Below are 56,579 nucleotides of genomic sequence, written 5' to 3'. Positions count from 1 at the left end.
AACTGCGCAACGGTTGGTGGATTCTCATCTTCATCGCCTTTGTCGTCGTCACGCGCTTTGCGTACACGCCGCTGACCCACGGCCTGAAAGATCTGGGCGTGCCGAAACTGTGGCTGGAACCGGCGGCGTTTCTGTTTGTGCTGCTCGCAACCTGGGCCTGCACACGGCTGCGCAAAGAACCTTTGTCGAGTGTCGGTTTTCGTCTGGATCGGCGCTGGTTCAAGGAAGTAGCGTGGGGCACGCTGTCAGGCATCGCCATGCTGCTGGCGGTCGTCGGCATGATCTACGCCATCGGCGGCGTGCGTTTCGAATTGGACCCGGCGCGCAGCGTTGGCGTGCTGCTGACCGGACTCTACTTCTTCCTGTTCGTGGCGCTTCTCGAAGAAACGCTCTTCCGGGGTTTCATCTTCCAACGGCTGCTGGATGGCATTGGGGTCTGGCCGGCGCAACTCGTACTAGCTACCTTGTTCGCCGTGGCGCATTGGGGCAGTCCGGGCATGCAGGGCAATACCGAAATAGTCGCCTTTGCGGACCTGTTCCTGGGGGCGGTGATGTTGGGCCTTGCATACCTGCGCACGCGCAGTCTGGCACTGCCCATCGGTCTGCACCTGGGATGGAACTGGACCCAGGGCCACGTGATGGGTTTTGGAGTGAGCGGCTTCGACTTCACCGGCTGGCTGCATCCCATCTTTCAGGGCCAGGCCGAGTGGCTCACCGGCGGTGCCTTCGGCCCCGAGTCCAGCGTCTTCAGTCCGCTGGTAAGCCTCGTCGTGATCGTGTTGCTATGGCGGTGGAAAGGTTCTGTCACCGCACCCGTGGAAAAACCGCTAGCCTGACGTTCCAGCCGGAACGTCCTTCCCGCGGTTCGCCTTCTGAATCATCACCTCGATGGCGAGGCCAAGGTCCATCCGCTCCCCGCGCCACTTGTTCACGAGAGCGCCTTCCGGCATCTCCCTCCAATCGCTGCGCGGCTGAGCAAACCCCGGCGCAACGCAGTCCACCGGCACGCCATTCTTCTTCACGAATCGCAACGCCCCGTCATCGAGTCGCTCGATGCGAATCCCGCCCTCATGCACCGCGCGGTGATGAAACCGGCACAGCGAGATGAGGTTCGACGGCTTCGTTTCGCCGCCGTTGGCCCAATGATCGATGTGATGCGCATCCATGTAGCGCGAGTTCGCGCAGCCGGGAAAGCGGCATCCCTTGTCGCGCGAGTTCAGGGCACGGCGCAGAGGAGCGGAGATCGTCCGCGTCTTGCGCCCCACATTGAGCGGCTCGCCATCTTCGTTTTCCGTCAGCATGACCACGCTCGCGTCGCAGGCGAGCCGACGCGCCGTCTCCGCCGCAATCGACGGCCCATGCTCGAGTTCGCAGCAGCCCGCGGTTCGATCGCGCAAGGTCTCCTGCGCCACGTGCACCACGATCTGGTGCCGGTCGGCGCCGGCCGCGTCGATTGCCCCATGCGCGAGAAAACTCTCTGACATCAGGGCGAGGGCGTCCGCACGGCGTGCACTGAAGCGCACGCGCTCGACAAACGTTCCAGCGGGAACGTCGCGCGGCAATTCTTCGACCGCGACATCGAGCGCTTTCATGAACTTCGTGCCGACCTCGGCCGGCAACCGCCAGTCGACGACGAGCGAACCGTCGTCGTCATATCGAAAGCTCACGCGGCGGTTCTGCTGCTGCCGCGCTTCACGCGACAACTCCTCGGCTTCCTTGCAGCGGCGATATGCGCGCACGAACTTCTCGACGTGCTGCGCGGTGCCGTGCTCGGCGATCATCAGCAAGTAGTCCTCCGTCTCCGGAGCCGCGACGCGCGTGATCTCGCGCACCTTGGAATAACTCAAACCTCCGCTCTCCATCGCCGCGGAGATCTTCGGCAGGTTCTCGAGCGCGTGCGCCACGCGTACTTTCTCGCGCGCCGCACCCATCGCGATGCCGCACCTCCAGTTGAGCCAATGCGCGCAGGACTGCGTGGCGCTATCCGACCAGCCCTTGCGGCGATCGAACTCCGCGATCAGCAACAACCAGCGATGATTCGCCGCGTTGATGCGGCCGGCCAGGGAACAAATGTCGGCAGCGAGTTCGTCGATTGGACGCATGGGCCGCTCCATATATAAGAGTGGGACCGGGTACTGTGTATGCGTACAGTATACGCGCCGGGCGGTGCGGACGCCGCGCGAAATAGCCTTTTTTCGCAAATATCCCGGATGGGCGGCGCGAAGGTTGTTAGGCGTGATTCGTTCCCTCGCCGTCTGGCGTTCCCGCTGGAACGTCTACGTCCGCGCGCGAACCAGCACGTCCTTCAATACGCCGACCAGCGCACGCCCCGCGCTGCCATCCACATCCAGTCTCGGGTTGTAGATAGCAACTTCGAGTCCCACGGCGCACCCGCTCGCCAGCGCAATCCGCAGCACCGTCGCCAACTCCTCCACCGTCAAGCCGCCTGGCAGACGGAAGTCGACCGCCGGCATCACCGCGTCATCGAGACAGTCCGCGTCGATATGAATGAAGAACCCATCGAGCTCGCTGCGAACCAGATGCGCGACGGCCTCACGCGCCGCCGCTTCGATGCCCAGCTTGCGCACTGCAGGTAGATCGATCGCCTTGAGCTCGGCCGGAAGCGGCTGGCTGCCGTATTCCTCCTGATCGTCATGATCGCGAAACCCGAACGCGACGGCATCCGCGGGGCGCACGATCGGCCCGCGGCCCTCGAGATCCGTCAACAGCTTCGGCCCGTGGCCGGTGACGAACGCGAGGTCCATCGACGCACCTTCGCCACGAGGTTCCGCTTCTGGCTGAAAGAAATCGGCGTTCCCGTCGATGAAGAGCAGGCCATAGCGACCGCGTCGACGGCAGGCGAGCATCGACCCCAGCACGATCGTGCAGTCGCCGCCCAACACCACCGGGAATTCGCCAGCATCGAACATGGCCTCAACGGCATCCGCAAGCTGGGGTGACCACGCTGCGATGGCCTCGGCGTTCAACACGCCGGTGTCCGGATCGCGCGCGGCTTGCTTCGGCGGGACAACAAGCCGGCCTGCAAGGCGCGCATGGATGTCGCGCGCCAGGCCAAGCTCAACGAGGCGATCCGCCAAACCTTCGACTCCCTCGGCTTCGAGGCCGAGCGTCGAAGGCGCTTGCAGGACAGCATAGGGGCGGGTTTGCATGGTGCGAACTTACGATTGTGAATGCGGTAGCTCAACGCTCCCGCACGGGCCGGAACCCGATCATGCGATGCGCCTTGAACGACGGCCACGCCATCGAGCGCGACGTGGCGCGCAAGTCGAACACCTCGACGAAAAAGCTGCCGCCGCGCACGACGCGATACGCGCCCGCCGCGGGTCCCTTCGGGTTCTTGCGCGGCGACACGGAGTAGTAGTCGCGGTCGTACCAATCCTGGCACCACTCCATGACGTTGCCCGCCATGTCGAACGCGCCATACGGCGATGCGGCCCCGGCGAAGGAGCCAACGGGCATCACGGTGTCGAAGGTCTGGGCACCCACGTAATTGGCCTGCGTTCTTTCGATAGTTAGTCCGAAGGGATAACGGCGCCCGTCGGTCCCACGGGCCGCCTTTTCCCATTCCGCCTCCGTGGGCAGGCGATATCGTTTACCGGTCTTCGCGCTGAGCCATGCGCAATATGCCGTCGCGGCATCCCAGTTGACGCCGAGCACCGGGTAATCGTCGGAGCCGGGTGTGCCACCGCCGTGGTTGTTGGCCTGCGTCCAATACGGGATCTGATCGCGCGGCACGACACGCCCGTTGGGCCAGAACTTCGGATCGTCGTAGCCCGGGTCGTCGCGAAACTTCTTCCACTCGTGATTGGTGATTTCGAACTTGCTGATGTAGTACGCGTCGAGCTCCACCACATGCGCGGGCCGTTCACGTGCGAGCCCTTGCGAATCCTCGCCCATCTTGAAGGCGCCTGCGGGTACGAAAACGTACTCGCCGTAGCCATCGTTGACAGGGGCGGCGGCCGCTTTCACGGCGCGCGCAGGAGCGCCGGCTGCCGCCGCGGCTGCCGGCAAGAAGCCGCTGACGCGCAGAAATCCCTGCAGCCGCGGCATCCAATCGAAAAATTCCGAACTGCCGACGCCGCTGCCAAAACCGTGCCGCCCGCCTTGATACACGTGTAGTTCGGCAACAGCGCCCGCCTTGACGAGATCCACGAACAACTGCGCATTCGCGAGCGACGGCCCCTGATCCGCGGCCGCCGACAGCAGGAAGGTGGGTGGATAGTCCTTGAGAGATTCTTCGGGACTGGCGCGGCCGGCGCCATAAATCAGCGCCAGATAGTCGGGACGCGAGCTCGCGCGCTCGACGGCGTCGGTGGAGTTCGCATCGCCACTGTCCGAAGCAGCAGCCACGGAGCGCGCCAGGCTGCCGCCAGCCGAGAAACCGATCATCCCGATTCTCGCGGGGTCGAGATGCCATTCGCCCGCGTGCGCGCGCAACACTCGCAGCGCTCGCTCGCCATCCTGCCTGCGAATGTCGTCGCTGTAGGGTGGCGAGAGCCGATAGGTCAACACGAATGCGGTAACGCCCCAGTCGTTGTAGACCTCCGCGATATCCGCGCCCTCGCCACCGTACATCAGCATGATGTTCCCGCCGCCGGGAGCGATGAGGACGGCGCCGCCATTCGCCGTGCCGGCACGCGGCGGAAATACCGTGAGGAAGGGCGCGTCGAGGGGGCCATCACCGAGGGCCCCGGGCACGTGTCCCGTTTCCCACAACGGAATGTTCTGATACGCGCGAGGCTCCCCGGCCGCAGCGCATGGGACGAAGCACGCGGCCAGGAAAATCAACAAGAAATGTTTCACGACGCTCCCCTCTGATGTCCGGAAATCGTGGCCCACTTGCCAGGCGATGTCGACCCTCCCTGACAAATCCGCTCCTCACTCGTCTGCTATGAAACAGACCAAGGGGAGCTGCACATGCGATTCGAATCTTTACGGCGCAATACCGCGCTGGCGCTGGGATTTTTCTGCGTCTCCACGCTCGCCGCAGGCGCCGCCCGGCCGCCGGCGCCTACCAACGTGGCGGTCACGGCGGTGGAGGGTATCGACAAGGCGCTTGGCGCCTTCATCCTCGAGTGGACGCCGCCCATCGACGATACGACCGGCAAGCCGTACGCCAAGTATTCGCTGTCGGCCGGCTGCAAATACGAAAGCATCGACGGCAACGCATCGGCGGGTCCAACGGGCATCTCGGGCCTGTGGGCCGCGACCTTCACTGCGCCGGCGCCTCGTTATCGCCTCAAGGTCACCTGCAGTTGCGTCGTCGCGCCGTATCGCTACAACGCCATCGCGACCGCAGGCACGAACCCCTACATGGGGAGCTCGGCGTGGGTGAACACCGAGAAATTCCTGATTCCGTGCGGCGGGAAATGACCGCGCTGCAAGGGCCGCCCGATGGGTTCTGGACGCGGTTGAAGAAAAGCTGACCGTCAGTTTCCGGTCAGCAGCTCCCAGCGCTGCGCGCGCACGAAAGCATCGAGCGCCGCGCGCGCTTCCAGATCTGCAGCCGGTATCGTCATCTTGATCTGCACGCGCCAATCGCCTTTGGCAACGAAGTAGAGCGCGTGCACGGACTGCGCCGTCGTGTATGTCACGTGAGTCAGGCGAAGGGAACCATCGGCGCCGAGCGCGAGGGTTTCTTCGCTCGGTGTCACGGCACCCACCGGCAGCTCCCGCTCCAGCGCGACCTTCGCGGCTTCGAGGGTTGTACCCGAGGCCGCCGAGTCCGATGGATAGACATCGACTGACGCAACCAGCCGCGCGCCTTCGATCACACGCGCGTAGTACGCGACCGCATCGCGCGAACCAGCCACATCCTGCGGCATGCCGACGCGCGTGAACTCGCCCATCTTCTCCGGAAACACCCAGCCGCTGTCGTGGTGCCAGTACGCGCCGTCGGCGATCGCATGGATCGGATCGCCGAATGCAACCGCGCAGACGAACCACAGTACCGGCAATGCCTTGCAGAAATTTCGCTTCATGTTGCGAGTCTGCGTCCGCGAGGTTGCAGGACTCTTACTACACAGGGCTCCCGACGTAACGTGCGCGTCGCAACACCTTAACGGCAGCGACACGCGTGGCGGCCAGCATGCGCCCCGCCTTTCATCACTGGAGTCGCTTGTAATGAATCTTTTCCGCAATCGCGTGGGCGCCGCCGCCGCGTCGGCACTGTGTGCCGCATTCGCTTTCCACTCCGCAACCGCCGCGGAGCTGCTCGATCGCGCGGTGTTGCCCGCCGACACATTCTCCCCCGGTCCCACCTCCGGCCAATACGCCAGCGGTGCCAACGGCCGCGTCCTGCCGCTCATCAACAAGCAGCCCGTGCAGGGATTCTCGGCCGTGCTGCGCGGACCGGCGAAGGGCACGTTCCTCGTCATGTCCGACAATGGTTTTGGTTCGAAGCCGAATTCGCCCGACACGCTGTTGCGCGTCGATGCGGTCAAGCCGGATTTCGAAACCGGCGAAGTGAAGCCCGTCAATCGCTTCACTGGCGAAGAGCTCGGCAGCTTCACCGCGGACAGCTTCTTCACGCTGCGCGACCCCTCGAAGAAAATCCCGTTCGCCATCGTCGCCGACGGCGCTAACTACCCGGGAACGCCCACGGCCGGCGGCGCCCCGATCCGCGTGGATGCGGCGATCAAGTCCGGCCGCCTGCTGACGGGCGCGGACTTCGACATCGAGTCCTTCCGCCGCGCGCCGGATGGCACGTTCTGGTTCGGCGACGAATTCGGCCCCTATCTGCTGCACACGGATTCCTCGGGCCGGGTGCTCGAAGCCCCGATTCCGCTGCCTAACTTCCGCGCTTTCCCGAGCACGCTCGGCGGCGCGGAGACGAATCCGCTGGTGCAGGCGGTCAGCAATCCGCAGCGCACGCTCGCGGCGAACCTGCCGGATTCGGGCGGCTTCGAGGGCATGGCGCTCAACAAGAGCGGCAACCGCCTCTACACGCTGCTCGAGAAGGCCATCAACGGCGATCCGAACCGCTCGCGGCTGATCATCAGCGAGTTCTCCCTGGGCGCGCGCAGATACACCGGGAAGACTTTCGCCTATCCGCTCGACGCGCCCACCAATGCGATCGGCGATTTCACGGCGCTGACCGACCGTGAGTTCGTGATCATCGAGCGCGACCAGGGGCAGGGCGACGCCTCCGACCCGCGTCAGACCAACCCCGCGCGCGTGAAGAAGATCTACCGCGTCGACCTCGACGAGGTGGATGCGCAGGGTCTTCTGATCAAGGAAGAAGTCGCGGACCTCATGAACATCTACGACCCGCGCGACGTCGCCGGCGACGGCCGCACGAACACGGTGTTCACGTTCCCGTTCACGACGATCGAAGACGTGCTGGTGCTCGACAACAACCGCCTGCTGGTCATCGACGACAACAACTATCCGGGCTCGAGCGGCCGCGAGTTCGGCGTGCCGGACAATAACGAGTTCATCGTGTTGCATGTGGCGCCGCTGCTGGACTGTGAAGACGACGACGGCGGACACCACGGGAAACGTGGTCATCGCCGCCATCACGACCGGAATGATTGCGAGCTGGCCAAGGACTAAAAAGGTGCGACGTCGCGGGCGACATGGAAGTTGCTCGCGGCGTTACGCTGCGTGATGCCGCCGAGTCGGCTAACATTCTGGCGACCATGAAGCTGAACCACTCGCGACTCACGCTCGCCACACTCTTCACTCTCGCGTTCGCATTGCGCGCCAGCGCACAGGAGCCCGCCTTGTGGGGCTCCGATCGCGAAGTCGACTTTCACACCTTCTCCATCGTTGCCGTCGACCTCGCCACCGGCGAGACCGGCGTCACCGTCACGACGCGAAATCCCTGCGTGGGCAACGGCGTGCCCTGGGTGCGCGCGGGTGTGGGCGCCGTCGCGACACAGGGCGCGACGCGGCTCGAATACGGCAACGATCTGCTCGACCTGCTCGAAAAGGGCATGTCGCCGAAAGACGCACTGAACCAGGTGTTGGCCGCCGACGAAGGACGCGAGCGCCGGCAAGTGGGCGTCGTCGACAGCAAGGGACGCTCGGCCCAATGGACCGGCAAGGAGCAGTACGGCTCCGAAGCGCAAGGCGACTGGGTGCAGATGCGCGCGGGCGCCAACTTCGTCGTGCAGGGCAATTCGCTGGTCGGTCCGCAGGTCGTGGATGCCGTGGCGGATACGTTTCAAGCCAGCGAAGGATCGGACCGCGCACTCGCCGACCGGCTCATCGAAGCGCTGGCGGCCGGACACGCACTGGGCGGCGACGGGCGGCACGGTGAAACGCAATCGGCGGCGGTCGTCGTCGCGGACCCGCGGCCGGGCATGTCGCGCCGGCCCGATCATGTGTCCGTGAACATCAATGTGTGCGAGCACGCCGAGCCGGTCGGCGAAATGCGGCGCATCTATGCCACCGCCAGCGAAACGCTGGGCTTCCGCAATCTCGAGCAGTTCGCGGGACGCGACGTATTGCAGCTGAAGATGATGCTGCACGCGCTGGGTTACTTCCGCGCCGGCGCGGATGAGTTCGACGTCACCGGCTCCGGTGCCAATGTCTACACCGAGGAAGCCGTGAAGGCACTCGATGCATTTCGTGCCGCGCAGGGTTGGGGCACCACCGTGCCAGGCTTCGTCGATCGCCGTGTCATCGAGCGGCTCTGGCAGCGCCTGCGCGACAAGGGGCTCGACAGCGGCATCCGCAAACGCTTGCTCGCGATACAACGCATCCGCTGATTGCCGCACGCTGGTGCGCTTTCTCCCGCGTCGCCCCGTCGTGGGTTGTCCGTGGTCCGCATTCGCTGGCGCACGAATCGGAAAATCGATGTGCTGAAATATACTTTGCCGCGCAGCGCGCATGTTCCGCGCGCAGTTGCGCACGCGGCAGCCATTGAAACTTCGGATGCGCGCGATGCTGGCACAATTTGTGCTGTTGCTCCGCCAACAAAAAAAACTCTGAAGTCCCACGACAAAGGGAGCGGCGCCAACATCGATCGAACGGTGGCGCCAGTTGAATAATCCGATCGCTCGGGAGCCCCAGCATTCATGGATAACCTGCCGCCGCCGTCCTGTACCGCGTTGAGGCCGCTTGCGCTGGAGTCCCTCGACAACTGGTTCAAGCGGGAAATTCTCAGTCACGAGGAAATGCTCCTGCGATTCATCTCGCGCGTCTGGCCGCGTCGCGACGAGATTGCTGACATAAGGCAGGATGCCTACATCCGCGTGTACGAGGCGGCGCGCCAGGCGCGGCCGCAGGCGCCGAAGGCCTTTCTGTTTGCCACCGTCCGCCATCTGATGGCCGATCGCGTGCGACGCGAACGCATCGTGCCCATCCAGGCCGCCGGAGAAAGCGAGCATCTGAATGCGCTGGTCGAAGAAATTTCGCCCGAGCAACGGGTGAGTGCCTATCAGGAACTCGCACGCCTCGCGCATGCCTTCGACCGTCTTTCGACGAAGAGCCGCGAGGTCGTGTGGCTGCGGCGCGTGAAGGGTCTGTCGCAAAAGGAAGTTGCCAAAAAGCTCGGACTGGCGGAGAAGACAGTAGAGAAGCATCTGAGGACCGGGGCGCGGAATCTCGCGCACTACATGCGCGAAAATTCGCTTGCACATGTCACAGATGTCATAGACGACGCAGATGGAGCAGAATCCTTCCAGAATAACCATGGACATGGTGCGCACAAACGATATTGAAGAGACCGCGAGCGAATGGCTCATTCGCCGCGACTCCGAACGATGGGACGAGGCAGACGAAGCCAGGCTCGCGTTATGGCTGGCTGCTTCCACCCATCATCGGGTCGAGTTCCTGCGCCTCGAACTCGCGTGGGAGGAATCCGCGCGGCTCAAGGCACTGGGCGCCGGGATTCCCGGAGATCGGCCGCCACCGCCCGGGCAATGGAATTTCAGCACGCTTTTTTTTTCGCGACACCCGAATAAGCAGCCGCGGCGACTGGGGCGTATTGCACAGGCCGCCGGTGTACTCATCGTGGTTGCGGCCGGCCTGCTCGCGTACCAGTTGCCGAAGGCACGCGGCGAGCAGTTCACGACCTCCATCGGCGGCCTGGCCAAAGTCCCCATGCTGGACGGATCGAAGATCACGTTGAACACGGACAGCCAGGTCAAAGTCGCGCTCTCGCAAAACGAGCGGCACATCGATCTGCAGCAGGGCGAAGCTTTCTTCGAAGTCGCGAAAGATCCGAACCGTCCGTTCGTCGTCGTGGCGGGCGGCAAACGCGTGATCGCCGTCGGCACGAAATTCTCGGTGCGCAATGAGGGCGGCGCCGTCGTGGTCGTGGTCACCGAAGGCAAGGTGCGCATGGAAGATGCCGGCGACGCGGCCTCCGTGTATCTGACCGCCGGTGCGATCGCGGTGTCGAACGGCTCGGGCGTCTCGGTGCAACACAAGAGCCTCGAAGAGGCCGAGTTGCGGCTCAGCTGGCGCGATGGCGTGCTCACGTTCCGCGATTTGTCGCTGGGCGAGGCGGTTTCCGAATTCAATCGCTACAACGTGCGCAAGATCGTCGTCACCGATCCTGCGGTGGCCGCGCTGCGAGTCGAAGGGAATTTCCGGCCGGACAACGTGCGCGCCTTCGTGCGGCTGCTCGAAAGCGGCTTTCCGGTCCGCGCATCGATCGACGACGACCGAATCGTTCTCGCTTCGAAATAACGCGCCCGTTCGAGGTGCGTGCGCGGCTTTCGCATCACTCGCTGGTGCAATCCGCGCCGATTCTCACCCGCGAATTCTTTTAATCGATCCCTGAGAAAAGCTCTTGGAGGGATTCTTCGAATCCATCCGTCTACCAATGTATTCGTAGAACAAGACTCGTTTTTTCTCGGGGAGATTCGGATGATCAAGAATTCAGATGTGCGCAGAGCCGTTGCTGCCGTTCTCGCGTGTTCCGCAGCGGCGCATGCCGTCGCCGATCCGGTCGACATTCCCGCCGGTGAGCTGCGCACGGCGCTGCTCGCGGTTTCGGAACGATTCGGCGCGGATCTCGTTTACCGGCCGGAACACGTACGCGGTGTGAGCACCTCGGGTGCGCACGGCGACCTCACGACCAAACAAGCCATCTCGAGCCTGCTGCAGGGAACGCCGCTCGAGCTGCGCACGGATCCGAGCGGCGCGATGTTGATCGCGCAGGCGGGACCGGAAGGCCAGATAGTGGCGCAGGCTGCGCCGCCCGTGCAGAGCACGCCAGAGCCCGAGTCGACGCCCGCCGCCGCTGCCGCGGATGAGGAGTCCATGGAAGAGGTGGTCGTCACCGGCTCCAACCTGCGCCGCCGCGACGTCGGTGTGTTGCCGATGACCGTGCTCAGCAAGGACGCGATGAACCTGCGCGACGCGCTCACGCCGGTCGAAATTCTCACCTCGTTGCCGCAGGTCACGGGTGTGCCCGCGAGCGAAGCGCCGCGCGGCGGCTCCGGCGCGCGCGGCGACATTTCCACGGTGAGCATGCGCGGTCTCGCCGCCAGCTCCACGCTGGTGCTGCTGAACGGCCGGCGCCTGACGGCGCATCCGACCACGGAGGACATGGACTTCGCGCCCAACGTGAACCAGCTCCCTACGCAGGGCCTGGCGCGCATCGAGGTTCTGCGCGACGGTGCCTCTTCGATCTACGGCTCCGATGCAGTTGCGGGTGTCGTGAACTACATCACCGCCCGCGATTTTGAAGGCACCCAGGGCCGCCTGCGTTACGGCGCGCCCGAACATCCGGGCGGCCAGAACATCGATTTCACGCTGACCCACGGGCAGCAATTCGCCGAAGGCCGCTTCCGCGTGCTGACCACGCTCGACTGGTTCGACCGCGACGGCATCTACCTGCGCGACCGGGAATTCGCCGACACGGCGCAGAACTTCACGCGCGTGCCCGCGCCGTTCAACGCGCCCGGCGGGCCGTTCGACGGCCGCGCCAGCACCGGTGTGTTCTGGAACTTCCGTCTCGGCACGTCCACACAGGCTAACTACTTCCGGCCGGTAAACGGCGCGATGACGCTGACGACCACGGCCCCGACGCGCGCGAACAACCCGGAGTTTTACGGCAACAGCAACGACTACACGATGGCCATCGGCGACAGCCGGCGGTTCAACATGTTCACCAGCCTCGAGTACGACCTGACCGACGACATCACGTTGTTCAGCGACCTGTCGTACTACAAGGCGGATTCGCTGCTGGTCCGCAGTCCGCTCGGCCTCAATGCGCCCGCCGCGGATTACCTCGCGCCGATGCCGGCCGACAATCCTTACAACCCGTACGGTTCGCGCTTCTACGATCCGGCCGGAGCGCCCAATGCCGACGGCACGCCGCGCATCGTCGGCACGCCGCGCGCCATCACGCTGGTGAGCGGACCTTTCAGCACGATTCCCGAGGAAGTCTCCGTCTCCGGCCAGACCTGGCGCATCGTCGCGGGTGCGCGCGGCAAGTTCGCCGATAACTGGAACTGGGAAGTCGGCGGCGTACACAGCTACAGCTACGCGATCGACCGCAACACACCGCACGTGCGCGAGAGCCTGTTGCACGAGGCCCTGGCGCGTACGGATCCGGCGACGGCGTACAACCCGTTCGGTTACACGTTCCGCGTCGACGGCAACCAGGTGGTCGCGGACCAGCCGCACACCAACTCCGAAGGCACGTACCAGTCGTTCATGCAGGAATGGCGCCGCTACGGCAACAGCACGCTGACCAGCGTCGACGCGCGGGTCTCGGGCCCGGTGCTGTCGATCTGGAGCGGCGACATCTCGGTGGCCGCGGGTGCGGAATACCGCATCGAGGAATACGCCGACTTCCGTCCGCCGTTCCACGGCACGAATCCGGTCGGCTCGGGACTCGACCCCAACAACAACGACTTCAGCCCCTCGTCGCCGAAGCCGGATGCCGATGGCGATCGCAAGGTCACGAGCTTCTACGCCGAAACGGTGGTGCCGCTGGTGTCGCGCGACAACCACGTGCCGTTGGTCCAGTCGCTCGAGCTCAACGCGTCGGTCCGTCACGAGGACTACAGCGACTTCGGCACGACCACCAAGCCCAAGTTCGGCGTGAACTGGCGCCCGATCCAGGCGTTGATGCTCCGTGCGTCATACAACGAAGGTTTCACCGCGCCCAGCCTGCCGCTGCTGCACATGCAGAACCAGTGGAGCTTCGCGGGACCTCCGGGAGCCGTGGACATCTACCGCAACCCGGCGACCAACGAAGGTCCGTACGTCAGCCGCAACGGCACGTCCGGAAATCCGGATCTCAGGCCCATCGATTCGGAAGGCATCAGCGCCGGCTTCGTGCTCGATGTTCCCGGCGTGCAAGGCCTGAGCGTGTCGGCCGACTACTGGGAGATCAAGCAGGACAACCTGATCGGTTCGTTGAGCGCGGCGCAGATCCGCAACAACGACATGGTCCTGCTGCAGGAGTACACCCGGGCGCAGATCGCCGCGGGCGTACCGCTGGCGTCGATCAACTTCGGCGAAGGCACGGCTAACTACGTGGGCGACCCGGCGGTCATTCGCGAGGCCCCGACGGACGCGGATCGCGCGCTGTTCGCGACCTACAATGCCGCCAACCCCGGCAACCCGCTGGGTGTGGCCGGCCGCGTGTTCCAGATCGATGCACCGCCGCTCAACCTGTCGGACGGCATCAGCGCCGGCTGGGATTTCTCGATCAAGTACAACAAGGCGACGTCCATCGGCGACATCTCCTTCGATACCGATTGGGCCCTGGTCACCGAATCGAACACCACGCTCGAAGTTCCCGGCGGAGCGGCCATCTATACGGAGCGCCTCAACGTCGACGGCGTGTCCAAGTGGCGCGGCACGACCAACATCACGTGGCGCAACGCCGGATGGAGCGCGGGCGCGAGCGCGTACTTCATCGGTTCGTTCGCCGACAGTCTCGCGACCACCACGGCCGCGCAGTACGAAGCATTCGGCGAACCCGACTACATCGTGCATCAGTACACGGGCAACTCCGACGTTTATCGTTATCGCGTCGAAGACATCCTGTACTTCAATGCCTTCGGTGCCTACAAGTTCGATGAAAGCGCGGGCGGTGCGCTGTCCGATTCGTCCATCCGCCTCGGCCTCATCAATGTGACGGACGAAGCGCCGCCGGTTTCCTCCGGCAACTTCGGTTTCGGTTACAGCGGCCGCGTGCACGGCGCCCTGGTGGCGGGGCGCACCGTGACCATCGAGTTCGTCAAGCGATTCTGAGCCCGGTCGGGCCCGCCGCGGTGGACGCAAGTCCACCCGACGGGCACGGCTGGCCCGGCGATTTCAAGCGTTACACCCAGAGGGACCGGATTGACCATGAAGCCCACGATCAAACACTCATTGAAACTGCTCTGCGCCATGCTCGCGTTCGTAACGCTCGGCATGTCGCAGCCGGTCCCGGCGCAGAGCGCCCCACCCGATGTGTCGAAAGAGCTGGCCGTGGTCAAGCGGCACATGGACACGGCGCAGCTCAAGAGCGCGCTGGCGTTCGTCGAGGAGCAGATCGCCGATCCGTCCGACGTGATCCAGGACTGGATAGGCGTGTGCAACGCGCTCGGCCCGTCGCATGACGAGATCTTCCGCGCGCGGCAGATCTACAAGATGTTCCGCATCTACGGTCTCGAAGAGGTCTACATCGACGACCTGTACAACGTCGTCGCGGTCCGCCGCGGCACCGGCAAGGGACCTTCCGTGGTGCTCAACGCGCATCACGACAACGTGCCGATCTGGCCGAAGGAACAGCCGGTCAACGCGTTCGTGCGTGACGGCCGCGTGTACTGCCCGGCGGCCGGAGACGACATTCCCGGCGTCGTGCAATTGTTCACGGTACTGCGCGCCATGCAGACGGCGAATCTCCAGACCGAGGGCGACGTATGGTTCGTCACGTTCTCGGGTGAGGAAACCGGTTCGCCCGGCGCGCTGCACTTCGCCCGCGCGCACTATCCGCATAACCTGGACTGGAAACGCGGCGACGCCTTCGTGCAGCTGCACGGCGGCGCGGGCGAGGGCGTGACGACCGGCAGCGGTCCGATCGTCAATCGCGCCACGCTGCGCTTCTTCACGCCGTTCGAACGGCGCGTCGCGGAGTCACCGGGCGCCGATCGCCGCTGGCGCACACATGCCGTCGACGTGCTGGCGCGGGCACTCGTCCGCATTCGCACCGAAGTCACGGACCCGCGTCCTGACTGCCTGCGTTGCGTAGGTCCCGGCGAAGGTGCGGCGGGCCGCGCAAAAACGCCCACTCGCGCGGAGCACTACGTGAACATCTCGCAGATCGACGGTTCGCCCGTGGTGAACCGGCCGACGTCCGAGGCCGCCGTGCGCATCGACATGCGCGCTCCGACCTGGCCGGCGGTGCGCAAACTGCACGAGCAGATCCGCAAGATCGCGGCCGAGTCGTGCGAGGAGCTCAAGACCAAGGGCTTCCCGCCGCATTTCAACAAGGAACGCTGCGGCTTCATCTTCGACATCAACGAGGTCTACGGCCGCGATCCGGTCAACGACAAGATTCCGGGCTGGGACATGGTGAACAACCCGCAGGCCAAGTACGTGGCGGCCGCCGCCAGTGCGTTGTACGGCTTTCCGCCGGTGATCAACTCCGGCCAGGGCTGCGGCGATTGCACGAACCTCTACCAGGGTGGACTGCCCGGCATGTCGTTCCGCGGCGAAGTCACGGATTACGGCAAGGGAAAATTCGAGCAGGAAACTCCGGATGACGCGCGTCAGGGTGGCCATGACGTGACCGAGAGCATGTCGACGGTGGCCATCTGGGCCGGCATCAAACATGCGCTGGTGTTCGCGGTGTCGTACGCCGGTCAGCCGGGCGTGGCGCGCTAACTCATGGCGGGGAAAACAATCAAACTGCTCGTCGTCGTTGGGCTCGTCGCGCTCGGCGCGGCGCAGCCCACCGCGGCGCAGAAGGGTCCCGATGTGTCCAAGGAGGTGGCCGTGGTCAAGCGGCACCTCGGCACGCCGCAGCTCAAGACCGCGCTCGAGTTCGTCGAAGAACAGATCGCCGATCCGTCCGATGTGATCCAGGACTGGATAGGCGTCTGCAACGCGCTCGGCCCGTCGCACGATGAAATATTTCGTGCGCGCCAGATCTACAAGATGTTCCGCATCTACGGTCTGGAAGAGGTGTACATCGACGACCTGTACAACGTCGTCGCGGTGCGCCGCGGCACCGGCAAGGGTCCGACGGTGGTGCTCAATGCGCACCACGACAACGTGCCGATCTGGCCGAAAGAACAGCCGGTGAACGCGTTCGTGCGCGATGGCCGCGTGTACTGCCCGGCCGCCGGTGACGACATTCCCGGCGTCGTGCAGTTGTTCACCGTGCTGCGCGCCATGCAGAAGGCGAATCTGCAGACCAACGGCGACGTCTGGTTCGTCACGTTCTCGGGCGAGGAAACGGGTTCGCCGGGCGCGGTGCATTTCGCGCGCGCGCATTACCCGCACAACCTCGACTGGAAACGCGGCGATGCGTTCGTGCAGCTGCACGGCGGCGCGGGGCAGGGCGTGACCACGGGCAGCGGCCCCGTCACCAATCGCGCGACGTTGCGTTTCTTCACGCCGTTCGAACGGCGCGTCGTGGAATCTCCGGGTGCCGACCGGCGCTGGCGCACGCACGCCGTGGACATCCTGGCGCGCGCGCTGATCCGCATCCGCAGCGAAGTCACGGACCCGCGTCCGGACTGCCTGCGCTGCGTGACGCCGGGCGAAGACGCGGCGGGCCGTCCGCAGCAAGCGGAGCGCGCCGAGCGTTACCTCAACATCTCGATGGTCGATGGTTCGCCGGTCGTGAACCGTCCGACTTCCGAGGCGCTGGTGCGTATCGACATGCGCGCGGCGACCTTGCCGCAGCTGCGCGAGATGCAGGTGCAGGTCCGCAAGATCGCGGCCGAATCCTGCGAGGAGTTCGAGACCAAGGGTTATCCGCCGCACTTCATCAAGGAGCGCTGCGGATTCATCTTCGACATCAACGAGACCTCCGGCCGCGATCCGGTCAACGACAAGATCCCGGGTTGGGACTTCACCAACAACCCGCAGGCGAAGTACGTCGCCGCCGCGGCCAACGCGTTGTACGGCTTTCCGCCGGAAATCATCGCCGGCCAGGGCTGTGGCGACTGCAAGAACCTGTATGCCGGCGGACTGCCGGGCATGTCGTTCCGTGGCGAAGTCACGGATCACGGCAAGGGCAAGTTCGAGGCGGAGACGCCGGACGATGCGCGCCAGGGCGGCCACGACGTGACGGAAAGCATGGCGGTCACCGCGTTGTGGGCCGGCATCAAACATGCGCTGGTGTTCGCCGTGTCGTATGCCGGCCAGCCGGGCGTGGCCACTAACTAGGATCCTGAACAAAATGAAATACTCCCTGAAACACTTCGTCTGCATCGCGCTGGTGTGCGCGGCGCCGGCGGTCCTCGCGCAGCGGGCCGAAATCATCGATTCGCCGGAACGCAAGGAGGGCGAAGGCCCGTACACGCAGCTCATCATCCGCAACGTCACGATGATCGAAGGGTCGCTCGCGCCGCCGATCAAGCCGGTGCACATCGTGATCGAGAACGGCCGCATCAAGTCGATCCACTTGATCAACGCGGTGGGCTCCTCGGCGTTCTCACGCGACATCCCGAAGCTCAAGGAAGGCGGCCGCGAGATCGACGGCACCGGCATGTACGTGATGCCGGGGTTGATCGATGCGCATCAGCACATCGGCAACAACCCCGAGTACCAGTTCAAGCTGGACCTGGCGCATGGCATCACCACGCTGCGCGAGCCGGGCTCGGGCAACGGGCTCAACTGGGTGCTCAAGCACAAGCAGAAGAGCGCGCAGAATCTGATCACTGCGCCGAAGATCAAGGCCTATCTACGTTTCGGCTTCGATCCGGACGCGAACTTCAATCTGCCGACCACCGAAGAAGCCGCGCGCGCCTGGGTGCGCATGGCGCTCAAGGCCGGCGCGGACGGCATCAAGGACGCCGGCTTCTCGCCGAACGTGATCCGGCCCACGCTGGATGAGGCCAAGAAGGTGGGCCTGCGCGTCATGACGCATCATCGCCAGACCATGGTGGCCCGCTGGAATGCGCTCGACAGCGCGCGCGGCGGCGGTGCCTCGATGGAGCACTGGTACGGCCTGCCCGAGGCGATGTTCACCAATCGCACCGTGCAGGATTTCCCCGCGAACTTCGACTACCAGAACGAGCAGTGGCGGTTCGGTGAGGGTGGCCGGCTGTACGCGCAGACCGCGGCTCCGTTCTCGGAGAAGTGGAACGCGGTGATGAACGAGATGCTGGCGCTCGACTACACGCTCGATCCGACCATGGTGGTCTACGAGAAATTCCGCGACTACATGCGCGCGCGCACCCAGGAATGGCTCGACGCCTACGCGTTCCCGTCCGCCTTCGAGCGCGGGATGGTGCCCAGCAAGCTGCACCACGGCGCGTCGCTGCACGACTGGACCACCGACAATGAAACCGCGTGGAAAGAACAGTTCCACCTGTGGATGACGTTCATCAACGAGTACAAGAACCGTGGCGGCCGCGTCACGACCGGCAGCGACGACCAGCTGCTGTATGGCTTCTCGTTGATCCGCGAGCTGGAGCTGCTGCAGGAAGCCGGGTTCAGCCCGCTGGAAGCGGTGCGCGCCGGCACGCTGAGCGGCGCCGAGTTGTTAGGCATCGACAAGGACACGGGCAGCGTGGAGATCGGCAAGTTCGCCGACCTCATCGTCATCGACCAGAACCCGCTGGCCAATTTCAAGGTGCTGTACGGCACCGGCCACATCCGGCTGATGGACGACGACACGGTGGCCCGCGTAGGTGGTGTCAAGTACACCATCAAGGAAGGCATCGTCTACGACGCCCGGAAGCTCTTGGCCGACGTCAAGGCGATGGTCGACGCCGAGAAAGCGAAAACCGGCAAGAAGATCGTGCAGCCCGGATTCAAACCTTGATCAGTTTGGCCTGGTGGTCCTGAGGCCACCGAGCCTGAGGTGTTGCGCCGGCTCTGCCCTTCGGGACGCCGAACCTGGAGGGTGGGGCCGGCGCATGCCAATAGTTGAGAGAGTCGTTTCGCACCCGCAGGTTGGCGCCATGAAACATACGTTCATATCTCTTCTCTGCGTGACGCTGGTTTTCGGCGTGGCAGGTGCCGCGGAACGCACCGTCGTCGATTCTCCGGAACGCAAGGAGGGCGAAGGTCCGTACACCCAGCTGATCATCCGCAACGCGACGCTGATCGAAGGCTCGCTCGCACCGCCGATCAAGCCGGTGCACATCGTCATCGAAAACGGACGCATCAAGTCCATTCATCTGATCAATGCCGTCGGGTCTTCGGCCTACTCGCGCGACGTTCCGAAGCTCAAGGAAGGCGGCCGCGAGATCGACGGCACGGGCATGTACGTGATGCCGGGCCTCATCGACGCGCACCAGCACATCGGGAAAAATCCCGAGTATCAATTCAAGCTGGACCTGGCGCATGGCATCACCACCATCCGTGAGCCTGGGTCAGGCAACGGGCTCAACTGGGTGCTGCGGCACAAGCAGAAGAGCGCCCAGAACCTCATCACGGCGCCGAAGATCAAGGCCTATCTACGTTTCGGCTTCGATCCGGACGCACACTTCAACCTGCCCACCACCGAGGCCGCGGCCCGGGCGTGGGTGCACATGGCGCAGAAAGCGGGCGCGGACGGCATCAAGGACGCCGGCTTTTCGCCGACCGTGATCGGCGCTGCGCTGGATGAAGCCCGCAAGGTGGGCTTGCGCGTCATGACGCATCACCGGCAGACCATGGTGGCGAGGTGGAATGCCCTCGACAGCGCACGCGCCGGTGGCGCGTCGATGGAACACTGGTACGGCCTGCCCGAGGCGATGTTCACCGATCGCACCGTGCAGAATTTCCCGGCGGACTTCGACTACCAGAACGAGCAGATGCGGTTTGGCGAGGGCGGCAAGCTGTACGCCCAGAGCGCCGCGCCGTTCTCCGAGAAGTGGAACGAGGTCATGAACGAGATGATCTCGCTCGACTACACGCTCAACCCGACGATGGTGGTGTACGAGAAAAAGCGCGACTACATGCAGGCACGCGGCCAGGAGTGGTTCGCGGACTACGCATTTCCCGACGACTACGCGGATCGTTACACGCCCAGCAGGCTGCGGCATGGGTCCTCGCAGTACGACTGGACCACGCAAAACGAAACCGAATGGCGCGAGCAGTTTCATCTCTGGATGACGTTCATCAACGAATACAAGAACCGCGGCGGCCGCGTCACGACGGGCAGCGATGAAAACGTGCTGACCGGTTTCACGCTGATCCGCGAGCTGGAGCTGCTGCAGGAAGCAGGCTTCCATCCGCTGGAAGTCGTGCGGGCGGGTACGCTGAGCGGCGCGGAGTTGTTAGGAATCGACAAGGACACGGGCAGCGTGGAAATCGGTAAACTCGCCGACCTCATCGTCGTCGATCAGAACCCGCTGGCGAATTTCAAGGTGTTGTACGGCACCGGCCACATCAAGCTCTTGGACAATGACACGGTGGGGCGGGTCGGCGGCGTGAAATACACGATCAAGGAAGGCATCGTGTATGACGCCCGCAAGCTGCTCGCCGACGTGAAGGCGATGGTCGACGCCGAGAAGGCGCGGACCGGCAAAAAGATCACGCCGCCGGGGTTCAAGAATTAAGCCCGCAGGCGCAGCTTGCGGGCTGGCGGTTGCAGCCTGCGCAGTGCTGTTGGCGGGCTGTGCGCGTTCCGACAAACACGGCGCGAAGGCTGGCGACGCGAACCGCCGTGCGGTAGATGTCGTGACCGTCGTCGCGACCTTGCAGCAGCTCGGCATCGACGTCGAAGCGGTCGGCACGGCCCGCGCCAACGAGTCCGTGCAGGTGACGACGAAGGTGTCGAGCCTCATCAGCGCGATCCGCTTCCGCGAAGGCGGCCGCGTGCAACGCGGCGCGGTGCTGGTCGAACTGGACAGCCTCGCGCAGCAGGCGGCGGTGCGCGAAGCGGAAGCCTCGCTCACGCAGACGGAGGCGCAACTCACGCGCGGCCGCTCGCTGCAGCAGCAGCAGATCGTGTCCGCCTCGCAGCTCGAATTGATGGAAGCGGCCGTGAAGGGCGATCGCGCGCGGCTCGATGCCGCTCGTTCGCGGCTCGCGGACACCGTCATTCGCGCCGGTTTCGACGGCAACGTCGGCTTTCGCCGCGTCAGTGTCGGCAGCCTGGTGGCGCCGGGCGACGTCATCACGACGCTCGACGACACCTCGGTCATCAAGGTCGAGTTCACGGTGCCCGAGGGCAGCCTGTTCCTGCTCGCGCGCGGCCTTAAGGTTTCGGCGACCACACCCGGCCTGCCGGACAGGGTGTTCCACGGCGCCGTGACCGCACTCGATCCGCGCATCGACATCGACACGCGCTCGATCGCCGTACGCGCGGAGATTCCGAACGGCGACGGCGCACTGCGGCCCGGCATGTTCATGACGGTGAAAGTGCACACGCCGCCCGCGCCTGTCTTGATGATCCCGGAAGAGGCGATCATTCCCGAGCAGGGTAATTCGTACCTGATGGTGGTCGTGGGCGATGTCGTCGAGCGGCGGCAGGTGCGAACGGGCCGGCGCCGTCCCGGTGAAGTCGAGATCGTAACGGGCCTGGCCGCGTCGGAGAGAGTGGTGATCCGCGGCGTGCAGAACGTGCGTGCGGGCTCGGCCGTTCGCGAGGCCGCCCATGCTGATCTCTGAGATCTCGGTACGCCGGCCGGTCTTCGCGACGGTCATCAGCCTGCTGCTCATCATCTTTGGCCTGATCTCGCTGAGCCGGCTCGGGATCCGCGAGTATCCGGACATCGACCGCCCGGTGGTTTCCGTGTCGACGCGATACGTCGGTGCGTCGGCGGCCATCATCGAAACGCGCGTGACGCAGGCGGTCGAGGATGCAGTGGCCGGCATCGAAGGCATTCTCAAGGTCGAGTCCGACAGCGAGGACGAGCGGTCCTCGGTGCGCATCGAGTTCGACGTGGCCCGCGACGTCGATGCCGCTGCCAACGACGTGCGCGATCGCGTCGCCCGTGTAGTCAGCAACCTGCCACCCGAAGCGGACCCGCCGGAAATCATCAAGGCCGATTCGAGCGCGGAGTCCGTCGTTGTGCTCGCGTTCAGCTCGACCTCGATGTCCAACCTCGAGATCACCGACTACGCGGAGCGCAACCTCATCGATCGCATCTCCACCGTGCCCGGCGTTTCGCGCGTCACGCTGGGTGGTGCGCGGCGCGCGGCGATGCGGCTGTGGATCGATCCGGAGGCATTGTCCGCGCGCGGTCTGGCCGTGTCCGACATCGAGGACACGTTGCGCCGCGAGAACATCGAGCTGCCGGCGGGCCGGATCGAATCGCGCGCGCGCGAGTTTTCGCTGCGCACCATCGTCGGGCTCGATTCGGCCGACGACTTTCGCAAGCTGGTGATCGCGCGCGGCGCGGACGGGCACCTGGTGCGCCTGAGCGAAGTTGCCGAAGTGCAGCTCGCGGCGGAAAACGACCGCTCGTATACGAGAACCAACGGCCTGGCGGGCATCGCGCTGCAGGTCGAGGCGCAGTCGAAGAGCAATACGCGCGAGATTGCGCGCGCCGTGCGCGCCGAAGTCGCGCGCCTGCAGACCACGTTGCCGGCCGGCGCGACGCTCGCCATCAGCATCGACAACGCGGTGGCCATCGAGGCGGCCTTGCACGAGGTGTTGATCGCCATCGTGTTCGCGCTTTTTTCCGTGCTCGCCATCATCTACGTCTTTCTCGGCAGCCTGCGTGCCACGCTGATTCCGGCGGTCACGATTCCGGTCTCCATCATCGCCTCGTTCGTCGTGATGTATGCGCTGGGGTATTCGATCAACGTGCTGACGCTGCTCGGCCTGGTGCTCGCGATCGGTCTCGTGGTCGATGACGCCATCGTGGTGCTCGAGAACATCCACCAGCGCACCGAGCTCGGCGAGCCGCCGATGCTGGCCGCGGTCACCGGCACGCAGGAAATCGGCTTCGCGGTCATCGCCACCACGCTGACGCTGGCCGCGGTGTTCGTGCCGATCTCGTTCCTGCCCGGGGATCTGGGCCGGTTGTTCCGCGAGTTCGGCTTCACGCTGGCCGCCGCGGTGCTGTTCTCGGCGCTGGTGTCGCTGACGCTGACGCCGATGCTGGCCTCCAAACTACCGGCCGGCGACCACACGCGCAATCGCTTCGCGCGCGCCGTCGATGAATTCTTCCGGCGCTTCGCGACGCGATACGAGCGTGTCCTGCGTTCGATCATCCTGCGTCCGTGGACGGTGGTCTGCGTGTTGTTCGTGCTCATGGGCCTGGGGGCGCTGACCTTCGTGTCCATCCCGTCGGAATTCGCGCCGGGTGCCGACGTGGGGCGCGGCAGTGTCGCGCTCGAGGGGCCGGAAGGCTCGAGCTTCGAGTACATGGACGCCAACGCGCAGCAGCTCGAGGCCATCATCCTCAAGCACATGAAACAGGGCGAGATCGAACGCGTGATCCTGCGGGTGCCTAACTTCTCGGGCGGTGGCACCGTGCAGACCGGCAACGTGAACACCGCCCGCGCCGTGGTGCTGGCGACGGATTGGGGAAATCGCGACCGGCCGATGGACGACATCCTGCGCGACATCCTGACCGAGGCGAAGTCGACGCTGACCGGGGTGCGCGTCTTCCCGGCCAAACCGGGCAGCCTCGGGCGCCGCAGCGGCACCGCCGGCATCGAAGCCGTCATCGGCGGGCCGGACTACGAGCGCCTCTCGCAATGGTCGACCAAGTTGCTGGATCTGGCGCACCAGAACCCCGGCCTCGAAAACGTCGACACCTCATACAAGGAGCGCAAGCCGCAGATCCGGGTGTCGATCGACCGCGATCGCGCGGCCGAGCTGGGCGTGTCGCTGCGCAATGTGGGCAGCACGCTCGAAACCGTGCTCGGCGGACGGCTGGTGACGACGTACGTGGATCGTGGGCGCGAATACAACGTCGTGCTGCAGGCCCGCGACGATCTGCGTCAGTCGGTGGCGAACCTGGTCGGCATTCGCGTGCGTTCCGAGCGCACGGGCGAACTGATTCCGCTGTCGAACGTGGTGACGCTCGAAGAAGCGGCCGGCGCCATCCGGCTGTCGCGTTTCAACCGGCTGCGCGCCGTCGAGATCCGCGCGGATCTCGCGCCGGGATACACGCTCGGACAGGCCATGGAATGGTTTCGTGCGACCGTCGCGAAAGAATTGCCGGCCGAGGCCCAGTTGATGTGGGATGGAGATGCCGGCGAGTACGAGCGCACTGGCCCGCAGATGTACCTGACCTTCGTGTTCGCGCTGGTGATCGTGTTCCTGGTGCTGGCGGCGCAGTTCGAAAGCTTCATCCATCCGCTCATCATCATGGTGACGGTGCCACTCGCGTTGTTAGGAGCGGTGTTCGGGCTCAAGGCGTATGGCCTGACTATCAACATCTTCAGCCAGATCGCAGTGATCATGTTGATCGGCATCGCGGCGAAGAATGGCGTGCTGATCGTGGAATTCGCCAACCAGCTGCGCGACCGCGGCGTGGAATTCTCCGAAGCCGTCGTGCGCGCGGCGAGCGCGCGCCTGCGCCCCATTCTCATGACCAGCCTGTGCACCGCGTTCGGTGCGCTGCCATTCGTGTTCGCCTCGGGTGCCGGTGTCGAGCAGCGCACCCCCATCGGCATCGTCGTGTTCTACGGGACGCTGGTGTCCGTGTTCCTGACGCTGCTGGCAGTTCCGGCGGTCTATTCGCTGCTGGCGCGTAATACGCGCTCGCCGGAGCACGCCAGCCGGCTGCTCGATCGCCTGCTGCAGGCGCATAAGGGCTAAAGTACGGCCGAAGGAGGCCGTACGATGAACCTGCGTCCGCTCGCGATCCTTTCCCTGTGCGTTGCCGCGAGCGGATCGCCCGCGATCGCGCAGCGCGTCGAACCCCACTGGACTTCGATAGACAGCCGTCCCACACCCGCCTGGTGGAGCGACGCCAAGTTCGGAATCTTCATCCACTGGGGCGTGTATTCCGTCCCGTCATTCGCGCCCAAGGGCGAATACGCGGAGTGGTATTGGGAACGGCTGCGCGCGCCGGGAGATCCCGCGTCTGCGAAGGACCAGGCGATCAGGCAGGAAACGCGTGCCTTTCACGAGCGCGTCTACGGCAAGAATTTCGACTACGCGGATTTCGCGCCGCAGTTCCGCGCGGAGATGTTCGACGCGGACGCGTGGGCGGCGACCTTCAAACAATCCGGCGCGAAGTACGTCGTGCTCGTCTCGAAACATCACGACGGGTTCGCGTTGTGGCCTTCGCATGAAGCGGATGCGAGCTGGGGCAGGCCGTGGAACGCGGTGGCGGTCGGGCCGAAGCGCGACCTGGTCGGCGAGCTGACGGCTGCCGTGCGGCGCCAGCAACTCGAGATGGGTTTTTATTTTTCGCTGTACGAATGGTTCAACCCGCTGTGGTTGTCGGGCGATCGGGACGCGTACGTCACACGCCATCTGTTTCCGCAGTTCAAGGACCTCGTGACTCGCTACTCGCCCACGGTCATCTTTTCCGATGGCGAGTGGAGCTTGGATTCCGCGCGGTGGCGCGCGCCGGAGCTGCTCGCGTGGCTTTTCAATGAAAGTCCGGTCGCGGCGAAGGTCGTCGTGAACGATCGCTGGGGCGAGGAAACGCGGCATGTGCACGGCGGGTATTACACGACGGAATACGGCGCCGGCCTGCCCGGCGCGTCCCATGCCTGGGAGGAGAACCGCGGCCTCGGCTTTTCCTACGGCTACAACCGCAACGAAGATCTCGCCGATTACGCCACGGGCGAGCGGCTGCTGCTCACGCTCATCGACACCGTGAGCCGCGGCGGCAACCTGCTGCTCAACATCGGGCCGACCGCCGACGGGCGTATTCCGGTGGTGATGCAGGACCGGCTCGCGTATCTCGGCCAATGGCTGCGGTACAACGGCGAGGCGATCTACGGCACGCGCGTGTTTCGCGACGGTGCGCAGTGGACCGCGGGGCGCCGGCAGCAGGTTGATACGTCGACCAACTACCGCGCGAAATATGACGTGGAGGCGCTGACGATTTCTCCGGCGCCCGGCGATGCGCGCAAGCAGATCCTGTTCACGCGCAAGGGCTCGACCTTGTACGCGATCCTGCCGCGGTATCCCGCCGGCGATCTGGTGGTGCGTGGCGTGCGTGTCGCGAAGGATGCGCACGTCGGTTTGTTAGGCAGCAAGTATTCGGCCGTTGGCTGGCGGCAACGCGGCGATGACCTGGTGATTTCGTTGCCGCGGCTAGAGGATGGCGAACTGCCCTTCACCGGGCCGCGTACCATCAGGATCGAGCCGATCCAGTAAGCACCGGAGCCCATCGATGGCGCGTGAAAATCTCAACGACCTCGTGGCCTTCGTGGCGGTCGCGAGGGAGAAAAACTTCACCAAGGCCGCCGCGAAGCTCGGCGTGTCTCAATCGGCCCTGAGCCATACCATTCGAGGCCTCGAGACGCGCCTCGGATTGCGGCTGCTGACGCGCACCACGCGCAGCGTTTCGCCGACGGATGTCGGGGAGCGCCTGCTGCAGGCGGTCGGCACGCACTTCGAAGACATCCAGTCGGAGCTCGAAGCGTTGAGCGCCCTGCGCAACAACCCGTCCGGCAATGTGCGAATCACGGCAGGTCTGCACGTGACGGAGACCATTCTCTGGCCGAAGTTGCAGCCGATGATTCGCCAGTATCCGGACGTGCGCGTGGAGATCGTCGTCGACTACGGGCTCGCGAACATCGTGGCCGACCGATTCGACGCCGGGGTACGTCTTGGCGAGCAGGTCGCCAAAGACATGGTGGCCGTGCGCATCGGACCGGACTTCCGCTTCGTGGTCGTCGCCGCGCCGTCGTACTTCGTTGGCCGCATCGAGCCGAAAGCTCCCAAGGACCTGACGGCCCACAACTGCATCAATCTGCGGCTCCCCACCTATGGCGGTGTCTACGCGTGGGAGTTCGAGCGCGGTGGCCGCGAAATCAACGTACGCGTCGACGGCCAGCTCACTTTCAATTCCAGCAAGCAGATCCTGGAGGCGGCGCTGGCGGGTTTTGGTCTCGCCTATCTTCCGGAAGATACGGTGGCGCCGCACCTGGAGCGTGGACGCCTGAAGCAGGTGCTCGACGCGTGGTGTGCACCGTTCCCCGGGTACCACCTGTATTTCCCCAGCCGCCGGCAATCGTCACCGGCGATGTCGCTGGTCATCGAGGCGCTGCGCCACAGGAGAAAGTAGGGCCGACCGCCATTCATGAGCAGGGCTCATGACCACATGCGTTTCCCGGCGCTTATTAAAGATGCGCCCGTGGCCTACGATGCGGCCGATGAAAGCGAAACTCCATCTATTGGTCATCGGCTGGCTGGCGCTCTCGCACCAGGCAATCGCGCAGGATGCCTTCGCGTTTTTCAGGGGCGAGGTATTTCCGCCGCCGCGCGACACACCCGCCGCCTGGCTGCAGGAATTGCACAAGGCGGACGCTCTGCTGAATGCGAATATCGCGGTCGCCGAGTTCCTGCCCAACACGAGACTGGCGTGGCACAACCATCCGGGCGGCCAGATCCTGGTCATCACCGACGGCGTCGGTTACTACCAGGAAAAGGGCAAACCCAGGCAGATCGTCCGCGTGGGCGACGTCATCCGGTGCGAGCCCGGCGTCGAGCACTGGCACGGCGGCTCGCTCGAAAGCGGAATGACGTACGTGGCGACCAGCCCCGCGCAGAGGGGCGGCACCGTGTGGGGCGAGCCCGTCGCCGACGCAGACTACGCAGGCGCAGCAGTAGATAGGCGGTCGGCCCGGAAGGGGAACCTGCTGAAGGCCGACGACACTTTTCCTTTCAACATGACGGCGACGACCTTCGCGCCCGGCAGGAAGCCGGCCTGGCACAACGAGCCCGGCGGCCAAATCCTCGTGGTCACGCAAGGTACGGGCTACTACCAGGAGAAAGGCGGGCCGCAGCGGATCGTCCGCCGGGGAGATGTCATCAAGTCCGCCCGAGGCGTCGAGCATTGGCACGGAGCGTCTGACGAGAATGGAGTCACGTTCATCGCCATCACGCCGGTAGTGACGGAGCCGAAATGAATGCGGATCGCCGAGCGTTCCTGACCACTGCCGCTACTTTGGGGGCGACGACTGCCCTTGGCGGATCGTTCGCCCATGCGGCGGTTGGTCTCGAGAAGCGGACCTTGGGCAAGCTCGAAGTATCCTGTGTCGGACTCGGTTGCATGCAGATGGCAGGCCCTATCTACGGGGTACAGGTCGACCGAAAAGACATGATCGCGCTGGCGCGCGGTTCCGTGGATCTGGGCGTGACTTTCTTCGATACCGCAGAGGCCTATGGGCCTTTCGTCTCGGAGGACATCCTCGGCGAAGCACTGCAAGGTGTGCGAGACAAGGTTGTCATCGCCACCAAGTTCGGCTTCGACATCGATCAGAAAACGGGCCAGCGAAGCGGGAAACTGAACAGCCGGCCGGACCACATCCGGCAGGTCGTGGATGGAATGCTCCGGCGCCTGCGCACCGACCGGATCGACCTGCTCTACCAGCATCGCGTGGATCCCGACGTGCCGATCGAGGATGTCGCGGGCGCGGTACGCGACCTGATCAAGGTGGGCAAGGTGCAGCACTTCGGGCTCTCCGAAGCGGGGGTGAAGACCGTTCGTCGTGCGCATGCGGTGCAGCCGATTGCCGCGGTTCAGAGCGAATACTCGCTGTTCTGGCGCGAGCCGGAAGCCGATCTGTTGCCGGCCCTGGAGGAGCTCGGAATCGGCTTCGTGCCGTTCAGCCCGCTGGGCGCCGGTTGGCTCACGGGCAACATCGACGAGCACACGAAATTCGAGCCGGGCGACTTTCGCAACTCGGTGCCGCGGTTCTCGGCCGAAGCGCGCAAGGCTAACTACGCGCTGGTGGAAGTCGTCAAAGGCGTCGCGGTCCGCGAGGGCGTCAGTGCGCCGCAGATCGCACTGGCCTGGGTGCTGGCGCAGAAGCCCTGGATCGTGCCGATTCCCGGCACGACGAAACTGCGTCACGTGGAATCCAACGTGGGCGCGGTAGGCGTCCGGTTCACGGCGGAGGAATTGCGCGAGCTGGGCGCGGCCGCCGCCGCCGTCAAGCTCGAAGGAGACCGGCTGCCTCAGCGCGCGCTGGATATGACGGGCGTCGAAGCGCCGCCGAAGAACTAGCGGCGCGCATCGCAGGGAGGGTGCGAAGCATCGGCCCGGACTGCCGGCGCTTCCGCATCCCTGCGGAAACGCCGGCCACGATGCCTCAGGGATTGATGCGCGTCGCCGTGATCTTCCCCAGGATCACGAAAGCCACCGGCGCTCCGGCCGTCTCCGTGATCGGCTTCGTCGACCCGTCATTCACGTACTGCGTGAGCCGAAACGTTCCGGTGTATCGGTTGCCGTGATCGCTCAGCGAAACGACTTCCTGGATGTTGGTGGGACCGAAGGCCTTGAACGCCTCGTCGGTGCCGCCGGGCAGCGCGCCCCAGGACTGCGTCTGTCCGGGTTGATAGTCCGGAATCCAGGACAGCGCCCAATGATTGAGCCGGTAACTGTCGTTCCCGGTCTGCTTCCACACACCCATGCAGAAGCTGCCGCTCGCCGGAGCGCGCCCCGAGTTCATGATCTCGGTGCCGTCGTCGTGCCAGGTGGCATAACCCGCATCCACGACGGCGCCGTCGGGAATGGGCAAGGCGTTGGACGGTGCGTTGGGCGCAGTGTTGCCGTGCGCGGTGAACACGAATTTCCACAGCCCGCTGATATCGACGCTGTTGAACGGGCCGAACAGATCGAAATGGGTGCGTAACAGCTCGCCGCCGTCGTCGCCGCGGTACACCGTGGGTTTGAAGTAGGAGTCGCTGAGCCCGTTGACGCCGCAACCGGCGAACGCGGATTCCGCGGACAGGCCCAGGCCCGCTAGCAGGCCGACCGTTGCAATCAGTTTCCTCGAGAGTCTCATCGTAGTGCTCCAGTTTGTTTGTCCGAAGCGGCAGGATTCGGCTGCGTGCGCCGCCGCGCCGCGACTTTCCGACGAACGCCGTGAATTCGCCCCCGAATGCGCGCCACGGGGAACGAACGCGTGCGCAGCGGCTGCGACGCTCGCATCTGCCGCGCCCGGCAAGTTGACAGTCATGCGTCGTCAGGTATTGATTCGCTGCCATGAGCACCGAAGCAATTGCGCTTGGGCGTACACACCGTCTGTCGCTGGTCCGCATCCGCGGCCTGTACAGCGGCTTCGGTTATGTGCTCGCCGTGAGTCTGGCGCTCGTGCTCTGGTGGTCGCTGCAGTTCACCTTGCCGATGCTCGCGGCCGATGGCGTGCACGCCTTTGTCAGCGCGTGGTTGTCCGTCGTCGCCACCAGTCTGTTCGCCATTTTGCCGGGCCCGATCCTGGTGCCCGTGGTCGTGAACCTCGCGCCGCGCGCGGGATTCAAACGTGTGGTGTACCTGCTGGCGGCCGTCATTCCGATGGGGTGGTGGTGCATCTTCGTCGCCGAGGGCGTGCAGTTCGCATGGGACGCGCCGAGCCTCGGCTTCGTGCTCGATGGGTTGGCGACGACCTCGCTGGTGGTGGGGGTTTGCGCGTACCACAGCTATTCACGCGAAGCGGCGGACTCGTTGCTGCGCGGACGGATCGAGAGCAGCAGTCTCGCGGCCGGACTGCAACGCGCCCAACTACGGTTGCTGCATGCACAGATCGAGCCTCACTTCCTGTTCAACACACTTTCGGTCGTGCAGGCGCTGGCGCGCACCGACCGGCCAGCCACGGTCGAGATGCTGGACAACCTCATCCGCTATTTCGCGGCGGCGCTGCCGCGGCTGCGCGACAACGAAGTTCCGCTGGCGCAGGAGCTCGAGCTGGTGGAGGCCTACCTGGCTATCTACCGCGCGCGCATGGGCGAGCGGCTCGGATTCGAGATCGTCGCCGCGGAGGGCCTCGCGCAAATGCGTGTCCCTTCGATGGCGGTGCTGACGCTGGTGGAGAACGCGCTGAAGCACGGGGTGACCCAGAACGTGGGGGGAGGGTTCATCCGCGTGAGCGCCGCCCAGGAAGGCGGATCGCTGCATCTGGTGGTCGCCGACTCCGGCCGTGGGCTGAATTCGCGGCAGGGGCGCGGCGTCGGCCTCGCCAACATCACGCAGCGGCTGCTCGTGATGTATGGCGCGAACGCGACGCTGTCGCTGCGGCCGGCGGAGCCGCGCGGCGTCGTAGCCACCATTCGAATGCCCCTGCAGGTTCGCGAATGATCCGTGTGCTGCGCGCGGTCACGTGGCGGGCCGTGCTGGTCACGCAGGTCTTGGCGGTGTTGTTTGCCCTGATCCCGTGGCTCGAGCAATGGGGCGCGCCGTCGCAGCCATACCTGCCGATCGAGCTGCTGAAGGAAAGCGCGACCGCGCTGTTGGTGATGCTGGCGGCATTTACCGCCGACGAGTGGGTGCGCCGCGGCTGGACAGTGTTGCGCGCGTTCGCCGCGGCGCTGCTCGCCGCTTGCGTGGCGGCCAGCCTGGTGCAATTGCGCTCGGGCCATCTGCTCGGAGTCGTCGATTCATTCTTCGGCGTCGGCGCCTACTGGGCCACGCCGATGCTGGTGTATCTCAATCGTCAGAGCGCATCGCGCCTGCTTGCCACCGTGCAGGAGGGCGAGCGGCGCCGCGTGCAGGCCGAGCGCCGGCTCCTCGAATCCGACCTGGCCGCCGCCCAGGCGCAGATCAATCCCGCGGCGGTTCTGCAGCAGCTCACGCAGCTGCGCGATCTGTATGCGGCTGGCGATTCCGGCGCCGATCCCGAGCTCGATCTGCTGATTGCCGACCTTCGCCGCATGGTTGCGCGGTGTGCCGCGTGAGCGCGCCCACCGCGATCCTCGCCGAGGACGAGCCGCTCATCCGGCGCGAGATCCGCAATCTGCTGGCGCAGCTGTGGCCCGCGCTCGACGTGCTCGATGAAGCGGGCGATGGCGTCGCGGCGCTGGCCTGCATCGAGCGCCGCATGCCGGACGTTGTCTTCCTCGACATCCAGATGCCCGGGCTCAACGGACTGGAGGTCGCGCAACGCTTGAGCAAACGGGCGCACGTCGTGTTCATCACCGCCTTCGACAACTACGCGGTCGCCGCCTTCGAACAGGGCGCCCTCGACTATCTCGTGAAGCCGATCTCGCCGGCGCGCATGCAGCTTGCGGTCGAGCGGTTGCGTGCGCGCCTGAGCGAAGCGCCGGCCGATCTCGGCCGCATCGCCGAACTGCTGAAGGAAATGGTTCCGGCGGAGATGAAATACCTGAAGTGGCTGACCGTGCCCCACGGCTCCGAACTGCGCGTCGTCGCCGTCGAGGAGGTCTCCTATCTACGCGCGGACCACAAATACACCACGGTCGTCACGCCGCGCGATTCGTTCCTCATGAATTCCTCGCTGCGGCAGATGAAGGACAAGCTGGATCCGCAGGTTTTCTGGCAGATTCACCGCAGCGTCATCGTGAACGTCAGCGCGATCGATCGCATCTACCGCACCTTCCGTGGCGCGCTCGAAATCAAGCTGAAGGAACGCCAGGAGTTGTTGCCGGTGAGCGCGGCGCATGCGCATCTGTTCCGTGAGTCGCACTGACTGACGGGAACGTCGTCGTGTCGAGTGTAGTCAGGAGGCGTCTGGCCGCGCGGCATCCTGGATATCGGACGCTTCGAGAATGGCACGCGGAAATCCCCGGCGCGCCACACCTAACATGCCGCGGCCCACCTCCGCGGACGTCACGATCGCCCGTGGCCAGATCGCGCGGATGAGTGCGAATAACGGCCTCGCCAGGTCGTAAGTCACCCGGTATGCGGCCGTCTTCGAGCGCACGGCGTGCAGCGGCTGGATGATGCCGGGGCGAAACATGTACGCGGCCTTGAAGCCGAGCGCGATCAGCGCGTTTTCAGTGCGGCCCTTCACGCGCGCCCACATGAGTTTGCCGTTCCCGGTGCTGTCCGTGCCCGCGCCGGATACGTAAGTGAAGACCATCTGGGGGTTTTCGCGTACCAGCAGCCGCGCGATGTTGAGCGTGAGATCGAATGTCACGCGCGTGTATTCGGGCTCCTTCATTCCCAGCGACGAAATACCGAGGCAGAAAAAGCAGGCATCGAACGGTGCGAGCTGGTCGCGTATCGGTTCGAGATTCGCGAGATCCGGCGTCACGATCTCGGTCAGGCGCTCATGTGTCATGTCGGTGGAACTGCGCCCGATGGCGGCGACGCGTGTCACGTCGTCCGCCTCGAGGCATTCGCGCAGCACGCCTTGGCCGACCATGCCGGTGGCGCCGAAGATCAGGATCCGCATCGCCAATCAGGCCTCCACGTCATGTATCGGGCGGCAATTACCTACATCCGCAAACGGCGCCCTCCGGCGCAGTCGCGACTGCGAATGTAGGAAGTTCTGTCCCGGGTTACAACAGAAGTGAAGCAGGGTCATGTTCAGGTCTCTCGTCGTTTGCCTGGTCGGTGCACTTGCCTTGGTCATTTTGAGCGGCTGCATGGAAGGCAGCCGGCATTCGGGCGCGGTACCACCGATCACTCTGGCGCCGCCATCTTCGCCGCTTCCGCCGCCGCCGCCCGCCGAGACGCCGCCGTCCACTGAGACTCCGCCTGCTGCCGAACCCCCGACGCCCGCGCCAGATCCGGCGCCCGCGCCGGTGTTACCGCCCCTGGCTCCGGTCATCGTCGATCTCAACGACAACCACGAGGTCGGCGTGCGCCATTGGCCGGTCGGCCCGACAGCTTCCGGCGCCCACGGAGAACCGGTCGGCCCGCTCGGCTGTTTCCCCACGATGCCGGACACCTACCACGTGCACACGCATCTATCCATTTTCCTCGATGGCGTCGCGCAGGCGATTCCGAAGGACATCGGTCTCGTGGACGAGGATCTGCCGACGTTCTGCGCCTATCCGATCCACACACACGATCATTCGGGAAAGATCCATGTCGAAGCGGCGGCGCCCGGCCTCTTCACGCTCGGGCAGTTCTTCACGATCTGGGGCCAGCCGCTCGGCGCGGACAACGTTGCGGGGCTCACCGGAAAACCGATCGTCATCTACATCACGGATCAGAACGGAGTCGTCACGCTTGCCGCCGGCAACTGGAGCGACATCGAACTGTTGTCGCATCGCGAGGTGACGATCCAGGTGGGCACGCCCGTCGCGGAGATACCGAACTACACGTGGCGGGCGCACTGATCCAACGCAGAGGCCGGCAGCTCAGCCGCGACCGCTCCCGGGCTGGACGCGCCGGGCGACCGCCGAACGTGCCGGCTGCCAGGCATTGCCGCGCCGCCGCACGGGTTCGGCGAGTAGATAGCGGTCGCCAAGCCACGATACGGCGCCCCGCAGTGCGGGGCGATAGTCATGGAGCGGAATGGAATGGGCCAGCTCATTGGGACGTTTCACGTCGTTCTCCTGCAGATCCTTGTGGCCACCATGTTCGGCCAGACGCGGCGGCCTAACAACGCCCGGAAGGCTGGAGTCGCCTACCTCTAACGGGAGAGCCATTTCACGCCTTCTGGCGGTCGTTTCCCTGCGGGCGCGGTGCGAGCATTTGTTCCATGCGTTGGCTCATTCTCCTGGTGTTGTTCGCAAGCCTGCCGCTCGCTGCAGCGGAGACGCCGGCATTTCATGGGCTGCTCCGGGCGCGCGACCTCACACCCTTTGGATACTTGCGCCTCGACATGCGTCCCGGGTTCTCCGGTTCGCCGGTCCGTGGCGAGTGGACCATCGAAACGGATTTCGCCTACCAGAACACCTGGGCCACGAGCCCGGAGGTCGAGAAATATCTGAATGGCCTCGACGGGCGCCGCGAGCTCGGGCCCGCCGAGCTGCAGGCGATCCGCGATCTGCCCGGCGAAAACTACCTGGTGGACCTCGAACTGGCGCAGCTCGACGTGGCGATCAACTATCAGTTCACCGACCGCTGGGGCGCATACCTGATCGTCAGCGGCGCCAGCTTTGGCGGCGGATTTCTCGACAGCACGATCGAGTCTTTTCACCGCGCGATCGATGCGCCGCGCTTCGGACGGCCCGCCGCGGCGCAGAACGACTACAACGTGATTTTCGATCTCAAGTCGAGCCAGTACGCCGCGTTCGATGCGCCGAGCCGCGGCGGTCTGCTGGATCCCGTGCTCGGCGTACGCTACACCGCGACCTCCGCGGACGAGCGCTGGCGCGTGTCGCTCGAATCCGCGCTCAAGGTGCCCTTGTCCAATCGCAGCGCTGCACTATCTACCGGCCGCGCCGATGTCGGCACGCAGGTGAGCGTGCAGCGTTTCTCGGGCAGGAACGCGCTGTACCTGAACGTGGCCGCGGTGTACTACGCGGGTATGAACAATTTCGTGTCGGAGCCGGCGCGTGTATTGCCCACACTGGTGATCGGGTACGAGCGGCGGCTGACGCCGCGCACCAACGCTATCCTGCAGGGGTATGTGAGCCGCAGCATCTACGGCCGGCAGCAGACCGATCTCGAAGAACTGCGCGGAACCAAGACCCAGCTGAGCGCCGGGATCCATCACCGCCGCGGTGCGCATCTTTATACGGTGGCGCTGACCGAGAACATCGGCTACATCAACAACACGCCGGACGTGGGAGTGCAGGTGGGTTACTCGTTCAATCCGGGGTGGCGATAAAGCCGCGTCGTTCCGTCCTACAGCCCGGCGTCCGCCCCGCGCGGACCGATTGAAATCTGCGGGACTCGGTTGCATTGCTTTCAAGCGCTGGCTATCGCCGCGCCTATTCACGGCCGCGAATGCGCCGATCGGGCGTTGCGCGGCTGGCATGCGAATTGCCTCTCCTGAATGTGACTGCATTCAGCAACAGAGGAATACCTGATGAAATCTTCCCGCTTGTTCGCCGCCGGCGCGGCCATCGCGCTGCTTCCCCTTTCCGCTGCACTCGCGCAGAGCCCACCCACAGATCCTGCCCAGCAGGGCACGACGTTCGAGTCGCTCGACACCAATAGCGACAATCGAATCTCGAAGACGGAAGCCGAGGCCAACGCGAACGTGAAGGAGCAGTTTGCGCATTACGACGTGAACGGCGACGGCTTCATCGAGCGCGCGGAGGTAACCGCCGCGAACCAGTCACAGTCGCCGACCCAGAAACCGTAACGGTCATCGCCCGCGCGGCGTGTTGCCGCGCGGGCCGACTGACGGCTCCGCCCAATCGCGAGTTACCATCCGCTGCGTGAGCAACAGCGCAACGCTCAAATTGGTACCGCGAACCCGCGCCGAAGTGAAAGCGTCGCTCGACTTGCTGGACGCCGCGACGCGTGCGCAGATCTCCGCGGACTGGTGGGCGAAGTTTCAGGCGTCGGCGTTTCTCGACCCGTGGGTCCACGGCTTCAATCTACTGCTCGACGACGGCACGAATGTCGGACTCGGCAGCTTCAAAGGACCGCCTGTCGAGGGCGTCGTCGAGATCGCGTATGCCATCGTGCCGGATCAACAGGGGCGGGGATACGCGACGGCGGCCGCGCGCGCGATGATCGAAGAGGCGTTCAAGTCGGGCGACGTGCGCGTGGTTCGCGCACATACGCTGCCGGAGGGCGCAGCGTCGCAGCGTGTCTTGCTGAAGGCCGGATTCCGGTACGTCGGCGAGCGTGTTGAACCGGAAGACGGGCTGGTCTTGAGATTTGAAATTCCGCGTTCTGCCGAATGACCCTCTAAAAGAGCGGGCGGGTCGTGTTTTTTCGGTTTTTATATAGTTATACACAAAAACAAGTTTCTTATAACTGATTGTTTTAAATAAATAAAACGTTAATTAAATTAGTCATATATATAGTCATCAAACTGCTAATCTGGCGGCCATGCCCGCCAGTCCTGCCGAACTCGTCCTCCGCCGTCTCAATGACGGGCCCGCCGCCGCCGCGGAACTCGAGCGTTTGCTCGGTCAATCGCAATCTTCCGTCTCGCGCATGCTCCGAGACCTCGTCGCGCGGCGCGAGGTCATCCGTTTCGGCGCGCGGCGCGGAGCGCGTTATGCGCGGCTGCGGACTCTCGAGGGCATTGGCTCGCAGTGGCCACTGCGCCAGGTCGACGTGGAAGGCAACATGCGCGAGCTCGGCACGTTGCGTGCACTGGCGGGCTCCTCCTGGCAATTCGATGCCACCGCGCGCGGCTTCGCGTGGGAAGGTACGACGGCCGGGCTGCCGTACTTCCTCCAGGACCAGCGGCCTGCCGGGTTCCTCGGGCGCACTGCGCCGCAGCGGTTTCCCGAACTGCAATTGCCGCAGCGCGTAATGGACTGGAGCGACGACCACTACCTGCGTTATCTCACGCAACGCGGTTCGGACACCGTGGGGGATCTCATCCTCGGCGACGCCGCGCTCGATGTTTACCTCGCATCGCTGCGCCGCGCGCCGGACGTACCGGCCGAAGAACGCGCGCGGCGTTATCCGCAACTCGCCGCCGACGTGATGGGTGGCGGATATGCGGGTTCTTCCGCGCACGGAGAACATCCCAAATTCGCCGTGTTGTTAGGCGGCGAGGGCAGTCCGCGCCACGTGCTGGTCAAGTTCTCGCCGCCCGACACCACACCGGTGGGGCAACGCTGGTCCGACTTGCTCGTGGCCGAGCACCTCGCCCAGGCGGCGCTGGCGGCGGCCGGACTGCCGGCATCCACGTCGCGCGTCTGGCAATTCGCGGGCCGCACGTTCCTCGAGGTGGACCGGTTCGATCGCGCTGGCGCGGCCGGACGCGTGGGAGTGAGCTCGCTGCTCGCAATCGACACGGCCTTCTACGGCAGGCTCGACAACTGGATAGACGCCGCCGGCCGGCTGCACCGCGACCGGAGAATCGACGCGGCCACGCTCGAAACCGTGCGGCTGGTCTCGACGTTCGGGGCGCTGATCGCCAATACGGACCGGCACTTCGGCAATCTCGCGTTCTTCGACCGCTACGACGGCAAGTTCCAGCTCGCGCCGGTTTACGACATGTTGCCGATGCTGTTTGCGCCAGAACACGACCAGCTACCCGAACGCCGCTTCGCGCCGCCCGACCCGACTTCCGAGACGTTGCGGGCCTACGCCCGTGCCCGCGCGCTCGCGGAAGGTTATTGGCGCACGTGCAGCCAGGACGCGCGCATCAGCCCCGATTTCCAGCGCATCTGCGCCGCCGGCGCGGCCTCGCTCGATGCGCTGCCGCGCACGGGCGCATTCGGGGGATGACGGGCGAGGCGTGTAGGACAACGCTGATCCGCTTGTCAACCGGCCTCCGCTAAGCTCCTGTGCCCGGAACTGCCGCGCGTCGGACGCTAACAACTTCGAATGAATACGGCGCAGAGCGCGGTGAGAGACACCGAGGAATTGCGCAATCGCCTGGCGGCGATCGTGGCGTCGTCGGACGACGCCATCATCAGCAAGAGCCTCGAAGGCATCATCGTCACCTGGAACGAGGGGGCGACCCGCATATTCGGATACCAGCCGGAAGAAGTGGTCGGCAAACCCGTCACCATTCTCATTCCACCGGACCGGCTCGACGAAGAACCGGCCATCCTCGCGCAACTGCGGGAAGGGCGGCGCGTCGATCACTACCACACGGTCCGCGTGCGCAAGGACGGCAGCTTCGTCGACATTTCCCTCACCATCTCGCCCGTGCGCGACGCCACCGGCGCCATCGTCGGTGCGTCGAAGATCGCGCGTGACATCTCGCAGCAAAAACGTATCGAGGAAGCGCTACGCGTCAGCAACGATCGCTTCCGGCTCATGGCCGACTCCGCTCCCGTGCTCATCTGGATCGCCGATCTCACCAAGGCGCGCATCTGGTTCAACCAGAGGTGGTTGGAATTCACCGGGCGCTCCGCCGATCAGGAGGCGGGCTTCGGCTGGACGCAGAATGTCCACGAAGACGATCTCGCCCGATGCCTGCAGATGTACGGGGAAGGGTTCGACACGCGCCAGCAGTTCCGCACCGAGTTCCGGATTCGGCGCGCCGACGGCGAGGCCCGCTGGATCATCGAGCAGGCCAGTCCGCTGTTCGAGGGCATGGACGGCGCATTTTCCGGATACATCGGCTCCTGCGTCGACATCACCGAGTCGAAACGGATCCAGTCCGATCGCGAAGAGACCCTGAAGGCCGAGCGTGCGGCGCGTGAAGAGGCGGAACGCGTCGGCCGCCTGAAGGATGAATTCCTCGCGACGGTGTCGCACGAGCTGCGCACGCCTCTCAATGCCATCCTGGGATGGGCCACGCTGCTGCGGCGGCTACCGCCGGGCGGCGAAGATCATACGCGTGGGCTCGAAACCATCGAGCGCAACGCGCGGGTGCAGGGGCAGATCATCGCCGACCTGCTCGACATGAGCCGCATCATCTCGGGAAAGGTGCAGCTCGACGTGCAGCCGATCGATCTCAACGAGGTGATCAACGCGGCGCTCGACGCGGTCCGTCTATCCATGGAAGCGAAGAAGCTGCGCGTACGCGTCACGCTCGACGCGCGTGCGGGCAGATTGCGTGGCGATCCCGGGCGGCTGCAGCAGGTGTTCTGGAACCTGTTCACCAATGCGGTCAAGTTCACACCCTCCGGCGGACGCATCGACGTGATCATGGAGCGCGTGAACTCGCATGTCGAAGTCTCGGTGGACGACTCCGGCATCGGCATCAAGCCCGAGTTCCTGTCGTTCGTCTTCGACCGCTTTCGCCAGGCGGATTCCTCCACGACGCGGCGTCACGGCGGCCTGGGCCTTGGGCTGTCGATCGTGAAGCACCTGGTGGAGCTGCACGGTGGTTCGGTGCGCGTGAAGAGCGGCGGCGAAGGCACGGGCACGACCTTCGTGGTCGCGCTGCCGATTTCCGTGATCCTCACCGAGGACGCGGGCGCAGGCGAGCGGACCGCTTTCAGTGACGTGGACGTGAGCACGCTCGAACTACCCACACTCGCGGGTGCGCGAGCCCTGGTGGTCGACGATCAGGCGGATGCGCGCATCCTCATGTGCCGGCTCATCGAAGAACACGGCGGCCGCTGCACGCTCGCCGAAAACGGCTCGGAGGCGCTGCGGATCCTCGCAAGTTCGGACGTGAACATCCTGATCAGCGACATCGGAATGCCGGATTTCGATGGCTACGAACTCATCCGGAAAATCCGCTCGATGCAGGGAAGCGCCATCAGCAGCCTGCCGGCGATCGCGTTGACCGCGTACGCGCGGGCCGACGACCGCCAACGCGCTTTGCTGGCGGGTTTCCAGATGCACTTGGCCAAACCGGTGGAGCCTCGCGAACTGATCGCGGGCATCGCCAGCCTCCTGCATCTGAGCGTGCCGCCGCGCTAAGCTGCGCCGCTGGAATATCACACCCCTGGGGCGTATCCCGTGAAACGAACCTGCTTCGCCTGGCTTCTCACGTTCGCCGGCGGCTTGCTCCTTCCTGCCTTCGCGTACGCGGCCGTTGCATGCACGCCGCAGGGATTGCGGGAAGCCGCCGATCTCTATGTCGCCGCCCAGTCCAAGGGCGACATATCCGGCCTGCCGCTTGCGAAGGGCGTGGGCTACCGGGAGAACATCGCCCTTGCGGACATCGACAAAGGCTTTCTCAACAAACCCCTCAAGATCGACCACCACCGGACGTTCGTGGATGCCGCGACCTGCCAGACATTTACCGAAATCATCGTCACCGACAAGGCCGCGCCGTACGTTCTCGGCACGCGCCTGCGCGTCAATCACGACAAGATCGCGGAAGTCGAGATCCTGTGGACCACGACGGGCTACTGGTTGTTCAACGCGGACAACTACCTCAAGTACTCGTCCACCGAGAAGTGGGACCCCATCCCCGCTGCCAGGCGCGATTCGCGCGGCACGCTGATCGCCGCTGCCAACGCCTATCTAGATGCGTTTCTCGAGAAGAAGACGGAGCTGGTGCCGTGGGGATACCCGTGCGTGCGCGTCGAGGGCGGTCTGTACACGGGCAAGGGGTTGCCGACGGATACCTGCGAGGACGGGGTTCCGGCGGGCGTCAACATCGCCAATCGCCGTTTCATCGTGGATGAAGAACTCGGTGCGGTGACCGTATTCTGCACCTTCGGCGCGGGCAGCCCGAATGGCCGCAGCGGCGCACCCGACACACACCTGTTCCGGGTGGAGAACGGCAAGCTGCGATACGTTCATACGCTGACGCACCTGCTGCAGGCCGACTTCAAGGGTGGTTAGAGAAAGGGTGGAGCTTCCGGCACTTCCGTGCATGAGCCGACCCATTCCCTGACCGATCCATCGTCATTGCGGATCGGCGTCGCGCGGATGAGGCAGCGCCGATACTGCGCGCTCGGTGCGTGCCAGAGGCGGGCGCGCCACTCGTATTTGTCCGCGTCGAAACACGCCTCCGCCCAGGTGGCCCGCACGGCTTCCCGATCCTCCGCATGGATCGCATCCACCCAGCCGTGCCCGGCATGTTGATCCCACGACTGTCCGGTGTAGTTCTCCCACGCGATCTGCATCTCGGCGAAAGCGCCGTCGCTGCGGGCCTGCCATGGAACGTCGGTCAGCAATTGCGTCAGGACGCGCAGGCGTTCTTCGCGCCGGCGGGATTCTTCCTCCAGCAATTTGCGTTCGATGAGATCCGCGGCCAGGCGCGCGAGGATGTCGAGCAGCCGCAGGTCGCGCTCGGAAGGCTCGTGACATTCCTTCCAGTGCGTCGAGATCATTCCCACCAGCTCGCCGCCGCGGGACAGCAGCGGAGTCGACTGCGCGGCAAACATGCCCGCCTGCAGCAATGCCGCCTGGTCCGCAGTGCCGGCCATGAATGACGAGTTGGCCACGTCGGTTGCGACCACGCGCGCGCGCTGCTTGATGCTGACGCCGCAGGTGCACGACGAATTCGCGCGCACCCACGTCCAGAATGTCGCCGCCTCGGGGGTGAAGCCACGATGGGCAAGGAGCTTCAGCTCGCCGTGTGTCCCGAGGTGCGGGTAATACTGCTGCAGGCTCGCGAAATCGGAACCCATGATCGAAACCGCCGCGTCGATCAGCTTTTGATACAGCGATTCGATGTCGATCTCGGGCGCCATCTCGAGGCTCAGTTGCTGGAGCATGCGCGTCGCCGCGAGTTCGTCGGCGAGCTGCACCTCGCGATCGAGGAGCTGCTGATCCATGCGGTTGCGCCGCACGGCATACGCGAGCTGGCGCGCGATGACCAGGCTGACGGACAGGTCGTCCTGGCTGAACCTGTATGGCTCGCGGAAATACGCCATGAACTTGCCGATCAGCGCGCCTTCGGATACCAGCGGGATGAACGCGATGGCGCGGATCTCTTCACCCAGCACCGTGGCCTTGAGGTCTGCGCTGAGGTCGGATCGCTCGACGTCGGGAATGTCGATGGGCAAGGCATCCGTCTCGTCCGGCGTCCACGGCGAATGGCCGGTGACCGCCGCGCGGTAGTTAGCCGACAAACCGCGTGATGCGACGAACTGCATGACGCCGGCGTCGTCGAACAGCAGGATCGCCGAGCGGTCGCAATCGAGCGCCGACTCGATCGCGTCCATCGCGGCCTCGTAGGTCTCCTGCAGCGAGTTCGCGCGGTGCAGCTGCTCGCTCAGGAGATAGAGCGCGTCCCGCTGCCGGTTGGCAGCGGCGAGCTCGCTCAAGGGGATCAGCGCGCGGTGCGAACGCTGCGCCGCGCCGGATGCGGTATCGAGGATCGAGAGCGCAGCACCCTTAGTCATGCCGCCAGTCTAGATTGCCGGTCTTGGGCAATCTGTAGGACGCTTCCGACCGCGTCAGTTCAGCCTGAGCTTGAAAGGAAACGGCATGGCGCAAGGCTGACCCTTGCACATGGCGGGCTTGTACTGGGCGTTCACCAGGATAGACGCCACGTACTGCGACATCTCATATGCATTGGGCCCGCCGACGCCGCCGAAGTCGTCGACCTTGCTCGCTTTGCCATCCGGACCGACGCTCACGCCGAAGTTCAGTTCGCCGCGCGCCTGCAGCACGGTCTGTCCTTTCTTGATGGCGTTGAAAATGGGTTTCAAACCCTGCGCCGGGAACGGCGGCTCATCACCTTCGGGAATCGACTCGTACATGGCGAACAATTCCGCCTTCTGCTCCGGTGTGAGCTGCTCGTAGGTCTTGTTCAGCGGAATCTTCGACCTCCACCGCAGTTCCTTCTTGAGGATCGTGCCGGTCGACGCGGTCGACGAGACGGTGTTACGAGTAGGTGCATCGGGAATGCCGTGCTCGGGATGCAGGATCTGTGCCTGCGCGGTGACCGACGCGCAGACCGAAATCGCAAGGAGAAGCAATAGTTTGCGGGGCTTCATGCCCCGACTTGACCACGACTGAGCCCGGCGGTCAATCGATGGCTAACCACCCCGGAGTTTTTGTGTGAACCGGAATTGCATGGTGCAAGGCTGCCCGCTGCAGACCCCGGGCTTATACGTGGTCAACAGCAAGACCTGCTGTGCAAGTTCCGCCATCTGGGTACTGCGCAAGTTGCTGAAGTCGTCGACTTTGATCGCTTTGCCATCGGGCCCGACCGTCACGGCCAGGTCCAGCGCGCCGCGCGCCTGAAGCGTACGCTGCGCATTCTTGATGGCGGTGAAGATGGGTTTGATGCCGTTGATCGGAAACGGCGGCTCGTCGCCGGGTGGCAGCGACTCGTACATTTTGTGCAACTCTTCCTTCTGCGCTTCCGTGAGCTCGCCGTATGTCTTGTTCAGCGGGATCTTCGAGGTCCAGCGGATGTCTTTCTTGAGGATCGTGCCGGTTTCCGAGGTTGCTTCCTGCACGTTGCGCGTCGGCGACTGGGATGTCGCGGACCTTATTCCCGGGATTTCACCCGTCGATTGCGCCCAGGCGGTCGAGAAGGCAAGAGCGGAGATCGAAATCAGCAGCCAGTGTCGGTAGGTTTTCATGTTGAAACTTCATCACGCCCGCATTCATCGGTCAATTCGTGTTCTGGTCGCCGAAGCGTGCGCCAGCTCACGTTGGCAATGTCAATGGATTTGTTCGTGCGTCGTCAGGGTTATGTCGATATCTGCCAAAGAACCGGCTCGCATACATCCGCGATTGAAACCGGAGAAGTGACGCTCCAAGATTCGCGCTCACTCCGCCTAAGGACTAATTACATGCTGCAAAGTTCAACCACCCGGGTCGGGTCGCTCGCTGTTTTCGGCGCACTGATACTTTTGACCGCGTGTTCGAAGCCGTCGGACGCTCCAGCTCCGGGCGCGGCGCCCGCAGCTCCGATCGCCGCCGAACCCGCGCCTGCCGCGAAAGAAGAGAACGCGCACGCGTTCAAGATCGGCGAGTTGTCGGCGACGGCGCTGCGTGACGGCGGCATGGAAGTGCCGAACGACAACAAGATTTTCGGCGTGGGACGCACACCCGAGGAAGTGTCGGCGGTGTTGACCGCAGCCGGCCTACCCGGCGACAAGCTGGCGCTCAGCATCCAGCCCTTGCTCGTGAAAAGCAGCGATCGCGTGTTGTTGTTCGACACCGGAGCCGGCACGAACTTCGGTCCGGGCGCCGGCAAACTAGCCGCCTCGCTCGCGGAAGCGGGTGTCGATCCGGCGAGCGTCACGGATATCTTCATTTCGCATGCGCATGGCGATCACGTGGGTGGTTTGGTAAACACCGCGGGAGCGCTCGCGTTCCCGAACGCGAAGATCCATCTGTCGAAGCCGGAGTGGGCCTATCTCACCGGGTTGAACGCGGAGCAGGCCAAGACCCTGGGCGTCCCGAATCTTGACGCGCTCGTTGCCGCCATGAAGCCGAACGTGGAAGTTTTCGCGCCCGGCGCGGAGCTCGTTCCCGGCACGGTCAAGGCGATCGCGATCCAGGGTCATACGCCGGGGCATTCGGGTTACCTGATCACTTCGGGCTCGGGTTCGCTGCTCTACGTCGGCGACTCCATGCACCATTTCGTCATCTCGGTGGAAAAGCCGGAGTGGGTCAACAACTTCGACGGCGACCACGCAACCGCCGCGGCCAGCCGCGCCGCGTTGATCGCCCAGCTCGCGAAGAGCAAACAGCGCGTGTACTCCGTGCACTTTCCGTTCCCGGGAATCGGCACGATCGAAATGAAGGGAGAAGGATTCGTCTGGCTCGCTGAATGACCGAATCTCCGTACCGCTGGGTCATCGTCGCGCTGGGCGGCCTCATGGGCTGCGTCGCCATCGGCGCGATGTTCTCGCTCGCGGTCTTCCTCGCGCCGATGTCGGGCGAGACGGGCTGGTCGCGCGCGGGCATCTCGTTTGCGATGACGATCAATTTCATCGTCATGGCGTTCGGCTCGTTCGCCTGGGGCGCGGCCAGCGACCGCTGGGGCGCGCGTATCGTCACGCTGCTCGGCGCAGTGTTGTTAGGGCTGGCATTGACGCTGGCGAGCCGCTCGACGACGTTGCCGTCGTTCCAGCTGACCTACGGCATTCTCGTGGGCCTCGCCGCCAGCGCGTTCTTCGCGCCGATGATCGCGACGGTGATGGGCTGGTTCGAGACGCGGCGCAATCTGGCGGTGTCGCTGGTGTCGGCGGGCATGGGCATGGCGCCGCTCACCATCTCTCCGTTCTCCAGCTGGCTCATCACGCACTACGGCTGGCGCGCGGCGATGTTCGCGGTCGGCGTGCTCGCCTGGGCCGTGGTGATCCCGGCGGCGTTGTTCGTCCGCCGGCCGCCGGTCGCGGCAGTGGTAGCCGCGGCAAGACCCGACCAGGCCGAGATCGGCAGGGCGCTGACCTCGCCGCAATTCCTGGTGCTGGGTTTCACCTTCATGTTGTGTTGCGCGGCGCACTCGGGCCCTATCTTCCACGTGGTGAGTTACGCCATGTTCTGCGGCCTGGGGCCGATGGCCGCGGTCAGTGTGTACAGCGTCGAGGGCCTGGCGGGTCTCGGCGGCCGCGTGCTGATCGGCCTGCTGGCGGATCGCTACGGCGCGAAGCGCCTGCTCATCTGCGCGTTGGCCGTGCAGGCGCTGGCCATCACGGCCTATCTACAGGTCAGCGAGCTGTCGGAGTTCTACACGCTGGCGGTGATCTTCGGCGTGGCGTATGGCGGTGGCATGCCGCTGTACGCCTCGATCGCGCGGGATTATTTCCCGCAGCACATCATGGGCACGGTGTTCGGCGCGGCGACCATGTTGTCGAGCCTCGGCATGGCGCTCGGGCCGGTGGCGGGCGGCTGGGTGTTCGACACGTATCACAACTACGCCTGGCTCTACATCGCGTCCGCCGCGGTCGCGGTCGGTGCGGTGTTGCTGGCATTCATGTTTCCAAAGCCGGTGGCTGCTACAGTTCACGCATGATCACACTCACATCGAACAAGGCATCGGTGCCGATCCAGGTCCGTTGCACGGAATCCATCAGCACGCAGGGCCAATGGCTGGCCGATACCGTGGCGTCATTCGACGGCACCGGCAGTGGCCTGGTCGACGGGGCGTCGTTCGAGATCGGCTGGAGCAACTTTCTGCTGCGCAAGCAGCCCGATGGTTCGCTGCTGGTGTGCGAGCCCGATTTCACCTCGGACCCGTTCAAGGCCGTGAGTGAAGATGTGTCGCGCTCGCTGACCGTGCTCACCGCGCAGATCGACCTGCTGCGGGTGGTGGATCTCAAGGCCGAGCCCTGCCGGTTCGACCAGACGCTGGTGGTTCGCAAGGGCACGCTCGAGCAGCGGCATGTATTCGCGCGGCGGCAGCAGCCTTCGCGCAGCGACTCCGGCTGGTACCTCGGGCCGACCGACAGCCCGTTCGGCAAGCCGGCCGCCGCGGACCTCGAAGAGATGCCGTTGTATTCGCTGATGAACCGGCGGCCGCAGATCCTGCTGGCCCTGGCGCTGCCGGTCGGATGCATGGTGGTTTGGGACGGTCCGGCGATCTCCACGCTGCTCAATCCCGAAGGCCGCAATCTCTGGCACACCACGAACTGATTCAACGCGGTCCGGGTTCCTCTTCCCATACCGACCGGGTGCGCCAGTTGAACCGGATCGTCAGCACCCGCGCGAGAAAAAAGACGCCCACGGTGATCCAGGCCGCACGGGTCGGCGAACAGCCGAGATTCAGCGTCAACAATAGATAGAGGCCGCAGGCGGCGAACAACGTCAGCGACGCGTATTGGCCGGGGCGCATCTGCGCGGGAATCTCCCGCATCACCACGTCGCGCAGCAGGCCGCCCGCGGCGCCGTTGGCAACACCGACGAAAGCGACCGCGATCAGTGGCAGCCCCCGCGCGCCGGGCGAGTTCCATGCCGAAGACAGCGAACGCCGGCGTGCCGAGCGCGTCGATGTAGTCGACGATCTTCTGCACGCTTTCCGGGCCGATGAGGTTGCGCAGATAGCGGGCAAACACCGATGTGACCAGCGTGGCGGAGAACACCAGCGATAGATAGGCGGGATCCAGCAGGAACACGGGCGTGCGATTCAGGAACACCGCGTCACGCAGCAGTCCGCCGCCGATGGCGGTCAGCAGCGAGACGATGAACACACCGATGATGTCGAAGCGCTTGCGGATCGCGACGATGGCGCCGCTCACCGCCCAGGTGAAGGTCGCGGCGTAATCGAACAGGACGGGGACCTGGAAAGTGGCGTCGGCCATGGCGCGATCGTACAGGGGCCGCGCGCGCATTGGACTATGCTTGCCGGCATGCGACCCTCCCGCCCCGGATTGATAGTGGCCGCCGTTTCACTGGCTGCTATTGGCGGCTGCGCGAGCATGCTGCCCACGCCCGAGCCGATGCGCTCCATCGACTACGCGGCTGCCGCGACGCCGGCGAAATGCCTGTTCGTGCTGCTGCCGGGCATGGGCGACCGCGCCGAGGCTTTCGAGCAGCGCGGCTTCGTGGAAACGCTGCGCAAGTCGGGCCGCTCCATCGACATCCGCGCGGCCGATGCCACCTTCGGCTACTACATGAAAGGGACGATGCTCGAGCGCTTCGAGGCGGATGTCATGGCGCCCGCGCGGGCGCGCGGCTACCAGGAGATCTGGTTGTCAGGCCCGTCGATGGGCGGGTTCGGTTCGCTGTTCTACGCGCGCGCCCACTCGGCGGACGTGACCGGCGTGCTGGCCATCGCGCCGTTTCTCGGCGACCGTACCCTGATCGAGGAGATCACGAACGCGGGTGGATTGAAGAACTGGCAGGCTCCCGCGCGCGAAGAGACGATGAACCCGGATAACTACCAGCGCGAGCTGTGGCGCTGGCTGCAGGCGGTGGCGCAGGGCAGGGAAGCCGCGCCGCTCATCTTCGCGGGCTACGGGACTTCCGACAAACTGCGCGCGGCGGATTCGCTGCTCACCGCCGAGCTGCCGCCCGCGCGCGTCTTCCTGACGGACGGCAAACACGAGTGGCCCGCCTGGCAACGCGTGCTGCAAAGTTTCCTGGCATCGCCGGATTTTTCTAACCACTGCCGCTGAGGTCGACGCAAATCATGAACGAAAGAGTGACTCCGGATGGCCGCTACTTCGTCGTGCGCGGCAGGTTGTGGCGGCGGGCGAATCCCGATTTGCCGGTGGAAAAGCGCGAAGCACTCGTGCAGGAGCTGATGAACGCGCGGCGCGCCGTCAAGGCGGCCATGAAAGCCGGCCGGCCCGAAGAGCTGGTGCCCGCGCGCAAGGCGGTCGACGCCGCCAAGATCGCGCTCGGCGAACGTGGGCCGGTGTGGTGGACCGACGGCACGCCGGATCTGAATCGCCAGAAGGTGAAGGACAGCCCGTACGCGGAGTGGTACCGGCAGTAGCGGCAACGACCCGCGTTCGGGACGAATGCACGGCGACCCTTCGCGCGCACGTGGCGCGGAGGTAGTCTCGCCTCTCCGATCGGGGAGGATGAGATGAGCACGACTAACAAACCTGCCTTGCGCGGCATCCTGCTCGGCGGATTCTGCGCCGGCCTCGCGGATTTCATCTACCCGACGGCCAGGACCGTGCTGAATGGCGGTGCATGGACGGGGCCCTGGAAAGGCGTCGCCAGCGGGTTGTTAGGCAAGGCGGCGCGCGACGGCGGCCTCGAAATCGTCGCGCTCGGTGTGGCGCTGCATTTTTTCATCTGCCTGAGCGGCGCGGCCCTGTTGTACCTGCTGGCCAGCCGGGTGAAGGTGCTGCCGCGGCAATGGATCGTGCTCGGCGTTCTCTACGGCGTCGCGGTCCTGCTGGTCATGAACTACGTCATCCTGCCGCTGTCGGCCATCGGGCACGGCATCTATCCACTCGCGCAGCTGCACGTCCACGCGTTCTGGCACATCGTGCTGGTCGGTCTGCCCACGGCATTCTTCGTGGCGCGCGCCCTGGTCAACGGCTCCCGAGCCGCACCTTCCGGCGCCAGCCCAGCAAGTCTATGAATTCGCCGAACACGCGCTCGCTCAATGCCAGCGCCTGGGGTGCGTGACTGTGCGTGTCCCGCAGGATGTGGTCGAGATGATGAGCGGGGCCGGCATGGTCGGCTTCCATGCGGTATTCCGGCACGTGTAGCCAGCGCTGGATCAGATGTTCGTCGGCTTCGAGATGGAATTGCAGGCCATAGGCGCGGTCGCCAAAGCGGAACGCCTGGTTGGGGCAGGTGGGTGTGCTCGCCAGGTGCACGGCGCCGGGCGGCAGATCGAACGTATAGGCATGCCACTGGAACACGTGCTGATGGCCCGCGAGATGGCGGCATAGCGGGTCCTGGGCCGCAGCTCCAGTCGGATGCAGCGGATACCAGCCGATCTCGCGCACGGTGTGCGGCCGGACGTGCGCGCCGAGCGCCGCCGCCAGCAGCTGCGCCCCCAGGCAGATTCCCAGGATCGGGATGCCGCGCGCCAACGCCTGCTGGATGGCGGCGATTTCGGTAGTTAGATGTGGATGGCGGTCGGCCTGGTCGACGTTCATCGGACCGCCCAGCACCACGAGGCCGTTGTAGCGGCTGACGTCGGGCTGCTGGTCTGGTTGACGCGAAAAATTCACGTAGCGGATGCGAAAGCCGGCGCGGCGGAGCATCGGATCGAACACGCCCAGCGGTTCGCGGGCCGAATGCTGAAAGACGAGCAGTTTGCGCATAAGCTTTCGCGCATTGTGCCAGCGATCGCGACCGGGAGGTTTGCGTGAATGTATCCGTTGCCGATGAACCCGCCACGTTCATCACGATTCCGCTGAGCCATTACTGCGAGAAGGCGCGCTGGGCGCTGGATCGCGCGTCGCTGCCTTATCGCGAAGAGCCCCACGCGCCGTTGCTGAGCCGGTTTGCCACCCGGCGCGGCGCGGGCGGCACGGTGCCGGTGTTCGTCCGCGGCGACCTGTGGCTCAACACCTCCACCGCCATCCTCGCGCACGCCGATGCCATGCGCGGCGAGCTCTATCCACTCGACGCGACGTTGCGCCAGGAAGTCGCTGCGCTCGAGCAGCGTTTCGACCAGGATCTCGGCACCCATGTGCGCCGCTGGGCCTACACACACCTGTTGCCGGACAAAGCGCTGCTGCGCGAGCTGTGGTCGCGCGGTGTGCCGAGGCACGAAGCGCTCTGGCTGCCGCTCATCGTGCCGATCGGCCGCCAGCTGCTGCGCCGTGCGTACAAGGTGACTCCCGCGGGTGCCGCCCGTTCGATCGACCGCATCCGGGAAATATTCCGCGAGGTCGACGCGCGGCTGGAAGGTGGCCGCCGGTTTCTGGCTGGCGATCGCTTCACCGCGGCCGATCTGACCTTCGCGGCGCTCGCGGCGCCGGCGCTGTTCCCGCCGGAATGCCGCGCGACGATGCCGGCGCTCGAACAGGTGCCGGAAGCGATGCGCGCGGAGGTCCGCTCGCTGCGCGCGACTGGAGCCGGCGGGTTCGCCTTGCGGATCTACGCGACCGAGCGCGGAGTCACGCGGTCCGCTGGCTGACGAAGCGGCGCACCCATGGCGCCACCAGCGTGACGGTCGGGAACGCCACCGGCCATGTGGTCAAACAACTCTTGAGCCATTGCGCGGCGAAGCCGGCATGAAAACCTTGCGCGGTCGCCAGCACGAATGCCGACACGATCGCGACCATGATGGCGGAAAGTACTGCACCGAAAAGCAGTGGGGCGAAGCGGGCGGGAATGTTCACAGGAATCTCCTTGCGATGAGGGCCGAGGCGTACAGGCCCAGGCCGAAAACTGTATGGGTGACGATGCTGTGGAAACGCGCCACGGTGGGGCGCGGCGTGCGGCTCGCGGCGATGCCGGCGCCCATGCCGGGTTGCATCAGCAGGAATGGTGCCGCCAGGGTTGCCACACCGACGATCAGCGCGGGTGCGAGGGCCGGATGCTCTAACCACTGCACTCCCCACAACGCGGGCAGCAGCGCCGCGAACGCGACACCGATGAGGTAGTGCGCGGTCCAGCCGATCAGTCGCTCGCCGCGGACGGGTGCGGTGGCGGCGATGCGTTCGTGGCGGAAGCGCCCGCGCGCGAGATGCGCCATCCAGCGGCCCACCAGGCCGAAGTCGGGCGCGGCGATACCGAGCGCGCGTTTGCGCGCCAGGGCCCACAGGTCCGTGAGCGCCGTTGCGAACAGGCCGAGGAATACCGTGATAGTCAGAAGGGTCATGAAGCTCACCCGCGCTTGCCGTGGAGAGGCGATGGGTGCAGAGTGCCACCTCAAGTCCACTTGAGGTCAAGCCCATTTACGACCTGGATATCAACGAAGTTGCGAAAAAGGTGGGTGTTCCGGCCTCGACGCTGCGGTTCTACGAGGAGAAGGGACTGATCTCCTCCGTCGGCCGGCGCGGATTGCGGCGATTGTTCGACCCGGACGTACTCGAACGGCTGGCGTTGATCGCGCTCGGCCGTTCCGCCGGCTTCTCGCTCGAAGAAATCGGCCGCGTCTTCGCGCGCGAGGGACGCGGGCAGATCGATCGCAAGATGCTCTCGGACAAGGCCACGGAGCTCGACGGCACGATCCGCAAACTGACCGCCATGCGCGACGGCCTGCGGCACGCGGCGGCCTGTCCCGCGCCGAGCCACCTGCAATGTCCGACGTTCCGCCGCCTGTTGGGGCTGGCGGTTCTGCGGACCGCGGACGCGAAGTCACGCCGCAAGTCCGCGCGGCGCAGCGCGGCGTGAAATTCAAACCGGAGCCCCGATTCGCCCGTCTATAGTTCGAGCCAGCGGCCGATCGAGGGAGAGGGATGAGTTTCAAGCGAGGGATTGCCCGGCTTCTGCTGGTGCTTGTTGCCGTGCCCGCCTTGGGCGTCGAGATCGACGGCCACATCGGCGCGGAGGAATGGCAGGCCGCGCAGCACATCACCGACTTCCGCAAGACGCAGCCGCTCAACGGCGAGCCGGGTTCGTTCGCCACCGAGGCGTGGATCCTCGCCACGCCGGAAGGACTCGCGTTCGCTTTCAGGAACACGCAACCGCCCTCCGTCGCGCGCAACCAGCAGCGTGTGCAGCGCGATTTCGAGGACCAGGTCGACCGCGTGAACGTCATGGTCGACTTCGACGGCGACGGCCGCACCGCGTACAACTTCACCGTCAGCGCCACCGACGGCGTGTACGACGGCATCGTCAGCAACGAGAACTCCTTCAACAAGGATTGGGACGGCAACTGGCGGCACGCTGTCTCCGGCGATGCGGACGCCTGGTCGGCCGAGGTGCTGATCCCCTGGCACATCGCGCCGATGCGTGAGGCCCGGAGCGACAAACGGATCGTGAAGATCTACCTGGATCGCGTCGTCGGGGAAACGGGCGAACGCGTGGCCTGGCCGCAGGCGAGTTTTGAGCGGCCGCGTTTCGTGTCGGATTTCGCGGCGGTCGAGCTGGCTAACTACAGCCAGTCGCTGCTGGCGGTCACGCCGTATGTCTCGGGCCTGTACGACCACGTGCGCGGCGGCAGCAACGGCGATGCCGGCGTCGACCTGTTCTGGAAGCCGAACGGCCAGACCCAACTCACGGCCACGTTGAATCCCGATTTCGGCCAGGTCGAGAGCGACGACCTGGTGGTCAACTTCAGTGCCACGGAAACCTTCGTCAGCGACAAGCGCCCGTTCTTCACCGAGAACCAGGGTATTTTCGAATTCACCACGCCGTCGGATTACAGCCAGCTGCTGTATACGCGCCGCATCGGCGGTCCCAACGACGACGGCGAGGGTTCGGGCGACATCACCGGCGCCGTCAAACTCAACGGCAGCTTCGGCGACACGAAGTACGGCCTGTTCGCCGCCGATGAGTCCGAAGAGGTGGGGCGCACTTTCGGCGCGCTGCGGCTGGTGCGCGATTTCAGCAAACAGAATGTCGGATTGATGGCGACGCAGGTGAAGCGCCCGTTCCTCGACCGCACGGCCACCGTCCTCGGGCTCGATCACAACTGGCGCCCGAGCGCGCGCTGGAACGTGCGCACGCGCGTGTTCGGCAGCGATATCGACGCCCCGGGCGAGAGCTCGCGCGACACGGGCGCCACGCTGTGGGCCGACTACGAGATGGATCGCGGCTGGCGCCAGCAGCTGATCGCCATGCACTTCGGCAACGACCTGCAGATCAACGATGCCGGCTACCTCGCGCGCAACAGCACCAACTACCTGCACTGGGAGGTGCTGCGCCGCTTCGCCGACCTGCCGGCTGAATCCCGCTACGCATCGAAGGACTGGCGCCTGCGTTTCAGTTCCGACTACAACGACCACGGCCTGCTGATGGGCCACCAGGTCCGACTGAGCCGCCAGGGGCGGCTGCGCAACGGCAGCTTCGAATACGCACAGATCAACGTGAACAGCGCGGGGTATGACGACCTGCTGACACGCGGCAACGGCGTGGCGCGTATTCCGCCGAACTACAACGCGTACTTCGAATATGACCGGCCGCGCAAGGGCAACTGGGCGTATTACGTCGAGATCAATCCCACGACCGGCGGATTCGCCGGCAACGACCGGCTCGGCTACTACGTCAACTTCGAGCCGAAGTACTTCGTGAGCGATGCATTCAATCTCTACCTGGGCGCGTCGTACAGCCGCACGCCGGACTGGCTGGTATGGCAGCGCGAAAACCTGGTCGGCGGTTTTGGCGGGCGCGAAGCGCACTTCGACGCCGGCTTCGACTGGACCATCGGCAACCGCCAGGAACTGCGGGTCAAGCTGCAGGCGATCGCGATCGATGCACGGCTCGAGACGGCCTATCGCATCGCACCCAACGGCGATCCGGTCGAAAGTAATGAACCCATCGACGATTTCAGTGTGCGCAATCTCGGCTTCCAGATCCGTTATCGCTACGAACTCGGGCCGCTGTCCTATCTATATGTCGTTTTTGGCCGGGGCGGATTCGATCGCAAGGACACTTCCGAGGGCCTGGGGCGGCAACTGCGCAACAGCTTCAGCCTGCGCGACGACGAGCAGCTGCTGGTGAAACTCAGTTACCGCTTCGAGTAACGCGTAATCCGTGTGAGTCGAGTGCTTCCCTCAGCGACGGGTAAGATCGACGACATGATGAAACATCGGATCGATGGACGCGTTGCGGTGGTGACCGGCGCGGGTGGCGGCCTGGGCCGCGAACATGCGTTGTTCCTCGCGCGCCAGGGTGCACGCGTCGTCGTAAACGACGTCGCGGCGAGCGCCGCTGAAGCCGTAGCGGCCGAAATCACCGCCGCCGGTGGCGCCGCGCTGCCGTTCGCCGCTTCCGTGACGGATGTCGATGCGGTCGCCGCGATGGTGGAGCGCACGCTGGCCGAATGGCAACGCGTCGACATCCTGGTAAACAACGCCGGCATCCTGCGCGACAAGAGTTTCGCGAAGATGACGCTGGAAGATTTCCGGCGGGTGGTCGACGTGCACCTGATGGGCGCGGTGATCTGCACACAGGCGGTGTGGAACCGGATGCGCGCGCAGCAGTTCGGCCGCATCGTGATGACCACGTCGTCATCGGGTCTGTACGGCAACTTCGGGCAGTCAAACTACAGCGCGGCGAAGATGGCGCTGGTCGGCCTCATGCAGACGCTGGCGATCGAAGGCGAGAAGTACGGCATTCGCGTCAACTGTCTCGCACCCTCGGCGGCGACGCAGATGACACGCGGCGTCATACCCGATGCGAGTCTGGCGGCGCTCGACGCCGCGCTGGTGAGTCCGGCGTTGCTGGCGCTGGTGAGCGATGACGCGCCCACGCGCGCCATCGTGTGCGCGGGCGGCGGCCACGTCGCGCGTGCCTTCATCACCCTGACGGCCGGCCGCTTTGCCGGCGGTGGCGAAGACGCGGGCGAACGTGTCATCGAGCAGTGGCCGCAGATCTCCGCTCGCGAGGATGAAATCGTACCGGCGTCCGGCTTCCTGCAAAGCGAGCGTGAAGTCGCCAGCGCCCAGGCTCAGGCGGTCTTGATCAGCCGCTCGCGCTGAAAACGTCGCCGGTACTCGCCCGGTGACAGGCCGATCACGCGTTTGAAGATCCGCCGGAAGCCGCCCGGGTCTTCGTAGCCGGCGGCCAGCGACACCTGTTCCACCGAGTCGCGCGTGAACTCGAGCAAGTCGCGGCTGCGCGCGATACGCAGCCGCTGGGTGTATTCGCTGGGCTTCACGCCGGTGGCTTTGACGAAGCGGCGCAGGAACGTACGCTCGCCCAGATTCGCGCGCTGCGCCAGATCGCTGACCGAACAAGCCGCGGCCGCATTCGCCTGCAGCCAGTGCTGGATGGCGAGGATTGCCTTGTCGCCGTGCTGCAGCCGCGGCGCGAAATCGCCGTACAGTTTCTGCTCGCGGCCCGGCGGATCCATGACCATGAACCGCGCCGTGCTGTGCATCACCGTCGCGCCTAACAATCGTTCGACCAGGCTCAGGCCCAGGTCCGCCCAGGCGAGCACCCCGCCGGCGGTGATCACATCCTGATCGTCGATGACCAGCCGATCGGCATCGACGTCGAGCCCCGGGAATCGCCGGCGCAGTTCATCGGCGAACAGCCAGTGCGTGGTGGCACGCCGGCCCTCGAGCAACCCCGCGTCCGCCAATAGAAATACGCCGCCGCACACCGCGGCGACCACGGCGCCGTCGGCGTGTCGGCCGCGAATCCATTCCTTGCTGCGCGGCGCATGCCCGCGTTCGGGCGGCGCGATCTGGCAGGCGGGGACGATGACCAGCGCCGGCACCTTGAATGGCCCGGGCAGGGAATCGAAGGTGTTTTCGATTCCGTCGCCCTCGGCGCGCTCGCGCCAATGAGTGACGCGGATGAAGGGCTGCTGGCGCGCGGAATGTTCGCGCGCGTAGTAGTCCGCGTACGTGAACACGTCGGTCAGTCCGTGAATGGAAGTGAGCTGCGCGCCGGGGTAACACATGATGGCCACTTCGAGCGGCGCGTGTTCTGTCAGTTGTTGCCCGTTCTTTGTCACTTGGGTCCATCCCGGAAGGCGGCGGTGCGCGCGTATCTTGAATCCCGCACGGCAATCGGGGAAGCAGTCGATGTCCACACAACCATGGCACCAGGATCAGGCACGCACGCTGCGGGTTGCCTCGGCGGAGGGCGCATTCGACGCCTACCTCGCGCGGCCGGACGAACGCCGCCGGCCCGTCATCGTCGTCCTGCACGAGGTGTTCGGCGTCAATGAAGATCTGCGCGCCACCTGCGGCGAACTCGCGGCCGCCGGGTTCATCGCGTTGTGCCCGGATCTGTTCTGGCGGCAGGAGCGTCACGTGGACCTCTCCGTTCGCTCGCAGCCGGACTGGGAGAAGGGGCTCGCGCTCTATCAGGCTTTCGACATCG

Annotated in this window: 55 protein-coding genes (2 of these 55 running past the window's edge); 40 read left to right on the top strand and 15 right to left on the bottom strand. The window is 65.1% G+C overall.

The window, feature by feature from the left end:
- On the top strand, positions 1 to 836 hold the 3' portion of the coding sequence (locus WDO72_05350; protein ID MEJ0085083.1) for a type II CAAX endopeptidase family protein. The gene continues 43 nt to the left of window position 1, outside the view; only the last 836 of its 879 coding nucleotides appear in the window; the start codon falls outside the window, past its left edge; it ends in the stop codon at positions 834 to 836.
- Here the strand turns inward: WDO72_05350 and WDO72_05345 are convergent.
- The 3 genes from WDO72_05345 to WDO72_05335 all read right to left on the bottom strand — a co-directional run bounded on the left by WDO72_05345 (position 828) and on the right by WDO72_05335 (position 4,719).
- Positions 828 to 2,102: a DUF222 domain-containing protein gene (locus WDO72_05345; protein ID MEJ0085082.1), complete on the bottom strand. Its 1,275-nt coding sequence runs from the start codon at positions 2,100 to 2,102 to the stop codon at positions 828 to 830. The genes WDO72_05350 and WDO72_05345 overlap by 9 nt on opposite strands.
- 174 nt (positions 2,103 to 2,276) lie before the next feature.
- Positions 2,277 to 3,170 (bottom strand): arginase family protein, encoded by an 894-nt coding sequence (locus WDO72_05340; GenBank protein MEJ0085081.1) that lies wholly within the window; start codon positions 3,168 to 3,170, stop codon positions 2,277 to 2,279.
- Between the two features lie 31 nt (positions 3,171 to 3,201).
- Positions 3,202 to 4,719, bottom strand: coding sequence for an SUMF1/EgtB/PvdO family nonheme iron enzyme (locus WDO72_05335; protein MEJ0085080.1), 1,518 nt, complete (start codon positions 4,717 to 4,719; stop codon positions 3,202 to 3,204).
- Between the two features lie 219 nt (positions 4,720 to 4,938).
- Here WDO72_05335 and WDO72_05330 point away from each other — a divergent pair, with 219 nt between their 5' ends.
- A complete protein-coding gene (locus tag WDO72_05330) occupies positions 4,939 to 5,394 on the top strand; it encodes a hypothetical protein (protein MEJ0085079.1) in 456 nt (151 codons plus the stop codon).
- 56 nt (positions 5,395 to 5,450) lie between these two features.
- Here the strand turns inward: WDO72_05330 and WDO72_05325 are convergent, their stop codons facing one another.
- Positions 5,451 to 6,002 carry a hypothetical protein gene (locus WDO72_05325; GenBank protein ID MEJ0085078.1) on the bottom strand — a complete coding sequence of 184 codons (552 nt, stop codon included), beginning with the start codon at positions 6,000 to 6,002 and terminating at the stop codon, positions 5,451 to 5,453.
- 142 nt (positions 6,003 to 6,144) lie between these two features.
- Between WDO72_05325 and WDO72_05320 the strand changes: the two genes are divergently transcribed.
- The 16 genes from WDO72_05320 (at position 6,145) to WDO72_05245 (ending at position 29,183) form a co-directional block, all read left to right on the top strand.
- On the top strand, positions 6,145 to 7,575 hold the full coding sequence (locus tag WDO72_05320) for an esterase-like activity of phytase family protein (GenBank protein ID MEJ0085077.1): 1,431 nt from the start codon (positions 6,145 to 6,147) through the stop codon (positions 7,573 to 7,575).
- A gap of 23 nt (positions 7,576 to 7,598) precedes the next feature.
- Positions 7,599 to 8,735: a DUF1028 domain-containing protein gene (locus WDO72_05315; GenBank protein MEJ0085076.1), complete on the top strand. Its 1,137-nt coding sequence runs from the start codon at positions 7,599 to 7,601 to the stop codon at positions 8,733 to 8,735.
- 51 nt (positions 8,736 to 8,786) lie between these two features.
- Positions 8,787 to 9,017 (top strand): hypothetical protein, encoded by a 231-nt coding sequence (locus tag WDO72_05310; GenBank protein ID MEJ0085075.1) that lies wholly within the window; start codon positions 8,787 to 8,789, stop codon positions 9,015 to 9,017.
- 27 nt (positions 9,018 to 9,044) lie between these two features.
- The gene (locus WDO72_05305; protein MEJ0085074.1) at positions 9,045 to 9,689 is read left to right on the top strand and encodes a sigma-70 family RNA polymerase sigma factor; all 645 of its coding nucleotides are present in this window, start codon (positions 9,045 to 9,047) and stop codon (positions 9,687 to 9,689) included.
- Positions 9,667 to 10,662 carry a FecR domain-containing protein gene (locus WDO72_05300; GenBank protein ID MEJ0085073.1) on the top strand — a complete coding sequence of 332 codons (996 nt, stop codon included), beginning with the start codon at positions 9,667 to 9,669 and terminating at the stop codon, positions 10,660 to 10,662. The genes WDO72_05305 and WDO72_05300 overlap by 23 nt, the downstream gene beginning before the upstream one ends.
- A 180-nt stretch (positions 10,663 to 10,842) precedes the next feature.
- Positions 10,843 to 14,190, top strand: a complete 3,348-nt coding sequence (locus tag WDO72_05295; protein MEJ0085072.1) for a TonB-dependent receptor — start codon at positions 10,843 to 10,845, stop codon at positions 14,188 to 14,190.
- A 96-nt stretch (positions 14,191 to 14,286) separates the two neighbouring features.
- The gene (locus WDO72_05290) at positions 14,287 to 15,807 is read left to right on the top strand and encodes a M20/M25/M40 family metallo-hydrolase (GenBank protein ID MEJ0085071.1); all 1,521 of its coding nucleotides are present in this window, start codon (positions 14,287 to 14,289) and stop codon (positions 15,805 to 15,807) included.
- A 3-nt stretch (positions 15,808 to 15,810) separates the two neighbouring features.
- The gene (locus tag WDO72_05285) at positions 15,811 to 17,319 is read left to right on the top strand and encodes a M20/M25/M40 family metallo-hydrolase (protein MEJ0085070.1); all 1,509 of its coding nucleotides are present in this window, start codon (positions 15,811 to 15,813) and stop codon (positions 17,317 to 17,319) included.
- Between the two features lie 13 nt (positions 17,320 to 17,332).
- Entirely contained in the window at positions 17,333 to 18,922 is a 1,590-nt protein-coding gene (locus WDO72_05280) for an amidohydrolase family protein (protein MEJ0085069.1), read from the top strand.
- 139 nt (positions 18,923 to 19,061) lie between these two features.
- On the top strand, positions 19,062 to 20,645 hold the full coding sequence (locus WDO72_05275; GenBank protein ID MEJ0085068.1) for an amidohydrolase family protein: 1,584 nt from the start codon (positions 19,062 to 19,064) through the stop codon (positions 20,643 to 20,645).
- Positions 20,646 to 20,688: 43 nt separating this feature from the next.
- Positions 20,689 to 21,699, top strand: coding sequence for an efflux RND transporter periplasmic adaptor subunit (locus WDO72_05270; GenBank protein ID MEJ0085067.1), 1,011 nt, complete (start codon positions 20,689 to 20,691; stop codon positions 21,697 to 21,699).
- On the top strand, positions 21,686 to 24,808 hold the full coding sequence (locus tag WDO72_05265; GenBank protein ID MEJ0085066.1) for an efflux RND transporter permease subunit: 3,123 nt from the start codon (positions 21,686 to 21,688) through the stop codon (positions 24,806 to 24,808). Before WDO72_05270 ends, WDO72_05265 begins: the two co-directional genes overlap by 14 nt.
- Positions 24,809 to 24,832: 24 nt before the next feature.
- Positions 24,833 to 26,326, top strand: a complete 1,494-nt coding sequence (locus WDO72_05260) for an alpha-L-fucosidase (GenBank protein ID MEJ0085065.1) — start codon at positions 24,833 to 24,835, stop codon at positions 26,324 to 26,326.
- Positions 26,327 to 26,342: 16 nt separating this feature from the next.
- Positions 26,343 to 27,239, top strand: coding sequence for a LysR family transcriptional regulator (locus WDO72_05255; GenBank protein ID MEJ0085064.1), 897 nt, complete (start codon positions 26,343 to 26,345; stop codon positions 27,237 to 27,239).
- Positions 27,240 to 27,327: 88 nt separating this feature from the next.
- Entirely contained in the window at positions 27,328 to 28,083 is a 756-nt protein-coding gene (locus WDO72_05250) for a cupin domain-containing protein (GenBank protein MEJ0085063.1), read from the top strand.
- Complete coding sequence (locus tag WDO72_05245; protein MEJ0085062.1) at positions 28,080 to 29,183, top strand: aldo/keto reductase; 1,104 nt, start codon at positions 28,080 to 28,082, stop codon at positions 29,181 to 29,183. Before WDO72_05250 ends, WDO72_05245 begins: the two co-directional genes overlap by 4 nt.
- An 85-nt stretch (positions 29,184 to 29,268) precedes the next feature.
- On the opposite strand, the gene WDO72_05240 is transcribed toward WDO72_05245, so the two are convergent.
- On the bottom strand, positions 29,269 to 29,964 hold the full coding sequence (locus tag WDO72_05240; protein MEJ0085061.1) for a hypothetical protein: 696 nt from the start codon (positions 29,962 to 29,964) through the stop codon (positions 29,269 to 29,271).
- Positions 29,965 to 30,164: 200 nt separating this feature from the next.
- On the opposite strand from WDO72_05240, the gene WDO72_05235 reads away from it, so the two are divergent.
- Genes WDO72_05235 through WDO72_05225 form a run of 3 tightly spaced genes read left to right on the top strand, consistent with a single transcriptional unit; the run spans position 30,165 to position 32,601 of the window.
- Positions 30,165 to 31,253 carry a histidine kinase gene (locus WDO72_05235; GenBank protein ID MEJ0085060.1) on the top strand — a complete coding sequence of 363 codons (1,089 nt, stop codon included), beginning with the start codon at positions 30,165 to 30,167 and terminating at the stop codon, positions 31,251 to 31,253.
- On the top strand, positions 31,250 to 31,849 hold the full coding sequence (locus WDO72_05230; GenBank protein MEJ0085059.1) for a hypothetical protein: 600 nt from the start codon (positions 31,250 to 31,252) through the stop codon (positions 31,847 to 31,849). Before WDO72_05235 ends, WDO72_05230 begins: the two co-directional genes overlap by 4 nt.
- The gene (locus tag WDO72_05225) at positions 31,846 to 32,601 is read left to right on the top strand and encodes a LytTR family DNA-binding domain-containing protein (protein ID MEJ0085058.1); all 756 of its coding nucleotides are present in this window, start codon (positions 31,846 to 31,848) and stop codon (positions 32,599 to 32,601) included. The genes WDO72_05230 and WDO72_05225 overlap by 4 nt, the downstream gene beginning before the upstream one ends.
- A 30-nt stretch (positions 32,602 to 32,631) precedes the next feature.
- Here the strand turns inward: WDO72_05225 and WDO72_05220 are convergent, their stop codons facing one another.
- Positions 32,632 to 33,309 carry an NAD-dependent epimerase/dehydratase family protein gene (locus WDO72_05220; GenBank protein MEJ0085057.1) on the bottom strand — a complete coding sequence of 226 codons (678 nt, stop codon included), beginning with the start codon at positions 33,307 to 33,309 and terminating at the stop codon, positions 32,632 to 32,634.
- A gap of 352 nt (positions 33,310 to 33,661) precedes the next feature.
- Here WDO72_05220 and WDO72_05215 point away from each other — a divergent pair, with 352 nt between their 5' ends.
- Positions 33,662 to 34,201, top strand: coding sequence for a hypothetical protein (locus WDO72_05215; protein ID MEJ0085056.1), 540 nt, complete (start codon positions 33,662 to 33,664; stop codon positions 34,199 to 34,201).
- Positions 34,202 to 34,222: 21 nt separating this feature from the next.
- On the opposite strand, the gene WDO72_05210 is transcribed toward WDO72_05215, so the two are convergent.
- Positions 34,223 to 34,513 (bottom strand): hypothetical protein, encoded by a 291-nt coding sequence (locus tag WDO72_05210; GenBank protein MEJ0085055.1) that lies wholly within the window; start codon positions 34,511 to 34,513, stop codon positions 34,223 to 34,225.
- A gap of 53 nt (positions 34,514 to 34,566) precedes the next feature.
- Here WDO72_05210 and WDO72_05205 point away from each other — a divergent pair, with 53 nt between their 5' ends.
- From WDO72_05205 to WDO72_05180, 6 genes are all read left to right on the top strand, one after another.
- On the top strand, positions 34,567 to 35,640 hold the full coding sequence (locus WDO72_05205; protein ID MEJ0085054.1) for a DUF3187 family protein: 1,074 nt from the start codon (positions 34,567 to 34,569) through the stop codon (positions 35,638 to 35,640).
- 201 nt (positions 35,641 to 35,841) lie between these two features.
- Positions 35,842 to 36,120, top strand: a complete 279-nt coding sequence (locus tag WDO72_05200) for a hypothetical protein (protein ID MEJ0085053.1) — start codon at positions 35,842 to 35,844, stop codon at positions 36,118 to 36,120.
- Between the two features lie 76 nt (positions 36,121 to 36,196).
- Positions 36,197 to 36,670 carry a GNAT family N-acetyltransferase gene (locus WDO72_05195; protein ID MEJ0085052.1) on the top strand — a complete coding sequence of 158 codons (474 nt, stop codon included), beginning with the start codon at positions 36,197 to 36,199 and terminating at the stop codon, positions 36,668 to 36,670.
- Between the two features lie 148 nt (positions 36,671 to 36,818).
- Entirely contained in the window at positions 36,819 to 38,177 is a 1,359-nt protein-coding gene (yjjJ, locus tag WDO72_05190; GenBank protein ID MEJ0085051.1) for a type II toxin-antitoxin system HipA family toxin YjjJ, read from the top strand.
- A gap of 99 nt (positions 38,178 to 38,276) precedes the next feature.
- The gene (locus WDO72_05185) at positions 38,277 to 40,274 is read left to right on the top strand and encodes a PAS domain S-box protein (GenBank protein ID MEJ0085050.1); all 1,998 of its coding nucleotides are present in this window, start codon (positions 38,277 to 38,279) and stop codon (positions 40,272 to 40,274) included.
- A 39-nt stretch (positions 40,275 to 40,313) separates the two neighbouring features.
- Entirely contained in the window at positions 40,314 to 41,147 is an 834-nt protein-coding gene (locus tag WDO72_05180; protein ID MEJ0085049.1) for a hypothetical protein, read from the top strand.
- Here WDO72_05180 and WDO72_05175 read toward each other — a convergent pair.
- Genes WDO72_05175 through WDO72_05165 form a run of 3 tightly spaced genes read right to left on the bottom strand, consistent with a single transcriptional unit; the run spans position 41,144 to position 43,846 of the window.
- A complete protein-coding gene (locus WDO72_05175; GenBank protein ID MEJ0085048.1) occupies positions 41,144 to 42,655 on the bottom strand; it encodes a GAF domain-containing protein in 1,512 nt (503 codons plus the stop codon). The genes WDO72_05180 and WDO72_05175 overlap by 4 nt on opposite strands.
- A gap of 54 nt (positions 42,656 to 42,709) precedes the next feature.
- Complete coding sequence (locus WDO72_05170; protein ID MEJ0085047.1) at positions 42,710 to 43,252, bottom strand: hypothetical protein; 543 nt, start codon at positions 43,250 to 43,252, stop codon at positions 42,710 to 42,712.
- Between the two features lie 42 nt (positions 43,253 to 43,294).
- Complete coding sequence (locus tag WDO72_05165) at positions 43,295 to 43,846, bottom strand: hypothetical protein (GenBank protein ID MEJ0085046.1); 552 nt, start codon at positions 43,844 to 43,846, stop codon at positions 43,295 to 43,297.
- Positions 43,847 to 44,059: 213 nt separating this feature from the next.
- Between WDO72_05165 and WDO72_05160 the strand changes: the two genes are divergently transcribed.
- From WDO72_05160 to WDO72_05150, 3 genes are read left to right on the top strand one after another with little or no spacing between them, the layout of a single operon-like run.
- The gene (locus tag WDO72_05160; GenBank protein MEJ0085045.1) at positions 44,060 to 45,049 is read left to right on the top strand and encodes an MBL fold metallo-hydrolase; all 990 of its coding nucleotides are present in this window, start codon (positions 44,060 to 44,062) and stop codon (positions 45,047 to 45,049) included.
- Entirely contained in the window at positions 45,046 to 46,233 is a 1,188-nt protein-coding gene (locus WDO72_05155; protein ID MEJ0085044.1) for an MFS transporter, read from the top strand. The genes WDO72_05160 and WDO72_05155 overlap by 4 nt, the downstream gene beginning before the upstream one ends.
- Entirely contained in the window at positions 46,230 to 46,853 is a 624-nt protein-coding gene (locus WDO72_05150; protein MEJ0085043.1) for a hypothetical protein, read from the top strand. The genes WDO72_05155 and WDO72_05150 overlap by 4 nt, the downstream gene beginning before the upstream one ends.
- Position 46,854: 1 nt before the next feature.
- Here the strand turns inward: WDO72_05150 and WDO72_05145 are convergent, their stop codons facing one another.
- Complete coding sequence (locus WDO72_05145; protein ID MEJ0085042.1) at positions 46,855 to 47,268, bottom strand: TRIC cation channel family protein; 414 nt, start codon at positions 47,266 to 47,268, stop codon at positions 46,855 to 46,857.
- A 68-nt stretch (positions 47,269 to 47,336) separates the two neighbouring features.
- Between WDO72_05145 and WDO72_05140 the strand changes: the two genes are divergently transcribed.
- From WDO72_05140 to WDO72_05125, 4 genes are all read left to right on the top strand, one after another.
- A complete protein-coding gene (locus tag WDO72_05140; protein MEJ0085041.1) occupies positions 47,337 to 47,480 on the top strand; it encodes a hypothetical protein in 144 nt (47 codons plus the stop codon).
- A 113-nt stretch (positions 47,481 to 47,593) separates the two neighbouring features.
- On the top strand, positions 47,594 to 48,334 hold the full coding sequence (locus WDO72_05135) for an alpha/beta hydrolase (GenBank protein ID MEJ0085040.1): 741 nt from the start codon (positions 47,594 to 47,596) through the stop codon (positions 48,332 to 48,334).
- A gap of 14 nt (positions 48,335 to 48,348) precedes the next feature.
- On the top strand, positions 48,349 to 48,657 hold the full coding sequence (locus WDO72_05130) for a hypothetical protein (protein ID MEJ0085039.1): 309 nt from the start codon (positions 48,349 to 48,351) through the stop codon (positions 48,655 to 48,657).
- A gap of 93 nt (positions 48,658 to 48,750) precedes the next feature.
- Positions 48,751 to 49,257 (top strand): hypothetical protein, encoded by a 507-nt coding sequence (locus WDO72_05125; GenBank protein MEJ0085038.1) that lies wholly within the window; start codon positions 48,751 to 48,753, stop codon positions 49,255 to 49,257.
- On the opposite strand, the gene WDO72_05120 is transcribed toward WDO72_05125, so the two are convergent.
- Positions 49,208 to 49,951 carry a gamma-glutamyl-gamma-aminobutyrate hydrolase family protein gene (locus tag WDO72_05120; protein MEJ0085037.1) on the bottom strand — a complete coding sequence of 248 codons (744 nt, stop codon included), beginning with the start codon at positions 49,949 to 49,951 and terminating at the stop codon, positions 49,208 to 49,210. The genes WDO72_05125 and WDO72_05120 overlap by 50 nt on opposite strands.
- Before the next feature lie 44 nt (positions 49,952 to 49,995).
- Between WDO72_05120 and WDO72_05115 the strand changes: the two genes are divergently transcribed.
- Entirely contained in the window at positions 49,996 to 50,772 is a 777-nt protein-coding gene (locus tag WDO72_05115; protein ID MEJ0085036.1) for a glutathione S-transferase family protein, read from the top strand.
- Here WDO72_05115 and WDO72_05110 read toward each other — a convergent pair.
- A complete protein-coding gene (locus WDO72_05110) occupies positions 50,753 to 50,977 on the bottom strand; it encodes a DUF2798 domain-containing protein (protein MEJ0085035.1) in 225 nt (74 codons plus the stop codon). The two genes, WDO72_05115 and WDO72_05110, sit on opposite strands and share 20 nt — an antisense overlap.
- Entirely contained in the window at positions 50,974 to 51,459 is a 486-nt protein-coding gene (locus WDO72_05105) for a DUF2938 domain-containing protein (protein MEJ0085034.1), read from the bottom strand. The genes WDO72_05110 and WDO72_05105 overlap by 4 nt, the downstream gene beginning before the upstream one ends.
- A gap of 74 nt (positions 51,460 to 51,533) precedes the next feature.
- Here WDO72_05105 and WDO72_05100 point away from each other — a divergent pair, with 74 nt between their 5' ends.
- The 3 genes from WDO72_05100 (at position 51,534) to WDO72_05090 (ending at position 55,225) form a co-directional block, all read left to right on the top strand.
- Positions 51,534 to 51,974, top strand: coding sequence for a helix-turn-helix domain-containing protein (locus WDO72_05100; GenBank protein ID MEJ0085033.1), 441 nt, complete (start codon positions 51,534 to 51,536; stop codon positions 51,972 to 51,974).
- A 65-nt stretch (positions 51,975 to 52,039) separates the two neighbouring features.
- Positions 52,040 to 54,268: a DUF5916 domain-containing protein gene (locus WDO72_05095; GenBank protein MEJ0085032.1), complete on the top strand. Its 2,229-nt coding sequence runs from the start codon at positions 52,040 to 52,042 to the stop codon at positions 54,266 to 54,268.
- A 54-nt stretch (positions 54,269 to 54,322) separates the two neighbouring features.
- Positions 54,323 to 55,225 carry an SDR family NAD(P)-dependent oxidoreductase gene (locus WDO72_05090; protein MEJ0085031.1) on the top strand — a complete coding sequence of 301 codons (903 nt, stop codon included), beginning with the start codon at positions 54,323 to 54,325 and terminating at the stop codon, positions 55,223 to 55,225.
- Here WDO72_05090 and WDO72_05085 read toward each other — a convergent pair.
- Complete coding sequence (locus WDO72_05085) at positions 55,195 to 56,208, bottom strand: GlxA family transcriptional regulator (protein MEJ0085030.1); 1,014 nt, start codon at positions 56,206 to 56,208, stop codon at positions 55,195 to 55,197. The genes WDO72_05090 and WDO72_05085 overlap by 31 nt on opposite strands.
- 70 nt (positions 56,209 to 56,278) lie before the next feature.
- On the opposite strand from WDO72_05085, the gene WDO72_05080 reads away from it, so the two are divergent.
- Positions 56,279 to 56,579, top strand: the 5' end (the start) of a protein-coding gene (locus tag WDO72_05080) for a dienelactone hydrolase family protein (GenBank protein MEJ0085029.1). Its footprint extends 425 nt past the window's final position; 301 of the gene's 726 nt are visible here — the first part of the coding sequence; it begins with the start codon at positions 56,279 to 56,281; its stop codon lies off the right edge, out of view.

The sequence above is a fragment of the Pseudomonadota bacterium genome, from assembly GCA_037200975.1.
Lineage (GTDB): Bacteria > Pseudomonadota > Gammaproteobacteria > Steroidobacterales > Steroidobacteraceae > CADEED01.
This window is presented reverse-complemented; position numbering and strand designations above follow the sequence as displayed.

Bases quoted from the DNA above. Each gene is read 5' to 3' on its own strand.
- WDO72_05320 (MEJ0085077.1), top strand. From the start codon at position 6,145: ATGAATCTTTTCCGCAATCGCGTGGGCGCCGCCGCCGCGTCGGCACTG.
- WDO72_05290 (MEJ0085071.1), top strand. From the start codon at position 14,287: ATGAAGCCCACGATCAAACACTCATTGAAACTGCTCTGCGCCATGCTC.
- WDO72_05095 (MEJ0085032.1), top strand. From the start codon at position 52,040: ATGAGTTTCAAGCGAGGGATTGCCCGGCTTCTGCTGGTGCTTGTTGCC.
- WDO72_05340 (MEJ0085081.1), bottom strand. From the start codon at position 3,170: ATGCAAACCCGCCCCTATGCTGTCCTGCAAGCGCCTTCGACGCTCGGC.
- WDO72_05090 (MEJ0085031.1), top strand. From the start codon at position 54,323: ATGATGAAACATCGGATCGATGGACGCGTTGCGGTGGTGACCGGCGCG.
- WDO72_05155 (MEJ0085044.1), top strand. From the start codon at position 45,046: ATGACCGAATCTCCGTACCGCTGGGTCATCGTCGCGCTGGGCGGCCTC.
- WDO72_05315 (MEJ0085076.1), top strand. From the start codon at position 7,599: ATGGAAGTTGCTCGCGGCGTTACGCTGCGTGATGCCGCCGAGTCGGCT.
- WDO72_05230 (MEJ0085059.1), top strand. From the start codon at position 31,250: ATGATCCGTGTGCTGCGCGCGGTCACGTGGCGGGCCGTGCTGGTCACG.
- WDO72_05125 (MEJ0085038.1), top strand. From the start codon at position 48,751: ATGAGCACGACTAACAAACCTGCCTTGCGCGGCATCCTGCTCGGCGGA.
- WDO72_05345 (MEJ0085082.1), bottom strand. From the start codon at position 2,102: ATGCGTCCAATCGACGAACTCGCTGCCGACATTTGTTCCCTGGCCGGC.
- WDO72_05295 (MEJ0085072.1), top strand. From the start codon at position 10,843: ATGATCAAGAATTCAGATGTGCGCAGAGCCGTTGCTGCCGTTCTCGCG.
- WDO72_05160 (MEJ0085045.1), top strand. From the start codon at position 44,060: ATGCTGCAAAGTTCAACCACCCGGGTCGGGTCGCTCGCTGTTTTCGGC.
- WDO72_05120 (MEJ0085037.1), bottom strand. From the start codon at position 49,951: ATGCGCAAACTGCTCGTCTTTCAGCATTCGGCCCGCGAACCGCTGGGC.
- WDO72_05255 (MEJ0085064.1), top strand. From the start codon at position 26,343: ATGGCGCGTGAAAATCTCAACGACCTCGTGGCCTTCGTGGCGGTCGCG.
- WDO72_05200 (MEJ0085053.1), top strand. From the start codon at position 35,842: ATGAAATCTTCCCGCTTGTTCGCCGCCGGCGCGGCCATCGCGCTGCTT.
- WDO72_05245 (MEJ0085062.1), top strand. From the start codon at position 28,080: ATGAATGCGGATCGCCGAGCGTTCCTGACCACTGCCGCTACTTTGGGG.
- WDO72_05265 (MEJ0085066.1), top strand. From the start codon at position 21,686: ATGCTGATCTCTGAGATCTCGGTACGCCGGCCGGTCTTCGCGACGGTC.
- WDO72_05285 (MEJ0085070.1), top strand. From the start codon at position 15,811: ATGGCGGGGAAAACAATCAAACTGCTCGTCGTCGTTGGGCTCGTCGCG.
- WDO72_05175 (MEJ0085048.1), bottom strand. From the start codon at position 42,655: ATGACTAAGGGTGCTGCGCTCTCGATCCTCGATACCGCATCCGGCGCG.
- WDO72_05170 (MEJ0085047.1), bottom strand. From the start codon at position 43,252: ATGAAGCCCCGCAAACTATTGCTTCTCCTTGCGATTTCGGTCTGCGCG.
- WDO72_05305 (MEJ0085074.1), top strand. From the start codon at position 9,045: ATGGATAACCTGCCGCCGCCGTCCTGTACCGCGTTGAGGCCGCTTGCG.
- WDO72_05165 (MEJ0085046.1), bottom strand. From the start codon at position 43,846: ATGAAAACCTACCGACACTGGCTGCTGATTTCGATCTCCGCTCTTGCC.
- WDO72_05210 (MEJ0085055.1), bottom strand. From the start codon at position 34,513: ATGGCTCTCCCGTTAGAGGTAGGCGACTCCAGCCTTCCGGGCGTTGTT.
- WDO72_05235 (MEJ0085060.1), top strand. From the start codon at position 30,165: ATGAGCACCGAAGCAATTGCGCTTGGGCGTACACACCGTCTGTCGCTG.
- WDO72_05330 (MEJ0085079.1), top strand. From the start codon at position 4,939: ATGCGATTCGAATCTTTACGGCGCAATACCGCGCTGGCGCTGGGATTT.
- WDO72_05250 (MEJ0085063.1), top strand. From the start codon at position 27,328: ATGAAAGCGAAACTCCATCTATTGGTCATCGGCTGGCTGGCGCTCTCG.
- WDO72_05105 (MEJ0085034.1), bottom strand. From the start codon at position 51,459: ATGACCCTTCTGACTATCACGGTATTCCTCGGCCTGTTCGCAACGGCG.
- WDO72_05260 (MEJ0085065.1), top strand. From the start codon at position 24,833: ATGAACCTGCGTCCGCTCGCGATCCTTTCCCTGTGCGTTGCCGCGAGC.
- WDO72_05220 (MEJ0085057.1), bottom strand. From the start codon at position 33,309: ATGCGGATCCTGATCTTCGGCGCCACCGGCATGGTCGGCCAAGGCGTG.
- WDO72_05130 (MEJ0085039.1), top strand. From the start codon at position 48,349: ATGAACGAAAGAGTGACTCCGGATGGCCGCTACTTCGTCGTGCGCGGC.
- WDO72_05205 (MEJ0085054.1), top strand. From the start codon at position 34,567: ATGCGTTGGCTCATTCTCCTGGTGTTGTTCGCAAGCCTGCCGCTCGCT.
- WDO72_05275 (MEJ0085068.1), top strand. From the start codon at position 19,062: ATGAAACATACGTTCATATCTCTTCTCTGCGTGACGCTGGTTTTCGGC.
- WDO72_05185 (MEJ0085050.1), top strand. From the start codon at position 38,277: ATGAATACGGCGCAGAGCGCGGTGAGAGACACCGAGGAATTGCGCAAT.
- yjjJ (MEJ0085051.1), top strand. From the start codon at position 36,819: ATGCCCGCCAGTCCTGCCGAACTCGTCCTCCGCCGTCTCAATGACGGG.
- WDO72_05300 (MEJ0085073.1), top strand. From the start codon at position 9,667: ATGGTGCGCACAAACGATATTGAAGAGACCGCGAGCGAATGGCTCATT.
- WDO72_05240 (MEJ0085061.1), bottom strand. From the start codon at position 29,964: ATGAGACTCTCGAGGAAACTGATTGCAACGGTCGGCCTGCTAGCGGGC.
- WDO72_05280 (MEJ0085069.1), top strand. From the start codon at position 17,333: ATGAAATACTCCCTGAAACACTTCGTCTGCATCGCGCTGGTGTGCGCG.
- WDO72_05150 (MEJ0085043.1), top strand. From the start codon at position 46,230: ATGATCACACTCACATCGAACAAGGCATCGGTGCCGATCCAGGTCCGT.
- WDO72_05325 (MEJ0085078.1), bottom strand. From the start codon at position 6,002: ATGAAGCGAAATTTCTGCAAGGCATTGCCGGTACTGTGGTTCGTCTGC.